Origin of the sequence: Winogradskyella sp. 3972H.M.0a.05, assembly GCF_040493455.1 — a bacterium.
Taxonomy (GTDB): Bacteria; Bacteroidota; Bacteroidia; order Flavobacteriales; family Flavobacteriaceae; genus Microcosmobacter.
In genome coordinates this window covers 1-57,671 of record NZ_JANFDA010000001.1, presented here as the reverse complement: position 1 = coordinate 57,671, position 57,671 = coordinate 1, and the positions used below count along the sequence as shown (strand labels likewise).

At 36.2% G+C, this 57,671-nt stretch carries 46 protein-coding genes and 1 tRNA gene (1 of these 47 running past the window's edge); 38 read left to right on the top strand and 9 right to left on the bottom strand.

The features are described 5' to 3' along the window. Positions 1–2,087 carry the 5' portion of a glycosyltransferase family 117 protein gene (locus tag NCE97_RS00235; RefSeq protein WP_353776854.1) on the bottom strand. 1,318 nt of this gene lie to the left of the window's left edge, so only the first 2,087 of its 3,405 coding nucleotides appear in the window; its start codon is at positions 2,085–2,087; its stop codon lies off the left edge, out of view. 150 nt (positions 2,088–2,237) lie between these two features. On the opposite strand from NCE97_RS00235, the gene NCE97_RS00230 reads away from it, so the two are divergent. Beyond that, positions 2,238–2,310: transfer RNA gene (locus NCE97_RS00230), tRNA-Gln, on the top strand. 244 nt (positions 2,311–2,554) lie between these two features. Here NCE97_RS00230 and NCE97_RS00225 read toward each other — a convergent pair. Both NCE97_RS00225 and NCE97_RS00220 read right to left on the bottom strand, forming a co-directional pair. Further along, positions 2,555–3,190 (bottom strand): formyltransferase family protein, encoded by a 636-nt coding sequence (locus tag NCE97_RS00225; RefSeq protein ID WP_353776853.1) that lies wholly within the window; start codon positions 3,188–3,190, stop codon positions 2,555–2,557. Positions 3,191–3,632: 442 nt separating this feature from the next. Further along, positions 3,633–4,460 (bottom strand): universal stress protein, encoded by an 828-nt coding sequence (locus tag NCE97_RS00220; protein ID WP_353776852.1) that lies wholly within the window; start codon positions 4,458–4,460, stop codon positions 3,633–3,635. A 149-nt stretch (positions 4,461–4,609) separates the two neighbouring features. Between NCE97_RS00220 and rimP the strand changes: the two genes are divergently transcribed. Genes rimP through infB form a run of 3 tightly spaced genes read left to right on the top strand, consistent with a single transcriptional unit; the run spans position 4,610 to position 9,050 of the window. Beyond that, entirely contained in the window at positions 4,610–5,074 is a 465-nt protein-coding gene (gene rimP / locus NCE97_RS00215; RefSeq protein WP_353776851.1) for a ribosome assembly cofactor RimP, read from the top strand. A gap of 12 nt (positions 5,075–5,086) precedes the next feature. Further along, positions 5,087–6,319 carry a transcription termination factor NusA gene (gene nusA / locus NCE97_RS00210; RefSeq protein WP_353776850.1) on the top strand — a complete coding sequence of 411 codons (1,233 nt, stop codon included), beginning with the start codon at positions 5,087–5,089 and terminating at the stop codon, positions 6,317–6,319. Positions 6,320–6,350: 31 nt separating this feature from the next. Further along, a complete protein-coding gene (gene infB, locus NCE97_RS00205) occupies positions 6,351–9,050 on the top strand; it encodes a translation initiation factor IF-2 (RefSeq protein WP_353776849.1) in 2,700 nt (899 codons plus the stop codon). 70 nt (positions 9,051–9,120) lie between these two features. On the opposite strand, the gene NCE97_RS00200 is transcribed toward infB, so the two are convergent. Next, positions 9,121–9,504, bottom strand: a complete 384-nt coding sequence (locus tag NCE97_RS00200; protein ID WP_353776848.1) for an SPOR domain-containing protein — start codon at positions 9,502–9,504, stop codon at positions 9,121–9,123. A 211-nt stretch (positions 9,505–9,715) separates the two neighbouring features. Between NCE97_RS00200 and NCE97_RS00195 the strand changes: the two genes are divergently transcribed. The 19 genes from NCE97_RS00195 to remB all read left to right on the top strand — a co-directional run bounded on the left by NCE97_RS00195 (position 9,716) and on the right by remB (position 39,629). Continuing rightward, positions 9,716–11,020, top strand: coding sequence for a c-type cytochrome (locus tag NCE97_RS00195; protein WP_353776847.1), 1,305 nt, complete (start codon positions 9,716–9,718; stop codon positions 11,018–11,020). A gap of 91 nt (positions 11,021–11,111) precedes the next feature. Next, complete coding sequence (locus NCE97_RS00190) at positions 11,112–14,213, top strand: TAT-variant-translocated molybdopterin oxidoreductase (protein ID WP_353776846.1); 3,102 nt, start codon at positions 11,112–11,114, stop codon at positions 14,211–14,213. Between the two features lie 88 nt (positions 14,214–14,301). Continuing rightward, entirely contained in the window at positions 14,302–15,753 is a 1,452-nt protein-coding gene (gene nrfD / locus NCE97_RS00185) for an NrfD/PsrC family molybdoenzyme membrane anchor subunit (protein ID WP_353776845.1), read from the top strand. A 7-nt stretch (positions 15,754–15,760) separates the two neighbouring features. Continuing rightward, positions 15,761–16,294 (top strand): DUF3341 domain-containing protein, encoded by a 534-nt coding sequence (locus NCE97_RS00180; protein ID WP_353776844.1) that lies wholly within the window; start codon positions 15,761–15,763, stop codon positions 16,292–16,294. A gap of 5 nt (positions 16,295–16,299) precedes the next feature. After that, positions 16,300–16,854 carry a c-type cytochrome gene (locus NCE97_RS00175; RefSeq protein WP_353777474.1) on the top strand — a complete coding sequence of 185 codons (555 nt, stop codon included), beginning with the start codon at positions 16,300–16,302 and terminating at the stop codon, positions 16,852–16,854. Between the two features lie 24 nt (positions 16,855–16,878). Then, positions 16,879–18,261, top strand: coding sequence for a quinol:cytochrome C oxidoreductase (locus tag NCE97_RS00170; protein WP_353776843.1), 1,383 nt, complete (start codon positions 16,879–16,881; stop codon positions 18,259–18,261). Positions 18,262–18,289: 28 nt separating this feature from the next. Continuing rightward, positions 18,290–19,351 carry a cytochrome c oxidase subunit II gene (locus NCE97_RS00165; RefSeq protein WP_353776842.1) on the top strand — a complete coding sequence of 354 codons (1,062 nt, stop codon included), beginning with the start codon at positions 18,290–18,292 and terminating at the stop codon, positions 19,349–19,351. Positions 19,352–19,377: 26 nt separating this feature from the next. Further along, positions 19,378–21,171 carry a cytochrome c oxidase subunit I gene (locus NCE97_RS00160; RefSeq protein WP_353776841.1) on the top strand — a complete coding sequence of 598 codons (1,794 nt, stop codon included), beginning with the start codon at positions 19,378–19,380 and terminating at the stop codon, positions 21,169–21,171. 71 nt (positions 21,172–21,242) lie between these two features. Continuing rightward, the gene (ruvB, locus tag NCE97_RS00155; RefSeq protein WP_353776840.1) at positions 21,243–22,265 is read left to right on the top strand and encodes a Holliday junction branch migration DNA helicase RuvB; all 1,023 of its coding nucleotides are present in this window, start codon (positions 21,243–21,245) and stop codon (positions 22,263–22,265) included. After that, positions 22,265–23,599, top strand: coding sequence for a cytochrome P450 (locus NCE97_RS00150; protein ID WP_353776839.1), 1,335 nt, complete (start codon positions 22,265–22,267; stop codon positions 23,597–23,599). Before ruvB ends, NCE97_RS00150 begins: the two co-directional genes overlap by 1 nt. Beyond that, positions 23,600–24,526 carry a tRNA epoxyqueuosine(34) reductase QueG gene (gene queG / locus NCE97_RS00145; protein ID WP_353776838.1) on the top strand — a complete coding sequence of 309 codons (927 nt, stop codon included), beginning with the start codon at positions 23,600–23,602 and terminating at the stop codon, positions 24,524–24,526. Between the two features lie 38 nt (positions 24,527–24,564). After that, positions 24,565–26,880, top strand: a complete 2,316-nt coding sequence (locus NCE97_RS00140) for an NADP-dependent malic enzyme (protein WP_353776837.1) — start codon at positions 24,565–24,567, stop codon at positions 26,878–26,880. A gap of 46 nt (positions 26,881–26,926) precedes the next feature. After that, positions 26,927–27,508 (top strand): Holliday junction branch migration protein RuvA, encoded by a 582-nt coding sequence (gene ruvA, locus NCE97_RS00135; protein ID WP_353776836.1) that lies wholly within the window; start codon positions 26,927–26,929, stop codon positions 27,506–27,508. Positions 27,509–27,514: 6 nt separating this feature from the next. Beyond that, positions 27,515–34,852, top strand: coding sequence for a T9SS outer membrane translocon Sov/SprA (sov, locus tag NCE97_RS00130; RefSeq protein WP_503065078.1), 7,338 nt, complete (start codon positions 27,515–27,517; stop codon positions 34,850–34,852). 63 nt (positions 34,853–34,915) lie between these two features. Beyond that, positions 34,916–35,296, top strand: coding sequence for a glycine cleavage system protein GcvH (gene gcvH / locus NCE97_RS00125; RefSeq protein ID WP_353776834.1), 381 nt, complete (start codon positions 34,916–34,918; stop codon positions 35,294–35,296). Further along, positions 35,268–35,636 carry a VanZ family protein gene (locus NCE97_RS00120; RefSeq protein ID WP_353776833.1) on the top strand — a complete coding sequence of 123 codons (369 nt, stop codon included), beginning with the start codon at positions 35,268–35,270 and terminating at the stop codon, positions 35,634–35,636. The genes gcvH and NCE97_RS00120 overlap by 29 nt, the downstream gene beginning before the upstream one ends. 72 nt (positions 35,637–35,708) lie before the next feature. Further along, positions 35,709–36,434, top strand: coding sequence for an energy transducer TonB (locus NCE97_RS00115; protein WP_353776832.1), 726 nt, complete (start codon positions 35,709–35,711; stop codon positions 36,432–36,434). A gap of 117 nt (positions 36,435–36,551) precedes the next feature. Continuing rightward, positions 36,552–37,349: an energy transducer TonB gene (locus NCE97_RS00110; RefSeq protein WP_353776831.1), complete on the top strand. Its 798-nt coding sequence runs from the start codon at positions 36,552–36,554 to the stop codon at positions 37,347–37,349. Between the two features lie 156 nt (positions 37,350–37,505). After that, positions 37,506–39,629 (top strand): gliding motility outer membrane protein RemB, encoded by a 2,124-nt coding sequence (gene remB, locus NCE97_RS00105; RefSeq protein ID WP_353776830.1) that lies wholly within the window; start codon positions 37,506–37,508, stop codon positions 39,627–39,629. A gap of 2 nt (positions 39,630–39,631) precedes the next feature. Here remB and NCE97_RS00100 read toward each other — a convergent pair whose 3' ends face one another. After that, the gene (locus NCE97_RS00100) at positions 39,632–40,516 is read right to left on the bottom strand and encodes an MBL fold metallo-hydrolase (protein ID WP_353776829.1); all 885 of its coding nucleotides are present in this window, start codon (positions 40,514–40,516) and stop codon (positions 39,632–39,634) included. A 152-nt stretch (positions 40,517–40,668) separates the two neighbouring features. Here NCE97_RS00100 and cyoE point away from each other — a divergent pair, with 152 nt between their 5' ends. The 14 genes from cyoE to tsaB all read left to right on the top strand — a co-directional run bounded on the left by cyoE (position 40,669) and on the right by tsaB (position 52,342). After that, positions 40,669–41,559: a heme o synthase gene (gene cyoE / locus NCE97_RS00095; RefSeq protein ID WP_353776828.1), complete on the top strand. Its 891-nt coding sequence runs from the start codon at positions 40,669–40,671 to the stop codon at positions 41,557–41,559. 5 nt (positions 41,560–41,564) lie between these two features. Further along, positions 41,565–42,167: a cytochrome c oxidase subunit 3 gene (locus tag NCE97_RS00090; RefSeq protein ID WP_353776827.1), complete on the top strand. Its 603-nt coding sequence runs from the start codon at positions 41,565–41,567 to the stop codon at positions 42,165–42,167. Positions 42,168–42,280: 113 nt separating this feature from the next. Further along, positions 42,281–43,258: a cytochrome c oxidase subunit 3 gene (locus NCE97_RS00085; protein WP_353776826.1), complete on the top strand. Its 978-nt coding sequence runs from the start codon at positions 42,281–42,283 to the stop codon at positions 43,256–43,258. A gap of 22 nt (positions 43,259–43,280) precedes the next feature. Beyond that, positions 43,281–43,664: a cytochrome C oxidase subunit IV family protein gene (locus NCE97_RS00080; protein ID WP_353776825.1), complete on the top strand. Its 384-nt coding sequence runs from the start codon at positions 43,281–43,283 to the stop codon at positions 43,662–43,664. A 68-nt stretch (positions 43,665–43,732) separates the two neighbouring features. Continuing rightward, positions 43,733–44,437, top strand: coding sequence for a hypothetical protein (locus NCE97_RS00075; protein ID WP_353776824.1), 705 nt, complete (start codon positions 43,733–43,735; stop codon positions 44,435–44,437). Further along, on the top strand, positions 44,430–45,182 hold the full coding sequence (locus NCE97_RS00070; protein ID WP_353776823.1) for an SCO family protein: 753 nt from the start codon (positions 44,430–44,432) through the stop codon (positions 45,180–45,182). The genes NCE97_RS00075 and NCE97_RS00070 overlap by 8 nt, the downstream gene beginning before the upstream one ends. Next, positions 45,182–45,700 carry a DUF420 domain-containing protein gene (locus tag NCE97_RS00065; RefSeq protein WP_353776822.1) on the top strand — a complete coding sequence of 173 codons (519 nt, stop codon included), beginning with the start codon at positions 45,182–45,184 and terminating at the stop codon, positions 45,698–45,700. The genes NCE97_RS00070 and NCE97_RS00065 overlap by 1 nt, the downstream gene beginning before the upstream one ends. Before the next feature lie 5 nt (positions 45,701–45,705). Continuing rightward, positions 45,706–45,927 (top strand): CAMCR motif-containing small membrane protein, encoded by a 222-nt coding sequence (locus NCE97_RS00060; RefSeq protein ID WP_353776821.1) that lies wholly within the window; start codon positions 45,706–45,708, stop codon positions 45,925–45,927. A 91-nt stretch (positions 45,928–46,018) separates the two neighbouring features. Next, positions 46,019–46,720, top strand: a complete 702-nt coding sequence (locus NCE97_RS00055; RefSeq protein WP_353776820.1) for an ABC transporter ATP-binding protein — start codon at positions 46,019–46,021, stop codon at positions 46,718–46,720. Next, complete coding sequence (locus NCE97_RS00050; RefSeq protein WP_353776819.1) at positions 46,713–47,945, top strand: ABC transporter permease; 1,233 nt, start codon at positions 46,713–46,715, stop codon at positions 47,943–47,945. Before NCE97_RS00055 ends, NCE97_RS00050 begins: the two co-directional genes overlap by 8 nt. A 2-nt stretch (positions 47,946–47,947) precedes the next feature. Continuing rightward, positions 47,948–49,192: an ABC transporter permease gene (locus tag NCE97_RS00045; RefSeq protein ID WP_353776818.1), complete on the top strand. Its 1,245-nt coding sequence runs from the start codon at positions 47,948–47,950 to the stop codon at positions 49,190–49,192. 34 nt (positions 49,193–49,226) lie between these two features. After that, a complete protein-coding gene (locus NCE97_RS00040) occupies positions 49,227–50,345 on the top strand; it encodes an efflux RND transporter periplasmic adaptor subunit (RefSeq protein ID WP_353776817.1) in 1,119 nt (372 codons plus the stop codon). Next, on the top strand, positions 50,326–51,669 hold the full coding sequence (locus NCE97_RS00035; protein ID WP_353776816.1) for a TolC family protein: 1,344 nt from the start codon (positions 50,326–50,328) through the stop codon (positions 51,667–51,669). The genes NCE97_RS00040 and NCE97_RS00035 overlap by 20 nt, the downstream gene beginning before the upstream one ends. Position 51,670: 1 nt before the next feature. After that, positions 51,671–52,342: a tRNA (adenosine(37)-N6)-threonylcarbamoyltransferase complex dimerization subunit type 1 TsaB gene (gene tsaB / locus NCE97_RS00030; RefSeq protein WP_353776815.1), complete on the top strand. Its 672-nt coding sequence runs from the start codon at positions 51,671–51,673 to the stop codon at positions 52,340–52,342. Here the strand turns inward: tsaB and NCE97_RS00025 are convergent. The 4 genes from NCE97_RS00025 to NCE97_RS00010 form a co-directional block, all read right to left on the bottom strand. Further along, positions 52,339–53,145 carry a mechanosensitive ion channel family protein gene (locus NCE97_RS00025; RefSeq protein WP_353776814.1) on the bottom strand — a complete coding sequence of 269 codons (807 nt, stop codon included), beginning with the start codon at positions 53,143–53,145 and terminating at the stop codon, positions 52,339–52,341. The genes tsaB and NCE97_RS00025 overlap by 4 nt on opposite strands. Before the next feature lie 7 nt (positions 53,146–53,152). Next, positions 53,153–53,860, bottom strand: coding sequence for a hypothetical protein (locus NCE97_RS00020; protein WP_353776813.1), 708 nt, complete (start codon positions 53,858–53,860; stop codon positions 53,153–53,155). Between the two features lie 17 nt (positions 53,861–53,877). Continuing rightward, positions 53,878–54,078, bottom strand: a complete 201-nt coding sequence (locus tag NCE97_RS00015; RefSeq protein ID WP_353776812.1) for a dodecin family protein — start codon at positions 54,076–54,078, stop codon at positions 53,878–53,880. Positions 54,079–54,149: 71 nt separating this feature from the next. Further along, positions 54,150–55,058, bottom strand: a complete 909-nt coding sequence (locus tag NCE97_RS00010) for a NifU family protein (RefSeq protein WP_353776811.1) — start codon at positions 55,056–55,058, stop codon at positions 54,150–54,152. Positions 55,059–55,303: 245 nt separating this feature from the next. Between NCE97_RS00010 and NCE97_RS00005 the strand changes: the two genes are divergently transcribed. After that, positions 55,304–57,671, top strand: a 2,368-nt coding sequence (locus tag NCE97_RS00005; protein WP_353776810.1) for an FIDD domain-containing protein, incomplete at its 3' end; no start/stop codon positions are given.

Here is a 57,671-nt window from a genome sequence, read left to right as displayed (position 1 = left end):
TATTTTCTTGCCATTGCATTGGCGGTATATTTACCAGACCTGTCATGATCGTCCCAATTATTAGCAGCTAATATACCAGGAACAAGAACTAGACAGGCTAATGTAATTCCAGGAACTAACATGGAAGATTTCACTTTGGTTTTCAATCCATCAATTATGGCATAGACTCCAAACCCTATCCATAAGGCATAGACATAAAACGACCCTACAACCGAGTAATCTCTTTCCCTAGGTTCAAAAGGTCTTACATTAGTATATACTTGTATGGCAAGTCCTGTAAATAGGAAAAACACAAGCATAACCCAGAATAATTTTTTATCCTTATTGAATAAGAAAAACAGACCGATTAGTCCTAGTATGAAAGGGAGGAAGAAGTATGTGTTTCGTGCTTTATTATTGACGACATCACTTGGTAAATTATCTTGAGACATTCCAAGGTGTAGCTCGTCTATAAACTTTATACCACTAATCCAATTACCATTAAAATCATCATACTGACCTTGAATGTCATTTTGCCTTCCGGTAAAATTCCACATAAAGTAACGCCAATACATATAGCCTAATTGGTATTGGAACATGTACATAATGTTGTCAATAAACGATGGTTTTTCAACTAATAAATAGGATTGGCCATAAGTTCTAAGGAAATTATGATAGTCCTCGTAATCCACCTCTCCATTGGCGACACGCATTCTGAAGTCGTTAATCAAGTTTCGAATCTGATTGACTCTTCCTGTAGCATATTGAACAGCAATATCATCCGATTCGCCAGCAGCTAAGGCACTTTCATAAAAATATGTATACAGTTCAGGGTCTAGTTTAAAATCTATCAAACCTGTGAACATCATATAATTTTCGGCATGTTCCGTACTCCACATTCTTGGAAGTAAAGCCGCATGATCAGAATTATAGTTTTGCTTTGCGTTCTCGTATTCATTAACGATTACATATTCACCCTTGTCTTTATCTTTTTCATACTTTGGTTTATCATCAATGAAAGGTCGACTTTCATCTGCGCCAGAGTATAGCTCAGTAAATTGAGGGCCATAAAATAAATGGGTTTCAGGATATTGTTCTAGATTATAATAAGCCAATAGCTCTCTAGCACTCGCTGGATTATTTTCATTAATAATGACATTGGCATTCGCTCTTATTGGAAGCATCATCCAAGACGAAAACCCAATCATAACAAAAGCTAAACATAGAATAGCAGTGTTGATATGTTTGCTGCCAATTTTCTGAGTGTATTTCAATCCAAAATAAATTCCAGATACAATAACAAGTCCAGCAATTATAGATCCTGAATTAAAAGGCAAGCCAATAGTGTTGACAAAGAATATTTCTGAAGCACTAAAGAACCTTAAAATGTTTGGAGCTAATAATTTAAAAATGAACAATAAGACCGCTATTGAAATGGCATTTGCCAGTATGAAATTTTTGAGTGTTATCGTTTTGTAATTCTTGAAATAATAGATCAGTCCAATCGCAGGAATGGTCAATAACCCCATAAAGTGAACTCCAAAAGAAAGCCCAACTACAAAAGAAATAAGGATTAACCACTTATTACCGCGAGGCTTATTCATATCACGTTCCCAACGCAATGCTAAATAGAACATTATGGACATTATGAGTGTGGCCATAGCATACACCTCAGTTTCCACAGCATTGAACCAAAACGAATCCGTGAAGCTAAAAGCTAAGCTGCCTACTAAAGCACTTCCAAGAATAGCTTTAGCACCAGTAGGAGTTACGTTTTCATCACCACCAGCTAACTTCCTTAATAGTAAACTAATAGTAAGAAACATGAAAAGAATTGTAAAAGCACTACTTACAGCACTCATCATATTCAGCATCATCCCAACCTGAGAAGGTTCTAAAGCGAAAATAGAGAAAAATGCACCCAGCATTTGAAATAGTGGTGCTCCTGGGGGATGCCCAACTTGAAGCTTTGAAGAAGTTAGAATATATTCACCAGCGTCCCAAAAACTTACTGTAGGTTCTATGGTTAACGCATATGTAATAAGTGAAATTCCAAAAACCAACCAACTTAAAATGGTGTTCCATTTCTTAAAGTTGAACTCTGCCATAAATGATGTCTTTTGATGCGGGCGAATTTACTAATTATTCTATTAACCCTTAGGTTTTTAAGTAAACGTTATGCTTTTAAGATTATTTTCTTTTAATTTTTTTGTGCAAAACAAAGTTTATTATAAATTTGCATCCTCATTTTACAATGATGGCCCATGGTGTAACTGGCAACACGTCTGGTTTTGGTCCAGAAGAGTCTAGGTTCGAGCCCTAGTGGGCCAACATAATGAAATCCTGAACATTAATTTGTTTGGGATTTTTCTTTTATATAAGAATAATTTGGGCGAGAAGCCTGTGCCGAGCTTTCACTGAGCGGAGTCGAAGTGTTGTCGAGGTAAGCCCTAGTGGGCCAACAAAACCCTTAAAGATTTCTCTTCAAGGGTTTTTTGGCTTATATAATAAAGGTGAATGAAAAAGCCGAACATACATTGTTCGGCTTTTTTGAGGGTAAAATCGGCTAAAGCGCCTATATAAATGGATTTAGCTTTTTTTTCGCTATAGACAATACAATGTCCCGTGTTAGCTCTCCGACATGTTGAGAGGCTATTTTGTTTAACCCATCGATATCCATGTTTGGCATTATTGGGATGTTTCTAGATCTCGCTATACGTAATCCATTATCAGGTTTGGCATCCACTACATGAGCGCTAATGTAAAAGTGATCTAGTCTATCATTCATAATACCTTCAAAAGGTTGAGGGCCTCTGTAGGACGGCCATGTTTCACCCGAAGGATGAAAGTTGTAAAAACCATATTCTGGATGGCTAAATAATTCCTCATTAAATATTTGCCCAAAACATGCGGAAAAGCAAAGCTCTGGATTCCACATCTTGTACTGATTTAGAAAATTAGCTGTATTAACATTGCCAGTGTATACATCTATATTATGCCTTAAAGCAAGGTCAATGACCATGCGCTCTTCTTCTGGAGTAAATCCATATTGCCACTTACGCTCAGGACTGTCTAAGCAAGTCTGGTGAAGATCATCTGAGATTACACCGCGAACATCAACGTAACTGCTCAAATCTCCTTTTAGTAATTCGAATAGAAGGCTGTAACCGGAGTGTAAACTCCCAAAAACAAGTGTTTTTATTTTGTTCATAGTTTTTAGATTTGGGTGTCATATAGAAGATGCATTCACCTGAAGTGAACATAAGTAGGTTTTTTTGGCAAATGCATCTTCATGATTTTTTAAAGAATAATCCTTTATCATAAAGGATAAAATTCAAGTTCAACATTAATTATTATTAATGCCTCGATGAAAAAGATTAGAAGGATGTAATAGCTAATATTCTAACTTAAATGCAAGTACAATTGGGTAAGTACAAGTCAATAATAAATTGTCTAAAACGTGATAAGGAATAAAGACTGAATAATAATAGCTATAAGAATATATGCATGATGCTATGCATTAAACTTAGCATCAATAACTACACTAATGTAATAAAAAAATCTTGATATTTAAAAAATCAACACCTGACCGTCAGTTAATTACTACAAATTGTAGTGGATGTAGTTAAATATGCTAACTTTTGGTTAGTAATTTAAATTTTAAAAGTAATCACAGGTCTTTTCGCATGATTTACCAAATCTTCACTGATACTTCCATTAAAGAAATGTGCAATTCCCTGTCTGCCATGAGTGCTAATACCTATAATATCAGCGTCAACCTCTTTTGAAAAGTTTAGAATCCCCTTTTCAACGCTTTCGTCATTATAGATATTTACAGAATAGCTATCATAGTCAACATCTTTTATAAAATCACTAATACGCTTGTTGGCAATAGACGTAGTGGTAAAATTGTTCGGTGTATTAACCATTAAGAGATGAACATTTGCGCCAAAATTCTTAGCAAATTCTGCAGCTTGCTTATAAGTTTCTTTGTTGTCGTTTTTAAAATCTGAAGCAAACACAAAATTGGAAATATTGAAACTGTCATGATTGTTCTTTATTACCAAAACAGGAATATCAGAGTTTCTAACAACTTTTTCAGCATTAGACCCAATGAACATTTCTTTTAAACCACTTGCACCATGAGATCCCATGACAATTAAGTCAATATCGTGCTCTCTACAAGCATCCTTAATTTCGCTAAAAGAAATATCTGCCTTTACAGTTTCATGTATTTCGATACCATCAAGATAAGGCTTGTCCAAAAAGTCATCAAACTGCTTTTCGGCAAGTTTTTTATAGAATAAAGCCTCAGGTGGCTCGCCATGGCTTCCAGCTACATCTACCTTATTATGAAAAGGTAGCTCTAACATATGCATTAAGTAAATTACACCATTGTGTTTTTTAGCCAAATTAGCGGCAACTTTCATAGCATACTCCGCATGCTCAGAAAAATCGGTAGGGACTAGTATTCTATTCATTGTATTAAGTTGATTGTTCCACTATAAATTTAGCAATAAAATTCGATTTTTTAGGCCTTGCGTAAATCAATATAAAAATTGTATATTTGCACAGCAGTTAGTAAAAGGATTAACGAGGGGACGAGAAGTCCCCTCTTTTTATACTTTAAATGTTTAGAGATAAGGTATATACATTGCTCGCAGAAGGATTAGAAAAAAGGCCAGATTTATTTCTGATCGATTTTGATATCCTCGACGGAAATGCCATTAGAATTGTCATTGATGGCGATAACGGTGTATTGGTTGAAGATTGCATGTTTGTTAGTAGAGCTATAGAACACAATCTAGATCGAGAAGAAGAGGATTTTTCTTTAGAAGTCACTTCGGCTGGAGCAACAAGCCCTCTTACAAATGTGAGACAGTACAAAAAGAATGTTGAGCGTACACTAACTGTAAAGACAAATGATGGTGAAAAGTTTGAGGGTACTTTAGTTGAGGTAAATGATTCAGAGATTGTCCTTAACTGGAAAGCAAGAGAGCCAAAACCAATAGGAAAAGGAAAAGTTACAGTGTCTAAAGACGCAAGGCTTAGTTACGAAAATATCAAAGAAGCAAAAGTTAAAATAAAATTTTAATTCATAGTAGTTATGGAAAATGTCGCGTTAATTGAATCATTTTCAGAATTTAAAGATGATAAATTAATAGATAGAGTTACGCTGATGGCGATCTTGGAAGATGTATTGAGAAATGCACTTAAAAAGAAGTATGGTGACGATGATAATTTTGATATAATTATTAACCCAGACAAAGGGGATTTAGAGATTTGGAGAAATAGGATCGTTGTTGCCGATGGAGAAGTTGAAGAGCCGAACCAAGAAATCGCATTATCTGAAGCACAAAAGATAGAACCAGATTTTGAAGTTGGTGAAGACGTGGCAGAAGAAGTAAAGCTTGTAGATCTAGGTCGTAGAGCAATTTTGGCATTAAGGCAAAACTTAATCTCTAAAATTCACGAACACGATAACACAAACATTTACAAGCAGTTTAAAGAACTAGAAGGAGAAATTTACACGGCAGAGGTACATCACATAAGACACAGAGCAATAATCTTATTAGATGATGAAGGCAATGAAATCATCCTTCCTAAAGACAAGCAAATCCCATCGGATTTCTTTAGAAAAGGAGAAAATGTAAGAGGAATTATTGAAAGTGTAGAATTAAAAGGTAGTAAGCCGTCAATCATATTGTCTAGAACATCTCCTATATTCTTAGAGAAGTTGTTCGAGCAGGAAATTCCTGAAGTATTCGATGGATTGATTACTGTGAAAAATGTTGTAAGAATACCAGGAGAAAAAGCTAAAGTTGCTGTAGACTCCTATGATGATAGAATTGATCCAGTAGGAGCATGTGTAGGAATGAAAGGGTCAAGGATTCATGGTATTGTAAGAGAGTTAGGAAATGAGAACATAGATGTTATCAATTATACTAACAATCTACAATTGTTCATTACCAGAGCTTTAAGTCCAGCAAGAGTAACATCATTAAAGATTGATGAAGAAGCTAAACGTGCTGAGGTATTGTTGAAACCAGAAGAAGTTTCAAAAGCAATTGGTCGTGGAGGACATAATATTAGATTAGCAGGCCAGTTGACAGGTTATGAAATCGATGTGTTTAGAGAAGGTGCAGAAGAAGATGTAGAACTTTCAGAATTCTCAGACGAAATCGATAGCTGGATTATAGATGAATTCAGCAAAGCAGGATTAGACACTGCAAAAAGTATACTAGAGCAAGATGTTGCAGATCTAGTAAAACGTACAGATTTAGAAGAAGAAACCATATTAGAAGTTATTAGAATACTAAAAGAAGAATTTGAAGACTAATAACTTTTTGTAAGTTATATTTATTCAGCTTATGGCTACAATTAGATTAAATAAAGTATTACGAGAGCTTAATATCTCCATAGATAGAGCAGTAGATTTCCTAGATACTAAAGGGATATCTATTGACAAAAGCCCTAATACGAAAATTACTCAAGAAGTTTACGATGTGCTTTCGGATGAGTTCCAGACCGATGCTTCAAAACGTGAGAAGGCGCAAGAAGTAAGTGAGGCTAAGCTCAAAGAGAAGGAAGAGCTTCGTCTTAAGCGTGAACGTGAGCTTGAGGAAAAACAGCAATCTGTAGTTGTAGAGCAAGAGGTTGTTAAGGCAAAGGCATCTTTGAGTGGGCCAAAACAAGTTGGCAAAATAGAACTCAACAAAGAAGAAGAGGTTGCAAATCCAGAACCTGTTAAAGAAGAGCCTAAGCCGAAAGTTGAGGTTAAAGTTGAAGAAAAGCCAGTTGCCAAAGAGGAAAAACCAAAACCGGTTAAGAAGAAAGAACCAAAACCAGTTAAAGAAGAGCCTGTAAAAGAAGAGCCAAAAGCTGAAGAGAAGAGTCAGGATGAAGGAAAGGTAAAAACTCAGTACAAGAAATTATCTGGGCCGAAGGCAACAGGACAAAAAATTGACTTAGCTCAATTCAACAAGCCAAAGAAGAAGAAAGAAGAGAAAAAACCTGAAGATAAAGACAATACTAACAAGCGCAAACGTCGTAGAATTAGTAAAGCAGGTGTAGACTCTAGAAACTTCCAAAACGATAGAAACAAAGGCAAAGGAAACTTTAAAGGAAAAGGACAAGGCAGACGAAATATTGTCAAAGAGGAGCCTAGCGAAGAAGAAGTACAAAAACAAGTAAGGGAGACCTTAGAAAAGCTTCAAGGAAAATCCAATAAAGGAAAAGGAGCTAAGTATCGTAGAGAAAAAAGAGAGCAGCATAGAGAGCAAACCGAGAAGGAATTACAAGCACAAGAAGCTGAAAGTAAAGTCTTAAAAGTTACTGAGTTTGTTACAGCAAGCGAAGTTGCAACGATGATGGATGTTTCTGTGACTCAGATTATTTCTGCATGTATGTCTCTAGGTATGATGGTGACGATGAACCAAAGGTTAGATGCAGAGACATTATCTATTGTTGCTGATGAGTTTGGATACAAAGTAGAGTTTGTAACTGCAGATATTGAAGAAGCCATTGAAGAAGTTGAAGACAAGCCAGAAGATCTAAAAGAACGTGCGCCGATTGTAACCGTAATGGGTCACGTAGATCATGGTAAAACTTCTTTACTCGATTACATACGTGAAGAAAATGTAATAGCCGGTGAGTCTGGAGGAATTACACAGCACATTGGAGCTTACGGTGTAACCCTAGAATCAGGACAAAAGATCGCATTCCTAGATACACCAGGTCACGAGGCCTTTACAGCGATGCGTGCTCGTGGTGCTCAAGTTACAGATATAGCAATTATTGTTGTTGCGGCAGATGATGATATTATGCCACAAACCAAGGAAGCCATCTCGCATGCTCAGGCAGCAGGAGTGCCAATTGTGTTTGCAATCAACAAAATAGATAAACCAACAGCAAACCCTGATAAGATTAAAGAAGGTCTTGCAAGCATGAATTTATTAGTTGAAGATTGGGGAGGGAAAATCCAATCGCACGATATTTCTGCTAAGACTGGACAAGGCGTTAAAGAATTACTAGAAAAAGTACTTCTTGAAGCCGAATTATTAGAGCTGAAAGCGAATCCAAATAAATTAGCTCAAGGTACAGTAGTTGAAGCATTCTTGGATAAAGGTCGTGGATATGTATCTACAATTTTGGTTCAAGCAGGTACTCTAAAAATTGGAGACTATGTTTTAGCTGGAAAGAATAGTGGTAAAGTAAAAGCCATGCACGATGAGCGAGGTAACGAAACCAAAGAAGCAGGCCCATCGACACCAGTATCAATCTTAGGATTAGATGGTGCACCTCAAGCAGGTGATAAGTTCAATGTATTTGAAGATGAGCGTGAAGCAAAACAAATCGCTGCAAAACGTACACAGTTACAACGTGAGCAATCCGTAAGAACACAAAGACATATTACACTTGATGAAATCGGAAGACGTATAGCACTTGGAGACTTCCAAGAGTTGAACATCATCCTCAAAGGTGACGTGGACGGTTCGGTTGAAGCCTTAACAGATTCATTCCAGAAACTATCTACAGAAGAAATTCAAGTAAATATCATCCATAAAGGAGTTGGAGCCATCACAGAGAGTGATGTATTATTAGCATCAGCATCAGATGCAATTATCATTGGATTTAATGTAAGACCAATGGGTAATGCTAGACAGATAGCCGATAAAGAAGAAATCGATATTAGAACATACTCTATCATTTATGATGCAATCAATGATCTTAAAGATGCAATGGAAGGCATGTTGTCTCCAGAGCTTAAAGAAGAGATCACTGGTAATGCTGAGATTAGAGAAACCTTCAAGATTTCTAAGATTGGAACGATTGCAGGATGTATGGTAACAAGTGGTAAAATCTACAGAAACTCTGGCATTAGATTAATTAGAGACGGCGTAGTAGTATTTACAGGAGAATTAGCATCATTGAAGCGATTCAAGGATGATGTTAAAGAAGTATCTAAAGGATACGATTGTGGTATGCAAGTGAAAAACTATAACGACATCAAAGAAGGTGATGTTATAGAAGCATTCCAAGAAGTAGAAGTGAAGAAGACACTTAAATAAAAGTGTACTACTATAAAAACAAAAAGGCGATGTGTTTACATCGCCTTTTTTATTGAAGTTATATTAGGATTTATTTCTTATCCTTTTTTGGTTTGAAAATAAAAGCATTTGCATATTTCTTCTTTATTTTCATTAGTGCTCTATCCGCTTCTAATCGACTTGTAAAGTTCCCAACCCAAATCTTATAATTTGGTGTTCTATACTCTCTACTCACTGGCCACTCACCATATCTGTTTCTAAACTCAGTCATAACGCGCTCAGCACTTGCTCTGTTTCCAGAAAAAACCTGAATTTTATAAGTTTCAACCGTTTTAAGATCACGCTTATATTCCAAAAGTCTATCAATGTCTTTGTCTTGCTCAACATTTACAGTTGCAGTCTGTCCAAAGCTTTGACTCTGAAACCCAATAAAAACAAGGCTTACCAAAGCAATTTTAAACAAGAATTTTTTCATGATATTTATTATTTGATGCAAAGTTAAATTATATAAACTGAATAGGCTTATATTTTATTATTTAGAACCTTTATAAATTAGCAATTAACAGTTCTGTAACATTTTCAAAATCGAGTTTATATCTTACTTTTGCATGAGATTTTCCAAACGTTTTTTATACCGTTTAATGAAAAAATCATACCAAAATTTAGACGTCAATTTAACTAACAATATGAAACAGGTGATTCACCGTAATTTAGCCTCTAAGTTCTTCGCTTTAGGTTTTATTTTCTTAATTACAATTTCTACCTCTCTCAACGCTCAAGAAGGCGATCATAAAAACGGAAAAACTTTATTTAACACGCACTGTGCTGCTTGTCATAAGTTAGATAAAGATATGACAGGTCCTGCATTAAGGAATGTTGAGGCAAGATTGTCGGATACCAAAGGATTAGATAGACAATGGTTGTACGATTGGATTAAGAATAATACAGCATTAATTAACTCAGGAGATGCTTATGCTAATGAGATAAAAGATTTTGATGCTAGTGCAATGACTGCTTTCCCTCAATTATCTAATGAGGAGATAGATGATATTTTAGCTTATACAGCTGTTGATCCTTGTGAGTTGGATCCTCAGTCATCACCGGATTGTCCGGGGTATATTCCGCCGCCACCTGGTGAAGGAGGAACTGTAGGAGGAACTTCCAATACTCTTATTCTTGGAGCTTTAGCGTTATTATTTGCCCTATTAGCAATGGCATTAATCTTAGTGAAGCGCACACTAAACCGTTTTGCAGAAGCTAAAGGTGTTGTCGTTGCAGATGAAAAAGGGGCAAATTTATGGCAAGCATTTGTTAAGAATCAGTTCTTATTATTAGTAACTGCGATTTTCTTCTTGTTAGCTAGTGGATACTTTGTGTATGGATACTTAATGCAAATAGGAGTAGATCAAGGTTATGAGCCAGTACAACCAATACATTACTCGCATAGAATTCATGCTGGAGATAATGGAATCGATTGTAAATACTGTCACTCGTCTGCTAGAGTAAGTAAGACGTCAGGGATTCCTTCGCTTAATGTATGTATGAACTGTCATAAGACTATCTCAGAGGTAGCACCAGAAACCTTAGCAGAAGGACAAGAGTATGGTGTAGACTACAATGCTGAGATTCAAAAATTATACGACGCAGTTGGATGGGATGGAAGAGAATTTACTGGAGAAACACAACCAGTAAAATGGATTCGTATCCACAACCTACCAGATTTTGCGTATTTCAACCACTCTCAACACGTTTCCGTTGGAGGTATAGAATGTCAAACATGTCATGGTCCTGTTGAAGAAATGGAGGTCATGTATCAATATTCATCATTAACAATGGGATGGTGTATCAACTGTCACAGAGAAACCAATGTTAAGGTGAAGGATAATGAGTACTACGCTAAGATACACGAAGAGTTATCTAAAAAGTATGGTGTAGAACAATTAACAGTTGCCCAAATGGGTGGACTAGAGTGTGGTAAGTGCCACTATTAATAAATTTAAAGAATTAAGATTGACGAATTACGAAGTCGTTTATTAGAAACAAAAATCGTAAATCAAAAATCAAAAATCATAAATTAACAATATGTCATCAAACAAGAAATACTGGAAAAGTGTTGAAGAGCTAGACAACAGCTCTATTGTTGAGACGCTTAAGCAGAACGAATTTGTTGAGCAGATTCCTGTAGATGAATTTTTAGGAGATAAAGATACCTTAGAATCATCATCAACATCACGTCGTGATTTCTTAAAGTATATTGGTTTTAGTACAGCAGCCGCTTCATTAGCAGCTTGTGAAGGACCAGTAATCAAATCGATTCCTTATGTAGTACAACCAGAGGAGATTATTCCAGGTGTTGCAAACTATTATGCGACTACAGTTGCAGATGGATACGACTTTGCAAGCGTATTGGTTAAGACCAGAGAAGGACGTCCAATCAAGATAGAGAATAACGATTTAGCAGCTACTCATGGTGGCGCAAATGCTAGAGTAAATGCTTCTGTTCTTGGCTTGTATGACAACTTAAGAGTGAAGTCACCAATGCAATCGGGTAATGCGATCGATTGGGCTACATTCTACGCAAATACTTCAAAAAAATTAAACGAACTTAAAGGTGGTAAAGAGATTGTGTTGTTAACGCAAACATTTGCTAGCCCATCAACTAGTAAGTTGGTAAATGAGTTCAAAGCACAATTCGGGAATGTTCGTCATGTAGTATATGATGCCATTTCAGAAAGTGCAGCATTAGATGCATACCAAGCTAAGTATGGAGAAAGAGGATTAGCTGATTACGATTTCTCTAAAGCGATGACTATTGTGTCTGTTGGCGCAGACTTCTTAAGCGATTGGCAAGGTGGAGGATTTGACTCTGCATATGCTAAGAAGCGTATTCCAGATCATGGAAAAATGTCTCGTCATATTCAGTTCGAATCTAATATGTCATTAACTGGTGCTAACGCAGATAAGCGTGTGCCAATGACTCCAAGCCAACAAAAATTAGCATTAGCTAAGTTATATAGCTATGTTGTAGGAGGTTCGGTTTCAGGAAGCTTACCAGAGCATATAGACCAAGCGGTTCGTAACGCTGCTTCAGAATTGAATAAAGCAGGAAGCAATGGTGTTGTTGTAACAGGAATTCAAGATGTTAATGCGCAAACAGTTGCTTTAGAAATTAACGAACACCTTTCAAGTAAAGCGTTCAATCCAGACACACCTATAAAGACTAGACAAGGTAATGCAAATGCTGTTGCTAAGCTAGTAACAGATATGAATGCAGGTACTGTTGGAGCTGTAATTATGGCTGGAGTAAATCCTGCTTATAGCTTGCCAAATTCAAATGAATTTACTGAAGGTCTGAAGAAAACAGAATTATCAATTTCGTTTTCGATGAAAGAAGATGAAACATCTTCTTTAGCAGAATATATCGCTGCTGCACCTCACTACTTAGAGTCTTGGGGAGATGTAGAAATGAAGAAAGGACACTATGGTTTAACGCAACCAACAATCCGTCCTTTATTTGATACGAATCAATTCCAAGATGCTTTATTAAAATGGACAGGAAACGATAGTTCGTATCACGATTATATAAAAGAAACTTGGACTTCTGATGTATTAAACGGAGGTTCATTCAATCAAGCATTGCACGATGGTGTATTCGTTAGCGCTGCTAATACTTCAACTGAAGATACTGCATCAGACGATGCTCAAGATGACGCTACACCTGAAACACCTTCAGGAAATGCTGCTAGAGCTTTAGCGACTTCAGCTGGTGATGGTAGTAGCATGGAGCTAACGCTATATAGTAAAGTTGCAATGGGAGACGGTCAACAAGCCAACAATGCTTGGTTACAAGAGTTGCCAGATCCAATTACAAGAACAACTTGGGATAACTACTTAACAGTATCTAGAGCTGATGCAGAAGCGTTAGGTCTTAAAAACTGGAATGTAGCCACGGGAGCTTTAAACGGAAGTTATGCTAAAGTCACTGTAAATGGTGCATCAATAACAGCTCCAGTAATTATTCAACCTGGTCAAGCTAAAGGAAGTGTAGGAATGTGTTTTGGTTACGGAAGAACCAAAGGTATGAAAGAAGAAATGCAAACAGGTGTTAATGCCTATGCATTGTACGCTAACTTCAACAATGTTCAGAATGTGACCGTTGAAGCAGCAACTGGAGAGCACGAATTTGCTTGTACTCAGCTTCACAATACCTTAATGGGTCGTGGAGATATTATTAAAGAAACAGACTTAAATACCTATAACAACGAACCAAAAGAGAAGTGGAATGCCATTCCTACGGTGTCGTTAGATCATAAACCTGTTGAAGTTACAGATCCTAAAGTTGATATTTGGGAATCATTTGATCGTTCTATAGGACATCACTTTAACTTATCTATTGATTTAAATGCTTGTACGGGTTGTGGTGCTTGTGTTATTGCATGTCATGCGGAAAATAACGTGCCAGTTGTAGGTAAAGAAGAAGTAAGACGTAGTCGTGATATGCACTGGTTACGTATCGATAGATATTATTCTTCTGAAGAGTCTTTCGAAGGAGATAATGCTAAGAAAGATGCTATTTCTGGTTTAGGAAGTTCATTGAGTGAATTTGGAGAAATGGAATCTCCTGCAGATAATCCTCAAGTCGCATTCCAGCCTGTTATGTGTCAGCACTGTAACCACGCACCTTGTGAAACAGTTTGTCCAGTAGCAGCAACATCACATGGTCGTCAGGGACAAAACCACATGGCATACAACCGTTGTGTAGGAACAAGATACTGTGCGAACAACTGTCCTTATAAAGTACGTCGTTTCAACTGGTTCTTATACAACAACAATAATGAGTTTGATTACTACATGAATGATGACCTTGGTCGTATGGTATTAAACCCAGATGTTGTAGTACGTTCTCGTGGTGTGATGGAAAAATGTTCTATGTGCATCCAAATGACACAGAAAACTATTTTAGATGCTAAGCGTGAAGGACGTCCATTAAAAGACGGAGAATTAAAGACTGCTTGTTCAGCAGCTTGTAGTAGTGGAGCAATGACCTTTGGTGATATTAATGACAAGGATAGTAAGGTTGCTCACCTGCATGAAGATAAACGTATGTATCACTTACTAGAGCATGTAGGTACAAAACCAAATGTGATGTACCAAACAAAAGTGAGAAATACAACTGAAGCATAATTAAGTAAAAAGTTAAAAGTTGAAAGTCAAAAGTTGAAAATAGAACAACATTAGACGATTAAACAAATAAACAATTAAACAATAAAATATGGCGTCTCATTACGAAGCACCTATTAGAAGACCTTTAGTAACTGGCGAAAAATCGTATCACGATGTTACGGTAGAAATCGCTAAGCCTGTAGAAGGAAAAGCCAACAAGGCATGGTGGATTGTTTTTGGAATCTCACTTGCAGCTTTTCTATGGGGAATAGGATGTATCATATATACTATTTCAACAGGTATCGGTACTTGGGGACTTAATAAAACTGTTGGTTGGGCCTGGGATATTACTAACTTCGTTTGGTGGGTTGGTATTGGTCACGCAGGAACACTGATTTCGGCAGTACTATTATTATTCCGTCAAAAATGGCGTATGGCGATTAACCGTTCTGCTGAGGCGATGACAATCTTCTCGGTAGTACAAGCAGGTTTATTCCCTATCATACACATGGGACGACCATGGTTAGGATACTGGGTATTACCAATTCCAAACCAATTTGGATCACTTTGGGTGAACTTTAACTCACCATTACTTTGGGACGTATTTGCAATCTCTACTTACCTTTCTGTATCATTGGTATTCTGGTGGACAGGTCTGTTACCAGATTTCGCAATGATTAGAGATAGAGCTGTAAAACCATTCCAAAAGAAAATCTATTCATTACTATCTTTCGGATGGTCTGGTCGTGCAAAAGACTGGCAACGTTTCGAAGAAGTATCTCTGGTACTTGCAGGTTTAGCAACACCACTTGTACTTTCTGTACACACGATTGTATCCTTTGACTTCGCCACATCTGTAATCCCAGGTTGGCATACAACGATTTTCCCACCATACTTCGTTGCTGGTGCGATTTTCTCTGGATTTGCAATGGTAAACACGCTTCTCATTATCATGAGAAAAGTGTGTAACCTAGAAGATTATATCACAGTACAACACATCGAATTAATGAACATAGTCATTATGATTACAGGTTCCATAGTAGGTGTGGCATATATCACCGAGTTATTTATTGCTTGGTACTCAGGAGTAGAATACGAACAGTATGCATTCCTTAATAGAGCTACTGGACCTTACTGGTGGGCGTATTGGGCGATGATGACGTGTAATGTATTCTCGCCACAGTTTATGTGGTTCAAGAAACTAAGAACAAGTATTATGTTCTCGTTCTTTATCTCCATTGTAGTAAATATAGGAATGTGGTTTGAGCGTTTCGTAATCATCGTAACATCGTTACATAGAGATTACTTACCATCATCATGGACAATGTTCTCTCCAACATTTGTAGATATAGGAATCTTTATTGGAACTATCGGATTCTTCTTTGTATTGTTCTTACTGTACTCGCGTACATTCCCAGTGATTGCACAAGCCGAGGTGAAAACAATCCTTAAGTCTTCAGGTGAACGCTATAAGCGTATTCGAGAAGCTGGAGAAAGCTTAGTAGGAACAGGAGCCGATGAGAGAACCTCTGGAGATAATAATAAAGAATCAAAAAGTTAATAGCATAATGGAAGCATCTAAAGTAATTCACGCTATTTATAACGACGATGATGTCTTGATGTCTGCTGTTAAGAAAGTTAAGGCAGAAAAGCATCATATAGAAGAAATATATACACCATTCCCTGTTCACGGTCTAGACAAAGCTATGGGCTTGGCACCAACACGTATTGCGATTACATCATTTATGTACGGATGTGTTGGATTAACTGTGGCAATTGTAATGATGAATTTTATAATGATTAAAGACTGGCCTCAGAACATTGGAGGTAAACCAAGCTTTAGTTATATAGAAAATATGCCTGCATTTGTACCGATCATGTTTGAGTTGACGGTATTTTTTGCAGCACACTTAATGGTAATTACATTTTACTTAAGAAGTAGAATGTGGCCATTCAAAAAAGCTGAAAATCCAGACCCAAGAACTACCGATGATCATTTCCTAATGGAGATCGCAGTTCATGATAATGAAAGTGAATTAGAGAGTTTGCTAAAAGAAACTGGAGCAGTAGAAATTAATATTGTAGATAAAGAAGCGCATTAATTATGATTAGAAGCGTCACTAAAATAGCTGTATTGGCATTAGTCCTTGTATCTATTGTGTCTTGTAAGAAAGATACAAGACCAAACTATCAATTCATGCCAAACATGTATGAACCGGTTCCGTATGAAACCTATCAAGATGCCAAGGCATTCAAAGGTGATATGGAAGCACAATTGCCAGTAGAAGGAACAATTCCTAGAGGCTTTTCGATTTATGATATCGAAAATACTAATGAAGGCTACGAATTGGCTAAAGCGACATTAGCTAGCCCGCTAGATTCTACTCAAGTAGATATGGAAAGAGGGAAAGAGCTTTATGGAATCTACTGCAGTATATGCCACGGTAACCAAGGAAAAGGAGATGGTCAACTAGGTTTAGGGAAAAGAGAATTAATACTTCCTGGAAATTATGCGGATAAAGATATCACTGACGGAAGTATTTACCATGTGATTTATTATGGTAAAGGTCAAATGGGTAGCTATACCAATCAATTGAATGAAGAAGAGCGTTGGCAAGTTGTCGCTTACGTTTCAAAGTTAAAAGCTGATTTAGAAAAATAAGATATATAAAGATTATATAACGATATGTATACGTTTTCAAATAGATTAAAAATTGCTTCTATTGTACTGATGGTAATAGGTGCTGTATTATGGGGTACGGCATATACGTCATCACATGTGACTACTCAAGATGTAGAAAGAATATTAGCTGAAGAAGCAGCTGGTCATCATGGAGGTGGACATGGGGAAGCAAGCGATAGTCATGCAACTGAATCACATGGTGATGATCATGCTGAAGCTACTACTCATAATGTAGATAGTGATCATGCAACCGATGCTCATGGTGATGAACACGCTGAGCATGTAGAACATGTATTGCACCAAATTCATAATAGACCTTATGCGGCATTATACGTAGCAGCATTCTTTTTCTTTATGATCTCATTAGGTGTTTTAGCATTTTACGGTATACAATGGGCTGCACAAGCAGGTTGGTCTCCTGTACTTTTCAGAGTTATGGAAGCGATTACGTATTACGTATTACCAGGAGGATTAATTGTTATTGCAATTGCAGTTTGGGGAGATAGCCATTTATTTGTTTGGTTAAAAGAAGGTACTACAGAACCTGGTCACGAAAACTATGATGCCTTAGTTGCTGGTAAAGCAGGATGGTTAAATAAAACAGGATTTATTATTAGAGCTTTAATTTTCTTAGGAGGTTGGAGTTTATATAGATACTTCGCTCGTAAGTTTTCATTAGCTCAAGATTCTGCTAATGATAACAGAAACTTTAAGAAATCGTTCCGTATCGCAGCAGCATTCTTAGTATTCTACATCTATACAGAATCAATGATGTCTTGGGATTGGATTATGAGTATAGATCCGCACTGGTTTAGTACACTATTTGGATGGTATGTATTTGCAAGTATGTTTGTGAGTGGAATTACAGTAATAGCTTTAATGACGATATACTTAAAGAGCAAAGGATATTTAGAATTTGTAAATGATAGCCACCTTCATGACTTAGCCAAGTTTATGTTCGCTATTAGTATTTTCTGGACGTACTTATGGTTCTCACAGTTTATGCTTATATGGTATGCAGATATCCCTGAAGAGGTAACCTATTTTATCAGCAGATTCAACGATTATAAGTTACCATTCTTTGGTATGCTAGCTATGAATTTCATTTTCCCATTATTGGTATTAATGAATAGCGATTATAAGCGTGTAAACTGGTTTGTAGTTATGGCTGGTATTGTAATACTAATTGGTCACTACCTAGATGTATTCAACATGGTTATGCCAGGAACTGTAGGTGACAGATGGTTTATCGGAATGCCTGAGATAGGAGCTGTTTTATTATTTGCAGGATTGTTCTTATTCTTAGTGTTTAGAGCGCTATCCAAGGAGGCATTGCTTCCTAAAGGGAATCCATTCATTAAAGAAAGTGAACATTTCCACTATTAATAACATTAAATAACGAAGAGATATAGTAATGACTGCTTTATTGACAATTTTAATAGTATTTTTTGTAGCTGTTGCCATTTGGCAAATGGTAAAAATATTTGACCTGGCGCAAGTCGGAGCTTCAAATAATCAAGTTGCCACAGATAATGACAACAAGATCAATGGCTACTTAATGATAGGTTTCCTAATCTTCATTTATGTTATTACCATAATAAGTTTTGTATATTGGGGAGATTTACCATTAATGTCTAATTCTGCTTCTGAGCATGGACCACAGATTGATACATTGATGATTGTATCAATGGTTATCATCTTTATAGTTCAAACAGTAACTCAATTCTTATTACACTATTTTGCATATAAGTATAGAGGCGAAAAAGGTAAAAAAGCATTATTCTATGCAGATAATAACCTTCTTGAAGCTATATGGACTATAATCCCAGTTATTGTATTAGCAGGGTTAATCATCTACGGATTATTCACTTGGTCTAATATTATGAATATTGATGAAGATGACGATCCATTAATTATCGAATTATATGCGCAACAGTTCAACTGGAAAGCACGTTACGGAGGAGCAGATAATGTTCTTGGACAGGCTAATGTTCGATTGATCAATTTAGACAATGCTAATATCCTTGGTCTGGACGAAGCTGATCCAAACGCGCAAGACGATGTTATCACAACAGAGCTTCATTTACCAGTAGGTAGACCAGTATTGTTCAAGATGCGTTCTCAGGATGTATTGCACTCAGCGTACATGCCTCACTTTAGAGCTCAAATGAACTGTGTACCTGGAATGATTACTCAGTTTGGATTCACACCAACAATCACTACGAAAGAGATGCGTGAAAATCCAGACATCATTGACAAGGTTGCAAACATTAATAAACTAAGAGTAGAAAGAAAAGAAGAAATAGAAGAACTAGGTCAAGAACTAAGATATGAGTTCGACTACTTGCTACTTTGTAATAAGATTTGTGGAAAATCGCATTACAACATGCAAATGAAAATTATCGTAGAAACTCAAGAAGAGTATGATGCTTGGATGGCTGAGCAGAAGACCTTTGCTAATTCTTTAACTAAATAAAAAAGTTTTAAACGTATTATAGAACTATGGCAGCACACGTAGATACACACGACGCTCACGAAGAGGAACACCACCACCATAAAGAGACGTTTGTAACTAAATATATTTTTAGCCAGGATCATAAGATGATTGCTAAGCAATATCTTATTACAGGTACTATCATGGGAGTTATTGGTGTAGTTATGTCACTAATGTTCCGTATGCAAATTGCATGGCCAGAAAAGCCAAATGTAATATTTGAAGCCTTATTAGGTAAGTGGGCACCAGAAGGTGTTATGGATGCAGATATTTATCTAGCATTGGTAACAATCCACGGTACTATCATGGTATTCTTCGTACTTACTGCAGGACTGAGTGGTACGTTTAGTAACTTATTAATTCCATTACAGATTGGTGCGCGAGACATGGCCTCAGGATTCCTTAACATGGTATCTTATTGGTTATTTTTCTTATCGAGTGTATTCATGGTGTTATCTCTTTTTGTAGAAGCAGGACCTGCTGCAGCTGGTTGGACAATTTATCCACCACTTTCAGCATTACCACTTGCACAAGGAGGTTCAGGAGCTGGTATGACCCTATGGCTAGTATCGATGGCAATATTCATTGCATCATCGCTACTTGGTTCACTAAACTATATTGTAACCGTAATCAACTTAAGAACAAAAGGAATGTCTATGACGCGTTTACCATTAACGATCTGGGCTTTCTTTATCACGGCGGTTATCGGTGTAATTTCTTTCCCTGTATTATTATCTGCAGCATTATTATTAATAATGGATAGAAGTTTTGGTACATCCTTCTTCTTATCAGATATATTTATACAAGGTGAAGTATTACACTATCAAGGAGGTTCGCCAGTATTATTTGAACACTTGTTCTGGTTCCTTGGTCACCCAGAAGTATACATTGTATTACTTCCTGCATTAGGAATTACTTCTGAGATTATTGCAACAAACTCACGTAAACCAATTTTTGGTTATCGTGCGATGGTTGCTTCAATTTTAGCAATTGCCTTCTTATCGACAATTGTTTGGGGTCACCACATGTTTATCTCAGGAATGAATCCATTCTTAGGATCAGTATTTACATTTACAACACTATTGATTGCAATTCCGTCAGCGGTAAAAGCATTCAACTATATAACCACATTGTGGAAAGGTAATCTACAGATGAACCCTGCGATGCTATTCTCTATAGGATTAGTATCTACATTTATAACAGGTGGATTAACAGGAATTATATTAGGAGATAGTGCCTTAGATATTAATGTACACGATACTTACTTCGTTGTAGCACACTTCCACTTAGTAATGGGTATTTCAGCATTATATGGAATGTTTGCTGGTATCTATCATTGGTTCCCAAAGATGTTTGGTAGAATGTTGAATAAGAACTTAGGATACTTACATTTCTGGGTTACTGCAATCTGTGCTTACGGTGTATTCTTCCCGATGCACTTTATAGGCATGGCAGGATTACCAAGACGTTATTATACAAACTCTAATTTCCCGTTATTTGACGATACTGCAAATGCGAATGTTGTTATCACAATATTTGCTTTAGTTGGAGGAGCTTTCCAATTAGTATTCCTTTACAATTTTGTTCACAGTATTTTCTACGGAAAGAAAACAGTACAAAATCCATGGCGTTCAAACACATTAGAATGGACAGCACCAATAAAGCATATTCATGGAAACTGGGAAGGTGAGATTCCTCACGTTCACCGTTGGGCATATGACTATAGCAAGCCAGGGCACGATGAGGATTTTGTACCACAAAATATACCTCTAAAAGAAGGAGAAGAGGAGTTACAACATTAACAACTATTCTTTCAATAATACCACAGAAGCCTTTCTAATTTAGAGAGGCTTTTTGTTTATATTTGTTTAGCATGAATGAGAATCTCGATCCAACAAACGAAAACTTTTCACCAGAAGAACTGGATATAGAAAAAAAGCTTAGACCACTGTCCTTTGATGACTTTACAGGTCAAGAACAAGTGTTGGAAAATCTTCAGGTTTTTGTAAAAGCAGCCAACCTCAGAGATGAAGCGCTAGACCATACCTTATTTCATGGGCCTCCAGGTTTAGGTAAAACTACCTTAGCACACATTTTAGCCAATGAGCTAGATGTAGGCATTAAAGTAACGTCTGGCCCCGTTTTAGATAAACCAGGAGACTTAGCAGGATTGCTTACCAATCTTGAGGAAAGAGATGTGCTTTTCATAGATGAGATTCATCGACTAAGCCCAATCGTAGAAGAATATTTATACTCTGCCATGGAGGATTATAAGATTGATATAATGATCGAAACTGGGCCTAATGCTCGTACAGTTCAAATCAATCTAAATCCATTCACTTTAGTTGGTGCAACAACACGATCAGGATTACTCACCTCGCCAATGCGCGCACGTTTTGGGATTAGTAGTAGACTTCAATATTATAATACTGAGTTACTAACCACAATCGTACAACGCAGCGCTTCCATTCTAAAAGTACCGATTTCTATGGAAGCAGCGGTAGAAATCGCGGGTAGGAGTAGAGGTACACCTCGTATTGCCAATGCATTGTTGCGACGTGTAAGAGATTTTGCTCAGATTAAAGGTAACGGTAGTATAGACATCGCTATAGCTAAATTCGCTTTAGAAGCGTTGAATGTTGATGCTCATGGTCTGGATGAAATGGATAATAAAATATTGTCTACAATTATAGATAAGTTCAAAGGAGGGCCAGTCGGGATTACTACTTTGGCTACTGCTGTAAGTGAAAGCTCCGAAACTATAGAAGAAGTCTACGAGCCGTTTTTGATACAGCAAGGATTTATTATGCGAACACCAAGAGGTAGAGAAGTGACTGAACTCGCCTATAAACATTTAGGAAAAATAAAAGGCGGCACACAAGGTGGATTGTTCTAATGCAAGAATACAAGTATCCATACAATGTGTCATTCTTTAGGTTCCTTCGCCGTTCTTCAACAATAGCTAAAAATCCGATTCCTTTTCACAACCAATTGTTCAAGGAAAGTGAAGGCAATTCATTTTCAATAAAGCCATTGTTTACAAAACATATTGTAATGACCCGAGATGCTGAAATGGCTCGAGAAATCCTTCAGAAGAAACACAAACATTTCGAAAAATCTAAGCTACAAACACATAATCTAGGGAAGTATATAGGTTATGGATTATTGACATCTACAGGTCAATATTGGTTAAAACAACGACGATTAATCCAACCAGCCTTTCATAAAGAAAAGATTAATGGGTTGCTGAAAATAATTTCAAATACTGTAGAAGAACAAGTTTCAAATTTCCCTACAGAAAATCTGGTAGACCTCTATGCTTTAATGAATACTCTGGCTTTTGAAGTCATTGCAAAATCTTTGTTCAACTTCTCAGCAGATAAAGCAACCCTTAGCAGGCTGCAATACATTATTGAAACCTTGCAGCGATTCATAGTAAAAGAGATTCGTCAGCCTCATAAAAAATTATGGTATCATTTGTCTGGACAAATGAAGTCGAGTATGGCTATGGTCAAAGAAAGTAGAGACATCATTAATACAATCATAGAAGAACGAAGAGCATCGAATGATTTTCATGATGATTTATTGGATATGCTTTTGAATGCCAAGTATGAAGATGGAAGTAGTATGTCTAATGAACAACTTATCGATGAGATTTTAATTTTGTTTGTAGCAGGTCATGAAACTACTGCAAATGCTTTGACCTTTGTATTGTTTTTGTTGGCAAACCATAAAGAAGAATTAGGTAAAGCCACAGAAGAGGCAAAAAAGTTTCATCTCGAAACACTAGCAATGCAATCATTTACGGAATTGACATATATCAAGCAGTGTATCGAAGAAAGTATGCGACTATATCCACCAGCTTGGATAACAGATAGAGTGAATTTACAAGACGAATCAGTAGGTGATTACTATTTTAAAGAAGGTACGATGATAGGTGTTTCTTTTTACGAAATGCACAGACACAAAGATTATTGGGAAGCACCAGAAAGCTTCCGCCCAGATCGTTTTTCAGAAGAAAATAGAAAACGAACAGCATCGTTTTACATGCCATTTGGTGCTGGGCCAAGGCTCTGCATTGGGAATAATTTCGCAATGTTCGAAATGCAATTAGTTTTACAATCAATACTTTCAAAATATACCATAGAAACAGATAAGTCTACTATAGACGTAAATCCTTTAATCACTTTAAAGCCTATAGGAGCAAAACTGAAATTTGTAAAGCATTAGATGAGTTCTAAAGCCACACATACTAGGCTCATAAAAGAAGAAGCTAAACGACTTGGCTTCTTATCGTGTGGTATTTCCCAAGCAGGATTTTTAGAAGACGAAGCTCCAAGATTAGAACAATGGCTCAATAAGAATATGCATGGCGAAATGCGTTACATGGAAAACCATTTCGATAAACGATTAGATCCAACCAAATTGGTTGAAGGCTCCAAAAGTGTAGTATCGCTTTTACTCAATTATTATACGGATGAAATCCAAAGTGACAATTCAGCACCAAAAATATCGAAGTATGCTTATGGAACAGACTACCATTTCGTAATAAAAGATAAGCTGAAGCAATTGCTAGAGTATATCCAAGATGAAATAGGCGAAGTACATGGAAGGGCATTTGTCGATTCCGCACCAGTCTTGGATAAAGCATGGGCAGCCAAAAGTGGATTGGGTTGGATAGGAAAACATAGTAACTTATTAACGCAGCAAGTAGGCTCTTTTTACTTTATCGCTGAACTTATTATCGATTTAGAATTAGACTATGATGCGCCAACTACAGACCATTGTGGAACTTGCACAGCATGTATTGATGCATGTCCTACTGAAGCCATAGTAGAACCATATATAGTTGATGGGAGCAAGTGTATTTCGTATCTCACCATAGAACTAAGAGACAACATTCCAGCTGAGTTTAAAGGAAAAATGGACGATTGGATGTTTGGCTGCGATGTTTGCCAGGACGTATGCCCTTGGAATAGATTTAGCAAATCACATAGCGAGCCTTTATTCGATCCGCACCCAGAATTACTTTCAATGAGTAAAACAGATTGGGAAGAAATCACGGAAGAAACCTTTAGAAAAGTCTTCAAGAAATCCGCGGTAAAGCGAACAAAATATTCTGGATTGAAGCGAAATATTCAATTTTTGAAAGACTAAAACCCTTATTTTTGTAGGTTCAAATAACCCATTACGATATGAGCAAGCAGACCAAACGTAGAGAAGCTTTAGTTTATCATGCCAAACCTACACCTGGAAAGATTAAGATTGTTCCAACAAAGAAGTATGCGACTCAGAGAGACTTATCCTTAGCCTATTCGCCTGGTGTTGCAGAACCATGTTTAGAGATAGAAAAGGACAAAAACAATGCTTATAAGTATACAGCTAAAGGAAACTTAGTAGCAGTAATTTCTAACGGAACAGCCGTTTTGGGATTAGGAAACATTGGACCAGAAGCCTCTAAACCAGTAATGGAAGGGAAGGGCTTGCTTTTCAAAATATTTGCTGATATAGATGTATTTGATATTGAAGTTGATACAGAAAATATTGAAGAATTCATTCAGACCGTAAAAAATATTGCACCAACATTTGGAGGGATTAACCTTGAAGATATCAAAGCTCCAGAAGCATTTGAGATAGAATGTCGTTTGAAGGATGAGCTAGATATTCCTGTAATGCACGATGATCAACATGGTACGGCTATCATTTCAGCTGCAGCATTACTCAACGCATTAGAACTTGCGAACAAGCAAATTGAAAAGGTGAAAATCGTAGTATCCGGAGCTGGAGCTGCGGCGATTTCTTGTACCAAACTATATAAAGCCTTTGGTGCAAAAGGTGAAAATATTGTAATGCTAGACAGTAAAGGCGTTATAAGAAAAGACAGAGATAATCTCACAGAACAGAAAGCCGAATTCGCAACATCTAGAAAAATTGATACTCTGGATGAGGCCATGAAAGATGCCGATGTATTTATTGGATTATCGACATCCGATATAGTAAGCCCAGACATGCTAAAATCAATGGCAAAGAATCCTATTGTCTTTGCTATGGCTAATCCAGATCCAGAAATTAAATATAATCTAGCAGTTAAGACTAGAGATGATATCATCATGGCTACAGGACGTAGCGACCATCCAAATCAAGTGAATAATGTTCTTGGGTTTCCTTTTATTTTTAGAGGAGCGCTAGATGTAAGATCGACAAAGATCAATGAAGCTATGAAGATGGCAGCAGTTAAAGCACTTGCAGAACTTGCAAAAGAACCTGTGCCAGAACAAGTAAATATAGCTTATGGTGAAACCCGTTTAGCCTTTGGTAAAGATTATATTATCCCCAAACCTTTTGATCCAAGATTAATTGCCGAAATTCCACCTGCAGTAGCCAAAGCTGCAATGGATAGTGGTGTTGCTCAAGAACCTATTGACGATTGGGAAGCTTATAAAGAAAGCTTACGTCAACGTCTCGGATCAGATAATAAATTGGTTAGACTATTACTCAATAGAGCCAGAACAAACCCAAAACGTGTAGTGTTTGCTGAAGCAGACCAGTTAGATGTTCTCAAAGCAGCTCAGATTGCATACGATGAAGGGATTGCACATCCAATTTTGTTGGGTCGTAAAGAGGCTATTCAGAGATTGATGGAAGAGATAGAGTTTGATGCAGATGTACCAATTATAGATCCAAAATCAGATGAAGAACTTCCAAGAAAGAACGAATACGCAAAAGTATACTGGCAACAACGCAAACGTAAAGGTGTGACCTTGTATTCTGCGGAAAAATTAATGCGAGAGCGTAATTATTTTGCTGCGATGATGGTCAATCAAGGTGATGCAGATGCACTTATTTCAGGGTACTCTAGAAGTTACCCAACTGTGTTCAAACCGATGTTAGAATTAATAGGTTTAGCTAAAGGTGTCACTAGGGCAGCGGCAACCAACCTAATGATGACACAACGCGGACCAATGTTTTTGAGTGATACCTCTATAAACATAAATCCATCTTCCAAAGACTTGGCTAAGATTGCTCAGATGACTGCGAAGACAGTATCTCTGTTTGGAATGGAACCTGTTATAGCGATGACCTCATATTCAAACTTTGGATCCTCAACACACGAAAATGCTAACAAAGTGAGAGATGCTGTAGCCTATTTGCATCGTTATTATCCTGATATGATTGTTGATGGAGAACTTCAAACCGACTTTGCGCTCAATAGTGAGATGCTTCAGGATATTTTTCCATTCTCCAAACTGGCTGGGCGTAAGATAAATACACTCGTTTTTCCAAATTTGGATGCTGCTAATATTACCTATAAGCTTCTGAAAGAATTGAACAAATCGGAGTCCATTGGCCCTATTTTAATGGGTATGAGAAAGCCTGTTCATATTCTTCAGTTAGATGCTAGCGTAGATGAAATTGTAAATATGACGGCAATTGCAGTCATAGATGCTCAGCAAAAAGAAAAAAAAGCGCAAGAAATCAAAGCAAGAACAGCCTCTGAAAGTACTTTGTAGTGTGAATAATTTTATTACATTTGGGAGTTGTAACCAAAGCTGCTAGATGATTACACAAATACAGGGAAGACTGGTAGAGAAGAATCCTACCGATGTTGTCATAGACTGCAATGGTGTTGGGTATTTTTTAAATATTTCACTTAATACTTTTTCGGAAATACCAGATAAGGAACATCTCAAACTGTACACGTATTTACAAGTTAGAGAAGATTCGCACACACTTTATGGATTTTCGACAAGATCTGAGAGAGAAATTTTCAAATTATTGATCTCTGTAAATGGTGTTGGAGCAAGTACTGCCAGGACCATGTTGTCATCATTAACCCCAAAGCAGATTAGGGAAGGAATAGCTCGAGACGATGTAGCGCTAATTCAATCGATAAAAGGTATTGGCGCAAAGACCGCTCAACGAGTTATTTTGGATTTAAAAGATAAAATTCTAAAAGTTTACGATATTGACGAAGTTTCGCATGTAGAAAGCAATACAAACAAGGATGAAGCGTTATCAGCTTTAGACGTTCTTGGGTTCAATAAAAAGCAATCCGAGAAGGTCGTAGATAAAATATTATTGAATGATCCTGATGTTAATGTGGAAACCATTATCAAAGAAGCTTTAAAAAACTTATAATTCATTTTGAATACGACCAACTTTACAATTTCAAAATCACATATAACTTATCTAGCATTAGGCATAATGCTTTTTTGGTCTGCTTTGTCATTTGGACAACAAACCAATCCCCAAGCTCAAGATTCAACCAATACAAATTTTGCATTAGGTAATATTAATATGCCTAATCCAAGTAGTATTGTTTCTAAGTATACCTACGATCCTATTTTAGATAGATATATCTACACAGAAAAAGTTGGAACATTCAACATTAAGTACCCCATCATTCTTACGCCAGCAGAGTTTCAAAAGTTAGTGCTCCAAGAGCAAATGAGACTTTACTACAAACAGAAGATAGATGCAGCAGCAGGACAGAAGGATGGCGCAGAAGATGAACAAAAAAACCTGCTCCCAGAGTTTTATGTAAATTCAGGCTTATTCGAAACCATATTTGGAGGGAATACGATATCAGTTGTACCGCAAGGTTCAGTTGAGGTCGATTTTGGAGTGTTGTTTACCAAGCAGGATAATCCAACCTTTTCACCACAAAACAGAAGTAATTTTACCTTCGATTTCGATCAGCGTATCAGCTTAAGTCTTTTGGGTAAAGTTGGGGAGCGACTTCAGGTTACAGCGAACTACGATACGGAGTCAACATTCGATTTTCAAAATCTTATAAAACTAGAATATACACCAACAGAGGATGATATCATCAGAAAAATAGAAGTTGGTAATGTAAGCATGCCGCTAAACAGTTCTTTAATTACTGGAGCACAGAGTTTATTTGGTGTGAAAACCGAACTTCAATTTGGTAAAACTAGAGTTACTGCTGTATTCTCAGAGCAAAGGTCGCAAACTAGAAATGTAGTTGCGCAAGGAGGAGGAACGCTATCAGAGTTTGAATTCTTTGGTAGAGATTATGATGAAAACAGACACTTCTTCTTAGCTCAGTACTTTAGAGATACTTACGATCAGTCAATGTTACGTTATCCATATATAGATAATAATATTCAAATCACAAGGATTGAAGTATGGGTGACCAATAGAAATAACCAAACGGATAATGTTAGAAACATTATTGCATTTCAAGATTTGGGAGAATCCCAAGTAATAGGAAACCCAGCATTAAATATTATCCAGCTAGGAGCCGTGCCAGATAACCAGAACAATGGCTTTGACCCAGAGAATATAGGTATTGGGGCGTCTCAGCTTACCGAGGCAGTTCGTACCATAACGAACCCAGAAGCAGGGATTACTATAAATGTCAATGAAGGGTTCGATTATGGAAAGCTTGAAAGTGCACGAAAACTTCAACAAGGGTCAGAATATACATTAAACACGCAATTAGGATATATTTCACTGAATCAAAGATTATTAAATGATGAAGTTTTAGCAGTAGCATTTCAATATACTATTGGAGGTGAAGTGTATCAAGTAGGTGAGTTCGCCAATGATGGAGTTAATGCTACTGATGCTGCAGATGATGGAAATGGAAACACCTTGGTAACTAATAATGCGTTGGTTCTTAAAATGCTGAAGAGTGCTGTTACTGCAGTAGATCAGCCAGTTTGGGACTTAATGATGAAGAATGTTTATGATACTGGAGCATTTCAGTTAGAACGAGAAGATTTCAGATTGAACATCTTTTATAGAGAGGCTTCACCAGTTAACTATATCAGACCAGTTGAAGGCACAACATTCCCAATTTTTGACAACAATACATTCAATCCAAATGATGATACCGAAATAGTTGAAACACCACTGATACGACTATTCCATTTAGATCGATTGAATTTTAATAATGATCCGCAAGAACTTGGAGACGGATTCTTTGATTATGTAGAAGGACAAACCGTTATCTCACAGAACGGTAAAATCATTTTTACAAAAGTTGAACCTTTTGGAGAATACTTATTTGATGTGCTCTCATCAGGTGACCCATCAGAAGATTATGATGATCCGATGTCCTATAATGAGAATCAGCAAAAGTATGTTTACGATATTCTTTATAGTTCGACCAAAACGGCAGCCTTAGATCAGGCAGAGAAGAACAAATTCCAAATAAAAGGACGTTATAAATCCAGTGGAGGTGAAGGAATTCCTATTGGCGCATTCAATGTGCCAAGAGGTTCTGTTGTAGTAACAGCTGGAGGGCGTACACTTGTTGAAGGTGTGGATTACACCGTAAACTATCAATTAGGTCGTGTACAAATTATTGACCCTGCATTGGCAGCTTCAAATACACCGATTAATGTTTCGGTAGAAAATAATGCTGTCTTTGGTCAGCAAACACGTCGTTTTATGGGGATTAACATTGAGCATCAATTCAATGAGAATTTTGTGCTTGGTGCTACGGTTCTGAACCTTAATGAACGACCAATTACGCAAAAAGCGAATTACAATTCAGAATCTATAAACAATACTATTTTTGGATTGAATGGAAACTTCTCTACAGAAGTCCCATTCCTAACACGCTTAGCCAATAAGCTACCAAACATAGATACAGATGTACCATCAAATCTTTCTGTTCGTGGTGAGTTTGCTTATCTAGCTCCAGGAGCTCCAAAAGGTACTAACCTTAATGGAGAGGCTACAGTATATGTAGATGATTTTGAAGGCACACAAGGCGCTATCGATTTATTATCTCCTCAGTCTTGGTTTTTATCCAGTAGACCAGAAGATTTAGGTAGAACTTATGCTCAAGGAAATGAAGATGATAATGGAATTCAAAATGGATTTGATAGAGCATTGTTGAACTGGTATTCTATTGATCCAATTTTTTATAGCAACCAGCGACCAAGTGGAATATCGGACGAGGATATCTCTAATTTATTTACTAGAAGGGTATTTATTAATGAAATATTCCCAAATATTGATATAGTTCAAGGGCAAACAGCAGTTATAAACACTCTAGATTTAGCATATTATCCTAACGAAAGAGGACCATATAACTTTGATCCAGATATTGAAAATGGAATCAACCCTGCTGATAGTTGGGCAGGAATTACAAGGCAAATCACTTCAACGGATTTTGAACAAGCAAACGTTGAATATATAGAATTCTGGATTCAAGATCCATTTACTGATGAAGAAGGAAACCCTATAACATCTCAAGGAGGTAGGTTAACCATTAACTTAGGAAATATTTCTGAAGATGTTCTTAAAGATGGTAAAAAACAATATGAAAATGGATTGCCTGAGGATGGGAATGTTTCTTTCCTTCAGAATCAAGCTAATATTACTAATGATCCGTATGTAGTTCCTCAAAATCAATCCTTGATTTATACATTTGGAACTACTGGTCAAGAACGAATCAATCAGGATGTTGGATATGATGGATATGATAATGCTGAAGAAGTAGAATTAATGAATCTTCTCGAAACAGCAACTCCTGCTTTTAATTATTCACAATTTGCAGGTTTAGAAGATCCGGCTAACGATGATTATGTCTATTACCTAAACACAGAGGGTAGTATTTTTGAACGTTACAGACGTTATAATGGTATACAAGGCAATACACCAGAAACCTTTACAGATACCAACAGAGGAAATACGACACAACCAGATGCTGAGGATATCAATAGAGATAATACTATGAATACTATTGATAGCTATTTTGAATACCAGATAGATCTTAACCCTGCAGTATTAAACGATGCCAATACACTTATTAATGATATTAAAACAGAGCCTGTTACCTTACCAAATGGACAATCTGCAGATGTTACCTGGTATCAATTTAGGATTCCAATTGACTATGAAGATAGAGTAGAAGTAGGTGGTATTTCTGATATAAGATCTGTGCGTTTTGCGCGTATGTATCTAACAGACTTTGTTGAGCCAACTATATTACGTTTTGCTACTTTAGATCTAGTTCGCAGTGATTGGAGACGCTATAGCTTGGATTTAGATTCTTACGAAAACAACAATAACGACAATGCAGAATTTACAGTAGGTGTTGTTGGAATACAAGAAAACGAAGACTTTTATGTAAGCCCTCCAGGAATTGAGAGAGAGCAGTTAAATAACAACAACAACATCATTAGACAAAATGAGCAATCTCTACAAGTAGAAGTTTGTGACTTAGAGCCGACAGATTCCAGAGGTGTGTTTAAGAATGTTAATGTAGACATGCGACAATACAAAAAGATTCGTATGTTCTTCCATGCTGAACCATTAGAGAACCAACAACTTGACCCAAATGAGCTTGTAGGATTTATTAGAATGGGTAATGATTTTACAGAAAATTATTATCAAATCGAGATACCACTAGATGTAAGAGATGGTACTTCACCTGAAGATGTATGGCCGAACCAAATGGAAATGCCATTAGACATTTTAGCAAAAATAAAATCTTTAGGAATTTCTAATGGTACCCTTAGCGACGTTGACCCAACGTATTACAATGTAATTGGAGGTGTTCTAGATGAGACTCCACTGGTAAATGAAAATGATGTTGACGCAAACAACCCTAATCCAAGTTACAACTGTGGGCCAGATGGATCTGAATGTGCTGACCTGCAAAGAGTAGCCATAAAAGGAAATCCAAACTTTGGAGATATCAGGGTGTTAATGGTAGGTGTAAAGAGTGCTAATGATATAGAAACAGTTTGTGGTGAAGTTTGGTTCAACGAGCTTAGACTTTCAGAATTAGATAATGAAGGTGGTTGGGCAGCTATTCTGAGTATGGATTCTAACATTGCAGATTTTGCTAATATTAGCGCTACAGGAAGACGCAGTACAACAGGATTTGGAACTTTAGAACAACGACCAAACGAACGTAGTCGTGAAGACGTACAACAGTATGATGTTGTAACAAACATAAACTTAGGTCAACTATTACCTAAAAATTGGGGGCTACAGATTCCATTTAATTATGGGCAAAGTGAAGAGTTAATCACTCCAGAATACGATCAGTTCTACCGAGACCTCACCTTAGACAGTAGATTAGATGCCGCCCAAGATGATGCAGAACGAGATAGAATCAGAGAACAATCCGAAGATTATACAAAACGTAGAAGTATCAACTTTATAGGTGTAAAGAAAAACAGAACGGGAGATGCCAAACCACGATTCTATGATGTGGAAAACCTAACCTTCAACTATTCATATAATAAGGTTAAGCATAGAGATTTTGAAATTGAAAATTCTATAGATCAAGATGTTAGAGCAGGAATTAATTATAATTTCAACTTTGAGCCAAAGTCTATAGAACCTTTCAAGAAGAACGATTCACTGTTCAGAGGACGTTATTGGAAGATACTAAAGGATTTCAACTTTAATCCTTTGCCTACGAGTTTCTCAATTAATACAGACATTACGAGACAATTTAGTAGACAGAAGTTTAGAGAAGTAGAGTTAGGTGGTGATAATATCTCAGTAGAAGAACTGTTTAGAAGAAATTACAACTTCGATTTCCAATATGCAATCAACTACAATCTTACTAATGCATTGAGTATCAACTTTACTGCTGCCAATAGTAATATCGTAAGAAATTATTTTATTGATGATCGTCTTAATGGTAGACAAGATCCAACACTAGATATTTGGGATGGATTCTTTGATTTTGGAGACCCAAATATCCAAAACCAGCAGTTACAATTAAATTACGAGCTTCCTTTATATAAGATACCAACCTTAAGTTTCCTGAAGGCCAACTATTCGTATACAGGAGATTTCCAATGGCAAAAAGGATCAGATTTAAATCTGAATTTTGAAGCTCTCGTCGATGATGGACAAGGCGGCCAGTTCTTAGATACTTTCAACCTTGGAAACTCTATTCAAAATGCAAATACACATACTCTAAATACCACATTGAGTATGGAATCATTATATCGTTACATTGGGCTTTCTAAAAGAAATACAAGGAATGCTAGAAGTGGTAGAAGAACTCAGCCGAGAAATGCCGGAGTACCAGATGCTAATCAAGACGCAAATAAAACTAGTGTTGGCAAGAAGATTGGAAGTACAGCTCTCGATTTATTGACTATGATTAAGCGTGTACAAGTTAATTATGCAGAAAATAATGGTACATATTTACCAGGATATTTACCAACACCTGGGTTTATAGGAACATTAAGACCAACATTAGGATATACCTTCGGAAGTCAAAGAGATATAAGACATCTAGCAGCAAGAAATGGGTGGCTTACAATTTACCAAGATTTCAACCAGCAATATACTGAAGTGACTAACAGAATACTGGATTATTCTGTAAATGTTGAACCTATTAGAGATCTAAAAATAGACTTCATAGGAAATAGAACTTATGCCGAAAATACTACTCAGAATTTTAGAGCTTTAGATACAGATGGAGACGAATTAAGTGATGAATACGAAGAATTGATTACCAATTCTTTCGGGAACTTCAATATCTCTACAAATCTAATTAGAACAGCTTTTTCCAAAAGTGATGAGAACAGTTCTGCGGCCTTCGATGAATTTGCAGATAATAGATTAACGATTGCACGTAGATTGGCATTAAGAGCAGGTGTAGACTTTACAAACCCAGATAACTTCGAAGGTGGTGATGTCAATGGATTCCCATTAGGATTTGGACGAAATAGCCAACAAGTATTGCTGCCTGCATTCTTAGCGGCTTATACTGGATCCAATCCAGACAAAATAAGCTTAGGTGCATTTAGAGATGTACCAATTCCAAACTGGACATTAAAGTACACAGGATTGATGAAGCTTAAGTGGTTCAAGAAGCACTTCAAACGTTTCTCAATTACTCACGGCTACAGATCTGGCTATACGATCAATCAGTTTAGAACCAATTTAGAGTTCGAAGCAGCAGATTTCAGCTTGCCATATACATCTCAAAACCCTAACGCTCTTGATCAGTCAGGAAACTACAAGAGTGAAACACTCTTTAGTAACATCAACCTCGAAGAGCAATTTAGCCCGTTAATTCGTTTAGATTTCGAAATGAAAAATTCGATTAAAGTATTAGCAGAAATAAAACGCGATCGTATACTATCGCTGAGTTTTGATAATAACTTACTTACCGAAATTCAAGGTAGAGAATATACACTTGGATTAGGATACAGAATTAAAGATGTGAGAATACGCTCCAAGTTGGCTGGTCCTAGACAAATCATAAAGAGTGACCTTAACATGAGAGCAGATATTTCGGTTAGAGATAATAAGACAATCATTAGATACCTTGACTTAGATAATAACCAAATTACAGCAGGTCAAACCATTTGGGGAATTAACTATACAGCCGATTATGCGTTTACCAAAAACCTAACAGGAATTTTCTATTTCGATTATACGTTCTCAGATTACGCGATATCAACATCCTTCCCGCAAACATCAATTAGATCAGGGATAACATTACGATATAATTTTGGTAATTAAGATTTGAAATAGCAACGGTAATCAATTACATTTGTAGCACTAATTATTACACGCATTTAAAAAATGAACATTCCATCTGATTTAAAATACACCAAAGACCACGAATGGGTTAAGATTGAAGGTGATATTGTTACAGTAGGTATCACAGATTTTGCTCAAGGCGAATTGGGAGATATTGTTTATGTCGAAGTTGAAACAGTTGATGAAACTCTAGAAGCAGAAGAGATTTTCGGAACCGTAGAAGCAGTAAAAACAGTTTCAGACTTATTCCTTCCGGTTTCTGGAGAGATCATCGAATTCAATGAGTCATTAGAGGATGAACCAGAAAAGGTAAATTCTGACCCTTACGGAGAGGGATGGATGATTAAAGTAAAATGCTCTGACCTATCTCAATTAGACGACCTTCTATCTGCAGATGATTACAAAGCTATTATCGCTGGCTAAGCAATATGCCTTACCACTTTTTGTAGTATATGCATTAGCAATAGCTGTTTTAAGCTTAATCTCTATTGGCAAGCTGCCAGAAACAGCACCAGAGTTTAGTGATAAAATTGTGCACTGTCTAGCGTATGCATTATTTGCTGCATTGTTTTATAACTATTTAGAAGAAGTAATAACTAAACCCGCAATACTTGTCGTAGTACTATCCATGCTTTATGGCACTATTATTGAAGTATTGCAATACACACTCAATCCTGATCGCACTTTTGATCTGTGGGATATCGTCGCAAATGGCGTCGGCATTGTTATAGCAATCATAATAATTAGGGTTAAAAAGACTTAGTTAAAATAGAATAAACACTTGCTTTTTTGACATTTTATTGGTTAATTTAGCATTCTTAAAATACCTCGAAATATGGAACCTAAAAAGAATCCTAAAGCAGACGTCGGCAGAAATAGTTCATTATATTTTGCTGTTGGCTTATTTTTGATGTTATTCGTCACAAATTATGCGATCAACTACAAGACTTACGATAAGTCAAACATTGCAGCGGATAGTTTGAATCTAGATGATGAATTAGAAGAAGAAATTCCAATCACTGAGCAAATACAAACACCACCACCTCCACCACCTCCACCACCAGCAGCTCCAGAAGAGATCGAAGTTGTTGATGACGAGGAAGAAGTAGAGGAAACAGTAATTGAGTCTACAGAAACAGAACAAGACACTGAGATTGTTGAGGTAGAAGAAGTAGAAGTAGAAGAGGTAGAAGAAGATATAGAAGTACCATTCTCTGTAATTGAGAACGTGCCAATCTTCCCTGGCTGTGAAAACAAAAAAGGAAACAACGCTAAGAAACAATGTATGTCTGATAAGATTAGCAAGTTTGTAAACAGAAAGTTTAATACAGACTTAGCATCAGACTTAGGATTGGAAGGAAGACAACGTATCAATGTGATCTTCAAGATTGATAAAAACGGAAATATTACTAACGTTAGAGCAAGAGCACCGCATCCAGGATTAGAGAAAGAAGCGAAGCGAGTAATTAACTTACTTCCAAAAATGAAACCAGGAAAGCAAAGAGGTAAAGCTGTAACAGTTCCATATTCGTTACCAATCTTATTCCAGGTACAAGACTAAAAAACATAGTTTTAAATACAATATATTGAAAAATCCCATCCAAATTGGATGGGATTTTTACTTTGGTACGCTTATTGTGATTTTATCATAATATTAACATTTTAATTAATATTTATTATGAAAAAAATTAAAAACAGTCACAGTAATGCTGGCCAGAGCACTACTGAGGTGAGAAAACCACACAAGCATGATGCTAATGTACAAAAAAACACAACGCTGTATTTTCAGGTTGGGTTGATACTTTGCTTATTAGCGGTTCATACATTGTTTGAAATGCAGTTTCAAACCAAGATTCCTAAATATGTAGAAACAGCTCAAGTAGCAGAAGGCAATTTTGAAACTCCCCCTGAGAAGTTCAAGCGCTACGTGGAGCCAGTAAAAGAACCAAAACCAGTAAAGAAGCAAAAGAAAAAGTTAGTAACAGACAAGATAAAGAGAGTAGACGATGACCATAAAATTATCGAAACAACAATTATCACTCAAGACCAAAATACAACAGACAAACCACCAGTAAAAATTGATGAGGTAAATCCTTTTACAGTAGAAGATGAAGCACCTATTCCATTTTATAAAGTTGAGAAAGTTCCAGTATTTCCTGGTTGTGAGAAGTCTAAGACAAATGCTGAAAGACGTCAATGTATGACGAAGAAATTAAATAAGTTCATACTAAGAAAGTTTAATTCTGATATAGCTTCTGAGTACGGGTTAAGTGGTATACAAAAGATAGATGTCCAATTCAAAATTGATAAAAATGGTCAAGTGACTGATATTTTGACAAGAGCACCACATCCAGCTCTCGAAAAAGAAGCAAGACGAGTAATAAATAAAATTCCTAAAATGACTCCAGGTACTCAGCAGGGAAAACCAGTTGGAGTCACCTATCTACAACCTATAAAATTTAGAGTCCAAGATTAAAAAACGACTAGTTATGAAAACCGTTATCAAATAGTTGATAACGGTTTTTTTATACCCTCAAAACATCTAAAAAAAATAGTATCTTTCAAACCACAATATCACTTTGAGTTGTTATAATATAAAATGAGAATTAGGCATTGTATAGCCTTCAACCTTATGCAAACAATAAAAAGATCTCTTTGTATATTTCTTACTGTAGTCTCTGGGTTTCTTTATGCGCAAAATATAGATACTTATGAAAAACCTCCAGTATTCCCAAAATGTGATTCGTTAGCTGTAGAGGAATTAAAAACGTGTTTTAACAATACGCTCAATCAATTCATTTACAAAAACTTTAAAGTTCCGGAAGTAGTCAATGAAGAAAACTACAAAGGAGATGTGCAGATTTTGTTCGAGGTGGATAAAGAAGGGACTTTTAAAGTGCTATATGTGGATGCCATTTATGATGAATTAAAAGACGAGGCTAAGCGTGTCTTTGAACAGTTGCCTAAAATCACTCCTGGTACTTACAATGGTAATGCAACATTTTTTCAATATTCCTTAACGGTAAAAATTCCATTGATAGACCCAAAGGAATTGGCTAAGGAAGATACTACTTCGCAAAATGCTAAAAAAGTTGACGACCTTAATGCAGTTGTGTCCAATGAAATCGATAGCATCAATAATAGTTTGGTAAAATATCAGAAGAAGGAATACAAGAGTTCATTAAACATTCCATTTACACATACCTATTATAGTCGTTTTGATGCCAGTATGAATGCCATTGGGACGAATAGCCATACTGCGGCAAAACCATTTGTGTATGAAGATGTAGCCAGATATTATGATTTTGAAGCCGAAAAAGAATCTGTGGCTAAAGATGCTGAAGGCTGGTGGACAAGAAAGCTATGGAACGAACATTTAGTAGAAGTACAAAGCAAGGATTATTGGTTTACAATAGATCCTGTTTTAGACCTGCAAGTTGGTAAGGATACCGATGCCGATTTCGGGACTACATACAATAACACACGAGGAATCTATATTCAAGGAGGTTTAGGTAGTAAGCTGACCTTTTCTGCTTCTGTGTTCGAAAGTCAAGGTCGTTTTGCGCAATATTACAATCAATTTGCTGAAAGCTTGGGGAAACCAGGCTCAGATACTGAAGTAGCTGTAATTCCAGGTAGAGGAATAGCCAAGCGTTTTAAATCCGATGGTTATGATTATCCAGTTGCAGAAGGCTATTTATCCTATTCACCAAGTAAGCATTTCAATATTCAGTTTGGACATGGTAGAAATTTTATAGGCGATGGGTATCGCTCTCTGCTACAAAGTGATGTTGCTAGTCCATATACGTTCTTAAAGCTAAACACTAATTTCTGGAAAATAAAGTACACCAATACTTGGATGTGGTTGAGAGATATTCGTCCAGAAGTAGAAGAAGATGGAGCCTTTCTCACCAAGTATATGGCAAATCATTATCTAAGTTGGAATGTTTCCAAGCGACTTAATATCGGATTATTTGAATCCGTGATGTGGTACGATGTCAATGGAAGAGGCTTCGATATTAATTATCTGAATCCTGTAATTTTCTATAGAGCCATTGAGTTTGAATCTGGGCAAGATGCCGGAAATGCTATTTTGGGAGCTACAGCTAAGTATAAATGGAACAATAAAGTAACTCTTTATGGCCAGTTTATTCTCGATGAGTTTTCCTTAGATGCCATAAAAGGAGGAGATAAAAGCTGGAAAAACAAGTATGGCTATCAATTAGGTGTTAAATATTATAATGCCTTTAAAGTCAAAAATTTATTATTGCAAGCTGAATACAATCAAGTAAGGCCATATACTTACTCTCACAATTCTATTGTGCTCAACTATGCGCATGCCAATCAACCTATGGCGCATCTTTGGGGAGCAAACTTCAAAGAATTCATCTTAATTGGACGCTATAAATACAAGCGCTGGTATGGCGATGCTAAAGTAATCTTTGGGCAACGCGGTTTAGATTTCAATGATGGTACAGACAACTTTTCTTATGGGGGTGATATCTACAGAAATGAAGAAGACAGACCTTTTGATACAGGTGTAGAAATAGGGCAAGGAAACAAAACCAATATTTTTCATGGTGAATTTCTTGCAGGCTATATCATCAACCCAGCAAGTAATCTTAGGCTCTTTACCAACATTAGTGTTCGAAATTTTGACCCAAATGCCAATACAACAACGACCTTCAAGACCAATACCGTTTGGTTCAACCTAGGTTTGAGAACTGACTTGTTTAATTGGTATTTTGATTTTTAGAATTATTGCTTCAAGCTCTTGTAGAAAGTTCTTCTGATTTTTTCAGAAGTAATAAACTGCCAACTGTAACCTTGGTCATCATAAGTTTTAGTTAAAGACGTGTCGTTAGCAACTTCGTCTTCAGTTCTGCCTTTTTCAATTTCACCTGAAATAATTTTTTTAAGACCCTCGAGCATTTCAAGATAAGCTAGATATTCTACTTTATTAGATTCGGTACCACCATGTCCAGGGATTATTTTGGTGTTATCATCAATGAGCATTAAACCTTGCTTTACGGCAGCAATGTAACCATCTACACTACCTCCAGACTTTAAGTCTATATAAGGATACCAACCTCTAAAATAAGTATCTCCTGTATGTAGCACATTACTATCCAAAAAGTAAAGCATAGAATCACCATCAGTATGTGCATTATCGACATGAACAATAGCAACCTTTTCCCCATTCATGTGTATGCTCATTCTATCGTTATACGTAATAACAGGAAGTGCTTCTTTCGGAGCTAGCGTTCCATTGCGTTGAGGTTCATTAGCTAATCGTTCTCTTACATTATCGTGTGCAATAATTGTCGCGCCAAGATTGTGCATATTAGCATTACCTCCTGTATGATCACCATGGAAGTGCGTGTTCACAACATATTTTATAGGCTTGTCACTAAGCGTTTTCAATTTGGCTTCGATTTTAGCGGTCAACGGTGCAAACTGATCGTCAATTATAAAAACACCATCATCTCCAACAGATACGCCAATATTTCCGCCAGCACCTGTAAGTACATATATTTTGTCGGTAAGTTTTGTGGCTTCAATCGTAATGTTATCGAAGCCTTGCGCTTGAACAGTTAAATTCATACAAAGCGCAAGCCCTAATAGAGAGATAATGGTTTTCATAAGTGTTATTTTGATTTACTTTAAAGTCCATTAAAGATACTAAAACTTACAATCAGCCTATTACAATAATATTTACATGGCTTTTACATTGGTCTAAATCAATTTTAGACGTATCTTTGCAGTCGCTAAAAGCAGATTAAATTCCAGTAATATTGAGTACTGCAAAATCTTCAGTAATAAAGACTTCATTAATTTCAGATTTTAAGGAAATTACCAAAATTGGGTTGTCGCTAAGTGTGGTGTTTTCATCCATAGCAGGTTACCTTCTTGGAGCAGTTACCGTTGAGTTTTGGACACTTGTCTTGTTAGCGTTTGGTGGCTATTTTATGGTAGGCGCATCTAATGCTTACAACCAAATTATAGAGCGCGATCTAGATGCCTTAATGGATAGAACCAAGAACAGGCCCATACCTTCAGGTAGAATGTCTGTGAATACAGCATTTATTATTGCAGTTAGCTTTACCATTCTTGGAATTATCACACTCTATATCATCAATCCAAAAACAGCAATGTATGGAGCTATCTCCATCTTTTTGTATACAAGTGTTTATACACCATTAAAGACTAGAACACCATTGGCTGTATTTGCAGGAGCAATTCCAGGAGCAATTCCTTTTATGCTAGGATGGGTTGCAGCCCGAAATGATTTTGGTATAGAACCAGGAGTATTGTTTGCACTTCAGTTTTTTTGGCAATTCCCACATTTCTGGGCGATAGGTTGGTTCCTTTATGACGATTACGAAAAAGGAGGCTTCTTTATGTTGCCTACAGGGAAACGAGATAAAGCGACAGCAGTTCAGATTATCATGTATACAGTTTGGACAATTTTAGTGTCAATTATACCAGTTTTTGGTTTCACAGGAGACTTATCATTGTCTATCGTTGGAATGCTAGTAGTGTTGGCATTAGGATTATATATGCTATATAGAGCATTCGAATTATTCAGAAAACGAACTTCAAAAGCTGCTAAACAGTTAATGTTAGCAAGTGTGTTCTATATTACATTATTACAAATTGTATATGTAATCGATAGATTTATATAAAGATTATGGATTTAACTCAAGGTACAGAAAAAGAAAAAAGAGACAGAGCAAAAAAGATGATGCTATGGTTTGGTATTATCTCTCTAATTATGTCTTTTGCAGGATTAACCAGTGCTGTAATTATAAGAAGTAGGGAAGAAGATTGGATAAATGGATTTGAGTTGCCAAGCGCCTTTGCAATTAGTTGCTTAGCCGTAATAATAAGCAGTATTACATTTTTCTTAGCAAGACGAATGATGAAAAGTGATAAAAAAGAACTAACATCAGTGTTGCTTGTGGCGACATTTTTATTAGGAATATTTTTTATCTACAATCAATTTAAAGGCTTTCAACAAATAATTGATGCTGGATATCATTTCACAGGGCCAAGTAGTTCAGTGACAACAAGTTTTATCTATGTTATAGCGATGTTACATATTGCTCATGTTGTTGCAGGATTGATATCCATCACTGTTGTTTTGGTAAAGAATTTTATGGGTAAATACTCAAGTAAAAACATGTTGGGAATAGAGTTATCAGAGAACTTTTGGCACTTTGTTGGAATGCTATGGATTTTCTTGTTTTTGTTCCTTAATTATTTTGAAGAGATTATAGCTTTTTTTAACTAGGAATGGATTTAATATTGAAGGCTTATTTAGAGCCTTTAAAATTTATAGTCCGTTGTTTCGTTAGACCAAGAAATTGATTATTTTTGTGCAAATTTTAACACTAAACGCTTTATATGGATACTACAGTGACTACTGGAACTGAAGGTAAAACATGGGGAGGAGGAAATAAGCCTCTAAATGCAAGCTATGGAAAAATGATGATGTGGTTTTTCATCGTCTCCGATGCATTGACATTCTCAGGATTCTTAGCAGCTTACGGGTTCTCAAGATTTAAGTTCATAGATTCATGGCCAATTGCAGATGAGGTATTTACTCACGTACCATTTTTGCATGGACAAGAATTACCAATGATCTATGTAGCGTTTATGACGTTCATTCTGATTATGTCTTCTGTAACTATGGTATTAGCCGTAGATGCAGGTCATCACATGAATAAAGCTAAGGTAACATTCTATATGTTCCTTACCATTATAGGAGGTTTAATATTCGTAGGCTCTCAAGCATGGGAATGGGCAACATTCATCAAAGGTGATTATGGAGCAATCCAAACTAAAGGTGGTAACATCTTACAATTTGTAGATACTGAAGGACATAGAGTCGCGCTCTCAGATTTTGTGGTTGCAGAAGAAAAGTACAGGACAGAACACGATAGAAAAAATGGATTGTGGTTTGTGCAAGAAGGGACTTTACCAACCTATACTGTTGCTGAAGTAGTTAAAGGACTAGAGTCACATCCAAATGTATTAGTAAGAACACAAATGCTTACTGCTGAAGGTGAAAAAACAGTACTATCTAGAGAAGAATCTTTAAAACAAGTTAAGGAGAATGGACAGCTTGTTGTAGAAGGTGCTAACCTTAAAGTGAATGAATACGGAACATCCTTGTTTGCCGATTTCTTCTTCTTTATTACAGGTTTCCACGGATTCCACGTATTCTCTGGAGTTGTAATCAATATCATTATTTTCTTTAATGTAATACTTGGTACCTACGAACGTAGAGGACATTATGAGATGGTCGAAAAAGTTGGTCTTTACTGGCACTTTGTAGACTTGGTTTGGGTATTTGTATTTACATTCTTCTATTTAGTTTAATTAAGATAATTATCGTTGTATAATGGCAGCAGACGCACATAAATTAGAAATATTAAGAGGCTTAATAAAATTTAAGTCAAACACTCAAAAGATTTGGGGAGTTTTAATATTGTTAACTATTGTAACAGCAGTTGAAGTTGTTCTCGGTATTTATAAGCCAGAAGCTTTAATGGAACCTGTTTTAGGGATGAAATGGCTTAACTGGATTTTCATCATCCTCACAATCGTTAAGGCTTATTATATTACTTGGGATTTCATGCACATGAGAGATGAAAAAGCAAGCCTAAGACGTATGGTTGTATGGACAGCAGTATTCCTAATCTGCTACTTAATCTTCATTTTATTACAAGAAGGAGATTATGTATTCGAAGTTTATAAAGACGGATATGTGAAACGCGATTTTTAATACGTTTCAATTACTATAAAACAGTTAAAAAGGTGGTTTATTAGAACCACCTTTTTTATTTTTGCACTATGCAAACAAGCAAGACAACTCGTAACCTTGTTCTAGGAATTTTATTCTTTCTTCCAGTAGCTTTTTTGTTGATTTTATACCCTTCAACACATAACTATGAGCCGTTAGATATTGTTAAGAATAGCGTTAAAGAAATTCCAGTTTCAGAAGATGTTAAGTTAGAAGATCATTTAACAGTTTTAGCATTTTTTGGAAAAGAACCAATAAGCAATTCTATTGCGGCATCTAACCTAAAAGAGTTAGTTTATGATAAGTTTAAAGGCTTCAAGAAGTTTCAAATCATTGTTCTGGCTCCCGAAGGTTTTGAAGAAGACTATTCAGCATTAAAAAAAGAAATAGAACGTTACGAAGATTTAAGATTTTGGCATTATAGATTTATTGATGAAGATGAAATAATAAGAGTCTTTAATAGCTTGAAATCCGATCATCAGCTTGATGAACATCTTGCTACAGATGAAGTGTTTATCGTAGATAAAGACAGAAATCAAAGAGGTCGTTTAGACGATAGAGAAGAAAGAGAAGTCGAACAAAACAAGCCTGTTAGTAGTTTGTATTCCTATGATTGTATTGAGGTCGCCGAAATCAAAAATAAGATGAGTGATGACTTACGAATTTTATTTACAGAGTATAGGCAAAAACGAAAAGGTAAATTCGATTCCTCTTCAAGAAGAGATAGCGGTATAAAAGCAAAAAGCGATGAGTAAAAAAAGTCAATATTCATATGTAGGTATTGCCTTCATTATTTTGGTGTTTGGTATCATTTTTATCCCAAAAATCATCGATAGAGTAAAAAATGATGACATTACCAGAAGTGAAAGCCGAAGTGAAACTGTAGAGACTAAGATTGAGGAAACAGGGAATTTATCAGATATGGCTTTCTTGGAGATAAATGGTAGTAAGAAAAAAGTACCTGAGTTTAGTTTTACTAACCAAGACGGAAAAACTATCTCTAATAAAGATTACTTAGGAAAAGTCTATGTCGTAGAATTTTTCTTCACCACCTGCCCAACAATTTGCCCAAGAATGAGTAGGAATTTGGTTGAGGTGCAAGATGAATTTAAAAGCTTTGAAAATTTCGGAGTCGCGTCTTTCACTATTAATCCAGATTTTGATACTCCAGAGGTACTAAAATCGTATGCCACAAATTATGGCGTTACAAATCCAAATTGGCATTTCATGACAGGCAAAGAAGCAGATATTTATGATTTGGCTAACAATGGATTCACAATCTACGCAGGAAAAAATGCAGAAGCAGAAGGTGGATTTGAACATTCAGGAAACTTTGCACTTATTGACAAAAACGGATACATAAGAAGTAGAGTAGACGAATTTGGTAATCCGAAGATATACTACAAAGGCATAGTAAGTAGAGCAGAACAAGAAGAAGACGGAGAGAAAGAAGAGATTTCGATGCTCATACAAGACATTACAAAACTATTGAAAGAATAATGAAAGAAAACGTACAAGCAGAGAAGAAATATAATAAGTGGATTGTAGTCCTTTCCATAGTAATTCCATTAGTAGTAGCAGCACTATTTAGAGTGAAGGTAGATTGGGAATTACCAGTTTTTCTGCCACCAATCTATGCAACCATTAATGCAATAACTGCTTTGGTATTAATCATTGCTGTGGTAATGATAAAGAAAGGAAATAGAAAGGTTCACGAAAAGCTAATGAAGTTTGCTATCATACTTTCAGCATTGTTCTTGGTAATGTATGTGTTGTATCACATGACAAGTGAATCTACAAGTTACGAAGGAAGCTACAGAGGAATTTATCTCTTTATTCTGATTAGCCACATTGTACTTTCAATAGGTGTTATTCCTTTTGTATTGATTACTTATGTTAGAGCGATTAGCAATAATTTTGAACGCCATAAGAAAATAGCAAAAATCACATTTCCATTGTGGTTATATGTTGCGATAACAGGAGTTATTGTATATATAATGATCTCACCCTATTATTAATTGAGATGAAAAAAAAGGTCCTTCTTATCATAGCCTCTATAGTATTCTTCCTGAATACCAATGCGCAATGCGCAATGTGTAGAGCAGTTTTAGAAAGTGAAGAAGGACAATCCACAGCAGAAGGTGTAAATAATGGCATTATTTACCTCATGGCTATCCCTTATATTTTAGTTGGAACCATAGGATATATTATCTATAGAACCTATAAAGGCGAAAAAAAGGAATAATTTTTGCAGATTCCTGTAACATTTTGAGCTTTTATCAGTCTAATGGATAAGCCAATTAATTTTAAAGACACACTAATCAATCTAAAACACGATGTTAGAGATTCGTCAACTTCACAAGTCCTATCCAATAGGAGATTCTAGTTTACATGTATTAAAAGGGATAGACCTCTCAGTAAAAGACGGAGAAATGGTTGCCATTATGGGATCTTCTGGATCTGGGAAATCTACGCTTCTTAATATTATAGGAATGCTTGATGAAGCAGATGAAGGCGATTATGTTTTAGATGGTGTAAAAATTGAGAACCTTACCGAAAAGAAAGCAGCAGTTTATAGAAATAAGTTTTTAGGATTTATCTTTCAATCCTTCAATCTTATAAGCTATAAAAATGCTTTAGAAAATGTTGCACTTCCCTTATACTACCAAGGTTTAAAAAGAAAAGCAAGGCAAGAAAAAGCAATGTTTCACTTGGGTAAAGTTGGTTTAACAGATTGGGCACATCACCTACCTAACGAACTTTCTGGTGGTCAAAAGCAAAGAGTTGCTATTGCTAGAGCATTAGCAGCTAACCCAAAACTACTATTGGCAGATGAGCCTACAGGAGCCTTAGACACCAAGACATCTTATGAAATCATGGAGTTTATTCAACAATTAAATGATGAAGGAAAAACCATTTTAATTGTAACTCACGAAGAAGATATTGCCCAGATGTGCAAGCGTATTGTGCGATTAAGGGATGGCGTTATTATGGAAGACAAAGTAGTAGAACAAGTAAGAGCATCAGTCAATGTTTGATAGAGACCTTTGGAGGGAAATATTTCAGAGTATAAATAAGAATCGTACCAGAGGAATCCTCTCGGGATTTACTGTGGCCTTCGCCATTCTTCTATTTACCATACTTTTCGGAATAGCAAATGGACTGAAAAACACCTTTAAAGAAGCCTTTGCAGACGATGCTACCAATGCTATGTTTATTAGAGCAGGTAGAACCACCAAGGCACATAAAGGAATGCAAGCAGGACGCCGCATTCAGTTCAAAAATAATGACTTCGATTTTCTAAAAGATGATTTTGGAAATAGAGTAGAATACATCACTGCAAGAATATACAAAGGTCTTACCGCAACCTATAAAAACGAACAAAACTCATACAACATAAGAGCCGTACATCCAGATCATCAGTATTTGGAAAAAACCTTAATGAATGAAGGGCGTTATATCAATCAGAATGATTTAATCAATAAGACAAAAGTTATTGTTATTGGTCGTTTAGTTGAAGAAGATCTGTTCCTTAGAGGGGAAGAACCATTGGGTAAATACATTAATCTTGGCGGCATTCAATATAAAGTAGTTGGGACTTTTTCGGATGAAGGAAACGACAACGAAGAGCGTATTATCTACATGCCAGTAACAACTGCACAGCAAGTTTATGGAAATAATGATCATTTAGATCAAATCAACTTGTCCTATAACCCAACCATGAGTACCGATCAAGCTATTGCATTCGGTAACGAAATCAATAGAGCATTAAAAGATCGTTTTTCGGTAGCGAGAAGTGATCAAAGAGCTATTAGAGTATTCAATATGGCAAGCCAGACAAAAGGTGTTAACCAAATGAATAATGTATTAGCCATAATCATATTAATTATTGGTCTGGGAACATTAATTGCTGGTATTGTAGGGATTAGTAACATCATGATCTTTATTGTAAAAGAACGTACCAAGGAGATTGGTATTAGAAAAGCATTAGGTGCCTCTCCAAGATCCATTGTATCTATAATTTTATTAGAATCAATAATTATTACTGCAATAGCAGGATATATAGGATTATTGATGGGAGTAGGCGTGATAGAATGGATTGGTCCAAGTTTAAAAGATTACTTTATTACGGACCCAGGAGTTAGTACCCAATTAGTCATTTCTGCGACTATTACCTTAATAGCTGCAGGAACATTGGCAGGATATGTCCCAGCAAAACGCGCCTCAAGAATAAAACCAATTGTAGCACTTAGAAACGAATAACCATGATTAGATTTTTATTCGACAGAGATACATGGCAAGAAGTCTGGGATAGTATGAGCAAAAATAAGCTCAGAACTGTCATTACCATGATTGGAGTCTGGTGGGGAATTTTATTATTGATAGGATTATTGGGCTCTGCTAGAGGGATGGAGAATTCTTTCAACAGACTATTCGGAAACTTTGCAACTAACAGTGTATTTATTTGGGGGCAAAGCACAAGCAAACCATTCAAAGGATTTCAAGAAGGACGCAGAGTAAGACTATCCTTATCAGATGTTAGGGTAGTTGAGCAAAATGTTGACGGAATTGAGTTTGTAGTACCTAGAAATCAGACACAAGGAATGGTAATTCGCAATTTCTTGTCAGGCACCTTCAATGTAGCAGGAGATTATCCATTACTTGATGCCGTTCAGAAAAAGAAACTCATTTACGGAAGATTCATAAATCAGAATGACATCGACGATCTCAAAAAAGTTGCGGTCATTTCAGAAGATATATACAAACAACTATTTGAAAAAGATGTACAACCAGTCGGAGAATTGATCCGAATCAATGGTATGAATTTCACTGTCATTGGTGTGTTTGAAGAAGGTAATGTAAACATGGGGCCAGGATCGGACATCCATATTCCGTTTACAACCTTCCAACAAATCTATAACCAAGGTGATGAAATAGGATGGATTATGGTTACTGGTAAGCCAGAATATAATATCAAGCAAATAGAACTAGATGCAAAGTTATTATTAAGAAACCTTAATAAAATTCACCCAAAAGATAACAGAGCCTTTGGTAGTTTTAACCTTGGAAAAGAATTTGCTAAAGTGACAGGATTTTTAGTAGGAATGCAATTCTTAACCTGGTTTGTTGGAATAGCAACACTGATTGCAGGAGTAGTGGCTATTGGAGCCATTCTATTGATTGCTGTTAAGGAAAGAACCAAAGAGATAGGCGTAAGACGAGCTTTGGGAGCAACACCGTTTGAAATCAAAAGACAGATTGTTGTAGAAGCAGTATTCTTAACAATGATTTCAGGAGTTTTAGGAATTATCACAGGAGGATGGATATTAATAGCGATGGACTCGGCATTTGGACAAGGAGACGATGCTACACTAGTAAATGCTTCTGTCTCCATAGGCGTTGTATTTGCAGCGATGCTAATACTCGTCACATTAGGAACCCTAATAGGGCTCATTCCGGCATTTAAAGCCACAAGTGTAAAACCAATTGATGCATTAAGAGAAGAATAAAACCAATCAAAAAAACAAGTATAAACAACAACAAATGAAAAAAGCAGTAAAAATTATTTTAGGTATAGTACTACTGATATTACTTGTAGTAGTCATAAAATATTTTAAAGATTCCAATTCAGAATCCATAGAAGAGTTTGCAGTAGACTCACCATATTACTCAACAATAAAAACCAAAGTAGTAGCTACAGGGAAACTTAACCCAGAAGAAGAAATTGAGTTGAAACCTCAAGTCTCTGGAATTATTGATAAGATCATGGTCGAAGAAGGTGACATTGTTCAAAAAGGAGATCTTATTGCTAAGATTAGAGTAGTGCCAAACGAGCAAAACTTAGCAGCGGCAAGCAGTAGAATAAGAACAGCACAGTTATCAGCTAATAACTCTAAAGTGTTATACGATAGAAATAAGGCACTATTTGATAAAGGTGTTATCTCACTACAAGATTTTCAAGATAGTGAGTTGGCTTATAATCAAGCAAGAGAAAGTGTTATACAAGCGCAAAATGATTATCAAATCATCAAACGAGGATCACTTTCTGGAGGAAGTTCAGCAAATACAAATATTATTGCACAGATTTCAGGAACAGTTCTAGAAATCCCTGTAAGAGAAGGAGATCAGGTTATTCAAAGTAACAACTTTAATGAAGGAACCACGATTGCATCTTTAGCTGATATGAGTATCATGATTTTTGAGGGAAAGGTAGATGAGGCAGAAGTTGGAAAGCTTGAAGAAGGTGAAGATATCAAAGTGTTATTAGGAGCAATCAATGACAAAGATTTCCCAGCCAAATTAACGTTTGTTGCGCCAAAAGGTCAAGAGGAAAATGGGGCAGTACAGTTTACAATTAAAGCTGATGTAAACGTTGGAGAATCTACCGAGATAAGAGCAGGTTACAGTGCCAATGCTGAAATCGAGGTTGAAAACAAGGATAGCGTAATGGTAATTAAAGAAGCTTTGGTACAGTTCAATAGAATTACTGACGAGCCTTTTGTAGAAATTGAAACTGGAGATAATAAGTTCAAGAAGAAAAACGTGAAGCTAGGCGTTTCTGATGGAGTCATTGTTGAGGTATTAGATGGTGTTGAGGAAGATGATAAAATCAAAGTTTGGAACAAAGCCTCTAAAGACGATAATGAAGAAGATGAAGATTAATATGAAGAAGTTTTCAATCATTGCCATATTATTTTTTGTTGGGATTACTGGATTTTCCCAAGACAAAAAATGGAGCTTGCGTGAGTGTGTCGAACATGCTTTAACGAATAACATTACAGTTAAACAAGGAGAAAACACATTGTTGTCTAACGACGAAGATATTTTAGCAGCTAAGGGAAATTTTTATCCTTCATTCAGTGCTAATATTAACCAAGGTATGAGTTTGGGTAATGCAGAGTTATTCCAAGGACAGTTTGTGGATCGTACAGCACATACTACAAGTATTGGAGTTAATTTAAATCAAACTGTATTTAATGGTTTTAGAAATACATTTGTGTATAAACAAGCACAGATAAATAGAGAAGCCAATGAATTAGATTTAAATAGAATAAAAGATGATATTTCGCTCAATGTAGCTAATGCATATCTAAACGTTTTATTCAATAAGGAGAATTTAGAAGCAGCACAATCTCAGTATGAATTTTCGCAAAAACAAGTGGAGCAAGTTCAAGAATTGGTAGATTCAGGAGTTCAACCGCAAGCTAATGTCTATGATGCAGAGGCGACATTAGCAAATGATGCTCAAGCGCTAACAACAGCAGAGAATAATTATGATATATCATTATTAACATTGTCTCAATTGCTTCAAGTACCTTATCAAGGTTTTGATGTTGAAATTATTGATGTTGTAGATCCGTCTGCTGCATTATTATATAATGATGTAAATCCAATTCTAGAATCAGCATTTCAAAACAGATATGAAATCAAAGTTGCAGAAAAGAACATTGAAAGCGCTGAGGTTGGTACAGAATTATCCAAGAGTGGATTTTACCCAAGTGTTACTTTTGGGTATGGCTTTGGTACAAATGCCTTTTATTCTAATCTTACTCAAGGTGAAGATGCTTTCTTCAATCAATTGAACGATCAAAAAGCACATAGCTTCAATTTAAATATTAGTATCCCGATTTTCTCTAGATTTCAGAATAAAACTTCAGTAGCTAAGTCTAGAATTCAGGAAGAAAACTTTAAACTTAGCTTAGAACAGGCTAAGTTGAATCTAGAATCTAATGTTCAAAGAGCATTTACAGACGCAAAAGCAGCATTTAGAAGTTATGAGGCAGCTAGAAAATCTTTAGAGTCACAGCAATTAGCTTTTGATAACTCTCAAGAGCGTTATAACATAGGCGCTATGAATGCTTTCGATCTAGAACAGGCACGAATCCGATTAATCAATGCGCAAGCATTATTGATTAATGCTAAATATGATTTTGTTTTTAAGACTAAAGTTTTAGATTTTTACATGGGGAAACCTATTATGGATTAGCATGTCTTTAATTTTAAGCATAGAAACCACAACAACAAATTGTTCAGTCTCGCTATCCAAAAATGGCGAGACTTTGATTTTAAAAGAAGATTACGGCCAAGGCTATTCTCATGCCGAACGATTGCATGTTTATATAGATGATGTCATTAAAGAATCCGGCCACTCTCTAAGTGACTTAGATGCAGTTGCAGTAAGCAAAGGACCAGGCTCTTATACAGGCTTAAGGATTGGTGTTTCAGCGGCAAAAGGGCTTTGTTTTGCTTTAAATGTTCCATTAATCTCTGTGTCTACTCTAGAGAGCTTAGCGCATCAAGTAAAAGAATCCAAAGGATATATTGTGCCAATGCTAGACGCAAGAAGGATGGAAGTATATGCTGAAGTTTTTAATACTGAGTATAATTCTGAAAGGAATATTGAAGCCCAAATCATAGATGAAGAATCTTTTAAATCCTATTTAGAAGAAGATAAAGTCTATTTCATAGGCAATGGAGTAGAGAAAACGAAAACTGTAATATCTCATTCCAATGCCAACTTCATTGAAGGCAAGTTGCCTTCAGCAAATGAAATGGGACACTTAGCCTATAATAAGTACAAAAAAAACGACATCGAAGATGTCGCTTATTTTGAACCATATTATCTAAAAGATTTTGTTGCTATAAAGCCGAAAAATTAACCTTGCTTTTGAATTTCAACAGCATGTGGATAAGGAATTTCAATTCCAGCCTCATCAAGCGCAATCTTTACATTTTCATGGATTCCGAAATACACATCCCAATAATCAGCAACATCTGCCCAAGGTCTAACAGCAAAATTCACAGAACTGTCAGCTAACTCAGATACATCAACCGATGGAGCAGGGTCTTTGAGCACTTTAGGATGAGAAGTCAATACATTCATTAATACATTTTTAGTTTGTTTGATATCAGCATCATAACTCACTCCAAACGTAAGATCAACTCTTAACTTCCCTTCAGCAGAATAATTAACGATGTTACCATTAGATAACGCACCATTAGGTATTATGACCCTTTTGTTTTCAGGAGTAGTCAATTGAGTGGTAAAAATTTGTATTTCTTTTACAACTCCAAGTTCCCCTTGAGCTTCTATGAGATCACCAACTTTGAACGGCTTAAAAATCATTATCAAGGCTCCACCAGCAAAGTTAGATAGAGACCCCTGTAAAGCAAGCCCTATGGCTAAACCAGCAGCACCAATAATGGCTGCAAACGAGGTAGTTGCTACACCTAGTTTTGCAATTACAGTAACAAAGAGTAAAACCTTGAGTGTCCAACTAAGTAGATTGCCTAAGAATTTTTGCAAAGTCTCGTCAATACCTTGCTTTCTCATTACACGTTTAGACATATTTACAATCAATCGTATAATGAAAAGACCGACTATTAAAATAGCAAGTGCAGTGAGTACCTTTGGTGTATAATCGATTAATAGTTCTTTTATCTTATCAATGTATTTTTCCATAATTATTTTACTGTAGAGTGTTAAAAAAGCCGATTAATTTAATCATATCAGCTTCTCTGGAAAGCTTTAATTTATTTTCCTTAATGAAACCAGTTATTTCTTTAGAATACTGAGGGAATAGACTATTTGTGATTTCCTTTTTCTTTCTAGGAAGTTTTTTGAAGAGACCATCGCTAGACACAATAAAGTACTCATCCTTATTGTTTTTATAACTTGGAGGTTTAGGAGACGAATACCCATTACCTTCTGCCGTACCTTTATCGAGTCTGATGCTCTCTTTTTTTAATAAGTTAACCTTGTCATTTGTTGTTAAAAAAACGTAGAAGCCTTTAACCCCATCGTTTTTTGGAGAAAACAACATATAAGTTTTCTTCTCATTAACAAAGGCAACTTTGATTGAGTCGATGTTTTTATTTAAAAAGTATACTTTCCCATCAGTATGTTTAAGCTCAATTTCATCCAAGTGAGCATTATACCTAACGTTTGGAATTACTGAAGGAGGCTGACCATTTACTAAAATTCTAGCGGGTTGAAAGTTAGCGTTAAGATAAGGGGAGCCAATGGCCTTTTCACCATCACGACCTTCGGTTTTTAGGTCAAGTCTTTCACCTTGTATCCAGTGATTATTCTGATTAATTATTTTCTGGCTTTGAGAATAATTAAAGGCACAGCAAATTAATACCGTAAGTAATACTCTACTTTTAAATAAGTTCATCATTTGAAGTTTAATTATTATTTAACTTCAAAAGTGATTTTTACATTAACTCTGAATTCTGTTACATCGTCGCCTTCAACAACCGCACTCTGAGATTGAACAAAAACAGACTTAATATGTTTTACACTTTTTGAAGCTTGTTTAACTGCTTTTCTAGTAGCATCTTCCCAACTTTTATCAGAATTTGCTAATACTTCAATTACTTTTAATACTGCCATAATTATTATATTTTTAATGTTTAACTATTTGAAACAAAAAAAGTAATTAAGTCACCGAAATTAAAGATTTTTTATCCATTCACAGCATTAACTGTAATGCTACTGTCATTCAACATCTCTTTTAACATATTTTCGATACCATTCTTTAATGTAAAAGTTGAAGAAGGACAACCACTACAAGCACCTTGCAATAACACTTCAACCTTTTTAGAGTTAGCATCAAAAGAAATGAACTCAATGTTTCCACCATCGCTAGCTACAGCAGGTTTTATATATTCGTCTAGAATAGATACAATTTGCTTTGAAGTATCATCGAGAGATTCAAAATTAGCTTTAGTTTCAATATTTTTTTGTACTTCAGAATTTGAAGTGCTTTCGAGAAGTATAGGCTTCCCCGTTTCAATATAACTTCTTACGAATTCTCTTATTTCCATGGTTATATCTGTCCACTCAGCTACATCATACTTTGTAATAGAAACAAAGTTTTCATCCATAAAAACACCCTTTACAAAAGGGAAATGAAATAACTCAGATGCAAAAGGAGCAGATTTAGAATCATCAATTGAGTTGAACTCTACAGGTTGTAAAACAAGCTTTTTATTAGCTACGAACTTCATTACAGAAGGATTCGGTGTGCTTTCAGCATATACTGTTACAGGAACTTTTTTATTCGAATTCGATTCGTTTGCAGTAATAACATCACCTCCACTATTTAGATAACTTTCTATTTGCTCAGCAACATCATCTTGAACATCAGCCCATTGAACAATGTCATATCTCTCTATGGCTATAAAATTACCAGAGATGTAAACTTTTTTTACAAAAGGTAAATAAAACAATTGCTGAGCTAAAGGAGATGGCTTAGCATCGTCAATATTATTGAACTCATAACTCTGATGCTGAGTTATAAATTCATTGGCTTCAAACTTAACAATACTATCGTTAGAAGTGGGTTTTATGGCTATTTTTATGGAAGTCATAGACTTTTTTTTGCAAAAATAAGAAGTAATACGTTATTACTTAGAATTTATGAACTCAAAAAAGTTAAATACTGAGTATTTTAAATTAAAATGATTAATTTTCGGAGCTTTTATAAAAACTCACTATGAAAAAGAAAGATAAAATCAATCTATTGCAGTTTTTTAAGGGTAGGAATTTACGGAAGTTAGTTGTTTAATCTGTGTACAGATTAACTAACAATTTTAGACTAAATTTTTATTGCGTTATGAAAAAGATTTACTCCCTTCTAATCTTACTATTTCCCTTAGTAATATTTTCTCAGGATTTAAATATGCAGGATGGAACATTTAACAGATGCGCACCTGATATTTTTTATGATTCTGGAGGTGCTGCAGGAAACTATGGAAGTGACGAAAACTTTGTTACCACAATTTGCCCTCAAAACGCAAATGAATTCATTATTTTAAATTTTACAGAATTTAGTACTCAGTTAAATCAAGATGTACTTACGATTTATGATGGGGACGATACCACAGCACCAGTTATAGGCTCATATAGTGGTGTAGCAGGTCCAGGAAATGTACAAGCATCCAGCGCATCAGGGTGTTTAACAATTGAGTTTACATCCAATGCAACAGGAACTACAACAGGTTGGGCTGCAGAAATACTTTGCGCAACACCATGCCAGACAATAACGCCAACTATAGATAGTACAACACCAGCAGCTGAAGGAGGTGTAGTTTCAATATTGCCTGGAGAAACAGTAGATTTTGAAGGAAGTGCGACATTTTCTGAAGATGGTACAGGCGCAACATACCAATGGAATTTTGGTGATACCAACACAGCAACAGGACAATCTGTATCTAACACATATACGACACCCGGAACATATACAGTATTCTTAGCTGTAACAGATACTAATCCACAAGGCTGTACAGCATTAACATCAATAACTGTATTCGTATTAGGACCCAATGTTATCATAGATCAAGATACATATACGCCAGAAGAGCTAATTGAAGATGTATTAATAAATAGCCCATGTGCTCAAGTTTCGAATATAAATTGGTCTACAGGAATTTCTTTTAGCTCAGCTGAACCTAACGGAATCGGATTTTTCTATGGAAATGGAATAGATTTTCCTTTTGAATCAGGAGTTATTTTAACTTCTGGAGACGCTAGTGAAGCAAGAGGACCAAACAATAACGCCATGAGTGCAGGAGGATTTGGTTGGCCAGGTGATGCTGAATTAGATGCAACAGTAGGGATTAATTCCAATAATGCGAGTTTTATAGAATTTGATTTTGTACCATTAGCAGATAACATCAGTTTTGATTTCTTAATGGCTTCTGAAGAATACAATGGAGCTACAGGAGGAACTTTTGAATGTACATTCTCTGATGCCTTTGCCTTTCTACTTACAGATTCCATGGGAAATACAACGAATCTTGCAGTACTTCCAGGAACAAATACACCAATCTTAGTTACGAATATTCATCCAGCTAATCCAGGATGTGCGGCAATTAACGAGCAGTATTTTGGAGGCTATACAGCGCAAAATCAACCACCAACCAGTTTTGATGGAAGAACCGTAGTGTTTACAGCGCAATCACCCGTTACACCTGGTGAAAACTATAATATTAAACTAGTAATAGCAGATGCTTCAGATACTGCATTAGATTCTGGAGTTTTCCTTAAGGCAGGTAGTTTTGATTTAGGAGGTGACTTAGGAGATGATATCACAATTATGGCAGGTACTGCTGAATGTGATGGAACACCTATTCTATTAAATACAGGAGTCGTAGGAGCAGTGCATACTTGGTACAAGGATGGCGTAGAAATAACAGGAGAAACAGATGAAAGTCTTGTTGTTACTGAAGAAGGAACGTACAGTGTAGATATTGTATTTTCAGGAACATGTCAAGCCAGTGATGAGATATTTATTGAGTTTAAGCCAAGTCCAGTTGCCAACCCAGCATTAGACCAAAGTATTTGTAATATATCAGGGACAGGATCTTTTACGCTTACAGACAATGATTCTGAAGTTTTAGGAGGTCAGGATCCAGCAGATTTTATTATTTCATATCACCTTACAGAACAAGATGCAATAGATAATGTGAATCCGCTTGCATCTCCTTATGATAACGTGTCAAACCCTCAAACAATTTATGTTAGAATAGCAGAGTTGAGTCAAGAGTGTTTTGCTACAACGTCATTCGAACTCACAATCAGTAGTCTTTCTATCCCAGCGGTATTGACACCATTAGAGGAGTGCGACGATGCTGTAGCAGATGGTTTCACGGCCTTCACGTTGAGTGATGCCGATGCAGAGGTTTTGGGCACCCAGGATCCAGCGGACTACACGGTGACCTACCATGAGACGCAGGCCGATGCCGATGCCAACCTGAACCCATTGGCAGACGGCTATGTGAACACCATAAACCCACAGGTGGTCTATGTAAGACTGGAGACCAACAACGATACGGACTGTTACAATACCACGCCACTGACACTGGTGGTGAACCCGAACCCTGTGGCGACCGCCCCGACACCGATCGCGCTTTGCGACGATGATTCTGATGGTTTTGTCGAGTTCGACCTGAGCCTTCGGGATCTGGAGGTGATTGGCGCCG

Bases quoted from the DNA above. Each gene is read 5' to 3' on its own strand.
- NCE97_RS00225 (WP_353776853.1), bottom strand. From the start codon at position 3,190: ATGAACAAAATAAAAACACTTGTTTTTGGGAGTTTACACTCCGGTTAC.
- NCE97_RS00220 (WP_353776852.1), bottom strand. From the start codon at position 4,460: ATGAATAGAATACTAGTCCCTACCGATTTTTCTGAGCATGCGGAGTAT.
- rimP (WP_353776851.1), top strand. From the start codon at position 4,610: ATGTTTAGAGATAAGGTATATACATTGCTCGCAGAAGGATTAGAAAAA.
- nusA (WP_353776850.1), top strand. From the start codon at position 5,087: ATGGAAAATGTCGCGTTAATTGAATCATTTTCAGAATTTAAAGATGAT.
- infB (WP_353776849.1), top strand. From the start codon at position 6,351: ATGGCTACAATTAGATTAAATAAAGTATTACGAGAGCTTAATATCTCC.
- NCE97_RS00200 (WP_353776848.1), bottom strand. From the start codon at position 9,504: ATGAAAAAATTCTTGTTTAAAATTGCTTTGGTAAGCCTTGTTTTTATT.
- NCE97_RS00195 (WP_353776847.1), top strand. From the start codon at position 9,716: ATGAAACAGGTGATTCACCGTAATTTAGCCTCTAAGTTCTTCGCTTTA.
- NCE97_RS00190 (WP_353776846.1), top strand. From the start codon at position 11,112: ATGTCATCAAACAAGAAATACTGGAAAAGTGTTGAAGAGCTAGACAAC.
- nrfD (WP_353776845.1), top strand. From the start codon at position 14,302: ATGGCGTCTCATTACGAAGCACCTATTAGAAGACCTTTAGTAACTGGC.
- NCE97_RS00180 (WP_353776844.1), top strand. From the start codon at position 15,761: ATGGAAGCATCTAAAGTAATTCACGCTATTTATAACGACGATGATGTC.
- NCE97_RS00170 (WP_353776843.1), top strand. From the start codon at position 16,879: ATGTATACGTTTTCAAATAGATTAAAAATTGCTTCTATTGTACTGATG.
- NCE97_RS00165 (WP_353776842.1), top strand. From the start codon at position 18,290: ATGACTGCTTTATTGACAATTTTAATAGTATTTTTTGTAGCTGTTGCC.
- NCE97_RS00160 (WP_353776841.1), top strand. From the start codon at position 19,378: ATGGCAGCACACGTAGATACACACGACGCTCACGAAGAGGAACACCAC.
- ruvB (WP_353776840.1), top strand. From the start codon at position 21,243: ATGAATGAGAATCTCGATCCAACAAACGAAAACTTTTCACCAGAAGAA.
- NCE97_RS00150 (WP_353776839.1), top strand. From the start codon at position 22,265: ATGCAAGAATACAAGTATCCATACAATGTGTCATTCTTTAGGTTCCTT.
- queG (WP_353776838.1), top strand. From the start codon at position 23,600: ATGAGTTCTAAAGCCACACATACTAGGCTCATAAAAGAAGAAGCTAAA.
- NCE97_RS00140 (WP_353776837.1), top strand. From the start codon at position 24,565: ATGAGCAAGCAGACCAAACGTAGAGAAGCTTTAGTTTATCATGCCAAA.
- ruvA (WP_353776836.1), top strand. From the start codon at position 26,927: ATGATTACACAAATACAGGGAAGACTGGTAGAGAAGAATCCTACCGAT.
- gcvH (WP_353776834.1), top strand. From the start codon at position 34,916: ATGAACATTCCATCTGATTTAAAATACACCAAAGACCACGAATGGGTT.
- NCE97_RS00120 (WP_353776833.1), top strand. From the start codon at position 35,268: ATGATTACAAAGCTATTATCGCTGGCTAAGCAATATGCCTTACCACTT.
- NCE97_RS00115 (WP_353776832.1), top strand. From the start codon at position 35,709: ATGGAACCTAAAAAGAATCCTAAAGCAGACGTCGGCAGAAATAGTTCA.
- NCE97_RS00110 (WP_353776831.1), top strand. From the start codon at position 36,552: ATGAAAAAAATTAAAAACAGTCACAGTAATGCTGGCCAGAGCACTACT.
- remB (WP_353776830.1), top strand. From the start codon at position 37,506: ATGCAAACAATAAAAAGATCTCTTTGTATATTTCTTACTGTAGTCTCT.
- NCE97_RS00100 (WP_353776829.1), bottom strand. From the start codon at position 40,516: ATGAAAACCATTATCTCTCTATTAGGGCTTGCGCTTTGTATGAATTTA.
- NCE97_RS00090 (WP_353776827.1), top strand. From the start codon at position 41,565: ATGGATTTAACTCAAGGTACAGAAAAAGAAAAAAGAGACAGAGCAAAA.
- NCE97_RS00085 (WP_353776826.1), top strand. From the start codon at position 42,281: ATGGATACTACAGTGACTACTGGAACTGAAGGTAAAACATGGGGAGGA.
- NCE97_RS00080 (WP_353776825.1), top strand. From the start codon at position 43,281: ATGGCAGCAGACGCACATAAATTAGAAATATTAAGAGGCTTAATAAAA.
- NCE97_RS00075 (WP_353776824.1), top strand. From the start codon at position 43,733: ATGCAAACAAGCAAGACAACTCGTAACCTTGTTCTAGGAATTTTATTC.
- NCE97_RS00070 (WP_353776823.1), top strand. From the start codon at position 44,430: ATGAGTAAAAAAAGTCAATATTCATATGTAGGTATTGCCTTCATTATT.
- NCE97_RS00065 (WP_353776822.1), top strand. From the start codon at position 45,182: ATGAAAGAAAACGTACAAGCAGAGAAGAAATATAATAAGTGGATTGTA.
- NCE97_RS00060 (WP_353776821.1), top strand. From the start codon at position 45,706: ATGAAAAAAAAGGTCCTTCTTATCATAGCCTCTATAGTATTCTTCCTG.
- NCE97_RS00055 (WP_353776820.1), top strand. From the start codon at position 46,019: ATGTTAGAGATTCGTCAACTTCACAAGTCCTATCCAATAGGAGATTCT.
- NCE97_RS00050 (WP_353776819.1), top strand. From the start codon at position 46,713: ATGTTTGATAGAGACCTTTGGAGGGAAATATTTCAGAGTATAAATAAG.
- NCE97_RS00045 (WP_353776818.1), top strand. From the start codon at position 47,948: ATGATTAGATTTTTATTCGACAGAGATACATGGCAAGAAGTCTGGGAT.
- NCE97_RS00040 (WP_353776817.1), top strand. From the start codon at position 49,227: ATGAAAAAAGCAGTAAAAATTATTTTAGGTATAGTACTACTGATATTA.
- NCE97_RS00035 (WP_353776816.1), top strand. From the start codon at position 50,326: ATGAAGAAGATGAAGATTAATATGAAGAAGTTTTCAATCATTGCCATA.
- tsaB (WP_353776815.1), top strand. From the start codon at position 51,671: ATGTCTTTAATTTTAAGCATAGAAACCACAACAACAAATTGTTCAGTC.
- NCE97_RS00025 (WP_353776814.1), bottom strand. From the start codon at position 53,145: ATGGAAAAATACATTGATAAGATAAAAGAACTATTAATCGATTATACA.
- NCE97_RS00020 (WP_353776813.1), bottom strand. From the start codon at position 53,860: ATGAACTTATTTAAAAGTAGAGTATTACTTACGGTATTAATTTGCTGT.
- NCE97_RS00015 (WP_353776812.1), bottom strand. From the start codon at position 54,078: ATGGCAGTATTAAAAGTAATTGAAGTATTAGCAAATTCTGATAAAAGT.
- NCE97_RS00010 (WP_353776811.1), bottom strand. From the start codon at position 55,058: ATGACTTCCATAAAAATAGCCATAAAACCCACTTCTAACGATAGTATT.